Genomic DNA, 57671 nt, shown 5'->3' with positions numbered 1-57671 from the left:
AGGTAGATGTGTTTATGGAACAAAGAAAAATTCTATTCTTTCCTGTTGAACTATAGAAAAAAACTATGGCTGTAAACAAGTAAATAAGTATCAAATATATTTTAATTTTGTTATAATGAATTCGAATACTATAATAAAATAAGATTTTATATCAAAAAAGGGAATATTTTTAATATTTGGAGGGTAATTTTATGAAATTTAGTAAAAGATTTAAAGTTTTAGCTATTGGTTTAACTTTAGTATTAACATTAGGGAGTGTAGTTGGTTGTGATTCTAAAGAATCAGAAAAACCAAAAGAATCTTCTCAAAGTCAAGATAAGGCTAGTTATAAAGAAGCCACAGGTGAAGAGGCTGTAAAAATGATGAAGAAAAATAAAGAATTATTGATATTAGATGTAAGAGGTGCAGAGGACTATGCTAAAGGTCATATTATAAATGGTATAAATATATCAGTAGATGATTTAGAAGATAAATTAAGTGCTTTAGAAGGATATAAGGATAAAACTATATTAGCGTATTGTAACTCAGGTAAAAAAAGTGCAAAAGCTGCTGAAATATTAGTAAAAAATGGATTTAAAGATGTTTATAATGTAGAAGGTGTGAAAGATTTTGATTATGAATTAGTTACATATAATGATATAACTGCGCCTGAAATGTTAAAGTTAATAAGCGAAAATAAAGATTCTATAGTAATAGATGCTAGAAAGTCAAAAGAATTTGAAACTGGACATTTAAAAGAGGCTATCAATATACCATTAGAAGACACAGAAAAGAAAATGGGAGAACTTGATAAAAATAAGGATATAATCTTATACTGTAGAACTGGAAATAGAAGTGGGCAAGCAGCTAAAATACTTTCAGAGAATGGATTTACAAAAGTATATAATTCAGTTGATGGTGTGGATGAATATGATTTTGATTTAGTTAAATAGATTTAAAATAATAAAAGATTGATTAGAAATCGGAGTACAAATTATGTCGAAGAAATTAAGAGAAGAAATAGAAGAAGGTTTTTGTGCTAATGTTAAATCAATTTCTACAGAAGATTTGAAAGAGAAAGTACAAGATGAATCTTGGGTTATAGTTGATACTCGTTTAAATGATGCATATAATGGCTGGAAATTAGATGGAGTAAAAAGAGGTGGGCATATAAGAGGAGCAGTAGATTTTTCTGCGAATTGGTTATATGTAGACTCAGATAAAAAAGACAAAGTATTAGAACAAGCACTAAAAACAAAAGGTATTGATTTAGATAAAAATATAGTACTATATGATGCTAATGGAAAAGATGCTTTACTTGTAGCTACTTACTTATCTAAAAAAGGATATAAAAATCTATATAAATATGATATTAAACAATGGGCAAATAATGAAAATCTTCCAATGGAAAGATATAAAAATTATCAAATGATAGTACCTGCTTCCATAATAAAAGATATCTTGGATGGAAAAATTCCAGAGACATTTGAATATTCTAAGAATATAAAAATGATTGAAGCAAGTTGGGGAGAAGAAAAAGAATCTTATGCAAAAGGGCATATACCTACAAGTGTTCATATAAATACTGATATTATAGAACCTCCTCCAACATGGATGCTTACTAACAATGATAATTTGGCCAAATTTGCTTTAGACTATGGATTTACAAAAGATGATACTGTGATAGTTTCAAGTAGCGCATCTATGGCTTCTTATAGAATTGCTATTATATAGGAGTAAGAGATGTAAGAGTTTTGAATGGTGGAATAAACTCATGGTTATCAGAAGGATATGAGCTGGAGTTAACTAGCAATCCAAAAAGTTCATGTACTACTTTTGGAGCAAATATACCAGCTAATCCACAACTAATTGTTAGTATACCAGAATTAAAGCAAAAACTAAGAGATAAAAATAAATTTACATTAGTGGACAATCGTTCTTGGGATGAACATATAGGTAAAATATCTGGATATAGCTATTATGATAAAAAAGGTCGTATACCAGGAGCCTTATATGGTCATGCAGGTAGTGACAGTGTATCACTAGAAGAGTATCGTAATATAGATAACACAATGAGAAATCAATATGAAATATTGGCAATGTGGGATAAAGAAAATATAGATACTAATAAACAACTTGCATTTATGTGTGGCAGTGGATGGCGTGCTGCAGAGGTATTAACATATGCAAATGTTATGGGATTTGAAAATACTTCTCTCTATAGTGATGGATGGATGGGATGGAGTCTTGATGATTCAAATCCAATTGAAACAGGAGATTCAAAATAGAATTTTGTAAAAAATATAATATAATTGTTTAAAATGAAGGTATATTCAGTTTATTAAGTTGAATATACTTTTGTTATGTTTTAAAATATAAACATAGTTAGAATATGCTTATATGGATGTGCACTTATTTAAACATATTATTAGCAATATAGAATTATAAAATTATATATTATGAGGTGTGAAATATGATTAGTAAAGATGAAAAAGCAAGGTTAAAAGCTGAAGGTATATTAGCCCAAAGCCAAGAAGGGTATTTCTCAATAAGAATATTGAGTAGAGCGGGAAACTTTACAGCAGAACAGCTTATCAACTTATCAAAGTTATCTGAAAAATATGGTAGAGGTTATTTAGGTGTTACTACTAGATTAGCTGTTGAAATACCATGGATAAAGTATGAAGATATAGATTTAATGAAGGAAGATTTAAAAGCTGTAGGGCTAAAGCATGGTGGTACGGGTAAAAAAGTAAGACCATTAGTTGCATGCAAAGGTACTGTATGTCAACATGGAATATATGATACACAAGAATTATGTGGAAAGTTACATGATTCATATTTTGGATATGATTTACCATCTAAAACTAAAATTACACTAGTTGGATGTCCAAATAACTGTGCAAAAGCAAATACTAATGATGTGGGTATAGTAGGTCAAGTATACGTAAAATTTAATGAAGATAAATGTAAAAATTGTGGATTGTGTACATCATCTTGTAGACAAAAATCAGTTTATATGGAAGATAAGAAATTAGTGTGGAATAAAGAAGAATGTGTAAATTGTGGAAAGTGTGCTCAAGCATGTCCATTTGGAGCTATGGAAGTTGATAAAAAAGGACTAGCTGTTTATCTTGGTGGTAGAATGGGAAGAGGCTATAGATTTGGAGATAGACTTAGTAATTTGTATACAGAGGATAATATAGAAGAATTAGTGCAAGATGTATTTTATACATATAAACAATTAGCAAGTCCAGGAGAAAGAATAAGTAAAGTATTAGAGAGAATTGGAATCGAAGAGTTTGAAAAACATTTATTTAATATAAAATTACAAAATGCATAAAAATACATATTGATAAAGTATATCTCTCTTAAATTTGTTAATAATTCTGTTATAGAGAAAAACAAATTTAAGGGGGATTTTTATTATGAAGATAATAAAATTAGTTGTAAGTTTTTTTATGTTAATGGCTATAGGCATGACAATATCTTATGCAGATGCAAATATAAATACTAGATATAATAAATTAATTAGTGCTCTTGAAACTTCAGAAGCCGATTTTAAATATTATAATATAAAAATTAATTCTGTTATAAATTACAATTTATCAAATAAAGAATTACATAATATTTTTCTAGAAATAATTAACAATCTAAAGTTAGATGAAAAAGGAATAAATTGGAACCAAAAAGGGTATGGCGATGAAATACAATTATATGCTACTATAAAAGATAGCGATAAAGAAATTTCTATAAAAGGAATAAATAAAAATAATAAAGAAAGCTACATAATAGTTGACATATTGGACAACAAAGTATATAAACATAAAGAGGATATTTATAGTAGTGTAGAAAACGTGTTAAATAAATATTCATCTCAAGTAGATGTATCTGCTTGTATTGTTGGAGAATACACAAAAAGGTTACAAAACCACAAATATGATGATATTTTACAAAAAATATTATATAATATGAGTGCTAAGCAAATAGATAAAGTGAAAGACGTAAACTTTTTATCTATAACAGCATATAGTAAAGTATTAAATGATGATGATTTAGAATATTTAGGGGAAAAAATCAATTTAAATATAGGAATTAAATATAATGAGGACGATGGAAAAACACTCATATATATTGCCACACCAATTATAAAATTAGATTATTAATTATGAGGAGATCAGAAAATATGGCTAAGATAATAGTAAAAAAGAGTAATCCACTTAAAGGTAGTGTTAAAATAGATGGCGCAAAAAACGCAGTTTTACCAATAATAGCAGCAACTTTATTAGCAAACGGGAAATCAACTTTAAATGGAGTTCCAAATTTAAGAGATGTTCATGTTATATCAGATTTATTAAGACATGTAGGAGCAGAAGTTGAATATAAAGAAAATACACTTACTGTTGACGCAAGTAATATAAGAACTTGTGAAGCTCCATATGAGCTTGTAAGAAAGATGAGAGCTTCTTTTTTGGTTATGGGACCATTACTTGCTAGATTTAATAGTACAAAAATTTCTATGCCAGGAGGATGTGCTATAGGAACGAGACCTATAGATTTACATTTAAAAGGATTTAAAGCTTTAGGTGCAAAAATAGAAATGGACCACGGTTTTGTTGAAGCAGCAACAGAAAAATTAGTAGGAAATAAATTGTATTTAGATTTCCCATCTGTTGGAGCTACTGAAAATATAATGATGGCAGCTTCTTTAGCAGAAGGAACTACAATAATAGAAAATGCAGCAGAAGAACCAGAAATAGTTGACTTAGCTAATTTCTTAAATGAAATGGGAGCAGATGTTAAAGGTGCAGGTACTAACACTATAAAGATAAAAGGTGTTAAGGAGTTAAAAGGAGCAGAACATAATGTAATTCCAGACAGAATAGAAGCAGCAACTTATATGGTTGCAGCAGCTATGACAAAAGGTGATATAACAGTTGAAAATGTTTTAATGGAGCATTTAAAGCCAGTTGTAGCTAAATTAAGAGAAGCTGGTTGTGAAATTACAGAGATGGACAATTCTGTTAGAGTAGTAGGTCCAAAGGTATTAAAGCCAATAGACATAAAGACTTTACCACATCCAGGGTTTCCTACAGATGTGCAAGCTCAATTTATGGCTATGCTTACTGTAGCTAATGGAACTGGTGTAGTTATAGAAACTGTTTTTGAAAATAGATTTATGCATGTTGCTGAATTCAATAGAATGGGTGCTAATATAAAAATAGACGGAAGAAGTGCGGTTGTTAATGGAGTAGATGAATTACACGGTGCAGCAGTGAATGCTACTGATTTAAGAGCAGGAGCAGCGCTTATTTTATGCGGTCTTATAGCAGAAGGAGAAACTCAAATAGGAGAAATATACCATATTCAAAGAGGTTATGTTGATATAGATAAAAAGATAACAGCATTAGGTGGTCAAATCAAAATAGTAGAAGATTAATAATCGGTTTAGATAAGTAAGTTATAAATTGATAGGGTTGTTCATATACTTAAATACAAGGTTTTAAAAGCTAAGGAGGAGAGTATATGAAGAACCCATTAGTTGTTTTGTTAGGATTTGTAACTTGCTCTGTGTTAGTCCCTTCATTGATAACTTTAGTTTCTTACAAAAATGTGGAGCTAACTGAAAAACCAGAGAAAGTAGTTTCCATAAACAAAACCATTAAAAAAAATGATATTAAAAATGAAGGTAAGAAAGAAGATAAAAAGGTAGTAAACTATGAAACTGTAGACAAAAAAACACCAGTTATAAATGTCTATAATCACATGTCAGGTAAAGTTGAAAAAATGGACATGGAAAACTATTTATGTGGAGTACTAGCTGGTGAGATGTCCTCGGATTTTGATATAGAGGCCTTAAAAGCCCAAGCTGTAGCAGCTAGAACGTATGTAGTATATAAGCAAGAACATGGGAAATCAAGTAAACATAAAAATGCAGTGGTATGTACTGATTATAAACACTGTCAAGAATACAAGAGTTATGCGACTCTTAAAAAGTTGAATGGTGAAGAATGGATTAAAAATAAGTATTCTAAAATTAAAAACGCAGTTAAAGGCACTAAGGGGCAGATAATAACTTACAATGATAAGGCTATACTTCCTCTTTATTTCTCTACCTCATCAGGGAAAACAGAGAATAGTGAAGAGGTATTTTCATCAAAATATCCTTATTTAAAATCTGTAGAAAGCCCATATGATAAGTATTCTCCCAAATTTGCATCAACACTTAAAATAAGCAACACAGATTTTGTTAAGAGCCTTAGAAAGTCTTATAGTAGCATTGTGATAGATGTAAATAATTTGAGTAAACAAGTTGCAATAACTGAAAGAAGCGATGCTGGAACTGTAGAAAAAATAAAATTAGGAAACAAAGAAGTCACAGGAAAAGATGTGAGGACTGTTTTTAACTTAAATTCTGCAAACTTTGATATAAAATTTGGAGAAGGATACATAGATTTTGTAGTAAAAGGATATGGTCATGGAGTTGGTATGAGCCAATGGGGAGCTGAAGGTATGGCAGAAGAAGGCTATAAATACTATGATATATTATCACATTACTATACTGATACAAAAATAAAAGATATATACTAATAATTGTATAAAATACCAAAAACACGTCAATAATCCAAATGTAGAAATATATTTGGAGGTGCGAAATGAAGAAAAAACTGTTAGAAAAAGATGGTTTTTATTTATCTTTATTTGTATGTGTTTGTTTATTAGCAGTAGGTGGAGTTTGGTTTACAAATAATAATGTAGATAAATTAGCTTCTAATAAAGGCATGATAGAAAAATCTAATAAAGATAGTGAAGAGGAAATACATTTAATTGAAAAAGATAAGAAAGATGCTATCCCTACTGCGACAGATTCAAAACAAAACTTAGAAAAAGCTAAGGCAAAAGAAGAAAATAAGTCAAGTACAACAAAATTAAATTACATTGGTGATAAGATAATAAGAGAATATTCAGAAAAAGAACCTAGTTATTCTAAAACATTGGATGTTTGGGAAACTCATAAAGGTATAGATGTTAGTTGTACTAAAGGTAAAGAAATAAAATCTCTATTAAACGGAATGGTAGTAGATGTATTTGATGATGAAGAATATGGAAAATCAGTAAAAATAAAAAGCGACAATAATACTGTAGTAGTATATTCAAATCTAGATGAAAATGTTAGTGTTAAGAAGAATCAGAAAGTAACAGAAGGACAATCATTAGGGACTGTAGGAAGTACTTCTCAGATAGAAAGTGAAGAGGGTATACATGTGCATTTAGAAGCATATAATGGAGAAAAATCTATAGACCCAATGAGTCTAATTAAGTAAAAGTATAACAAGTTTAATCATATTTGGTTAAGCTTGTTATATTTTTTGGTGTTTTTACATATATATCATTAAAGCTATTATGTGAGGGGGGTAATCTTTGAGATCTCATATAGAGGAAAGAGCCATAGTGGTAGCAAAATATATACTTGAAAAAAACACTACAGTAAGACAAACAGCCAAGACATTTGGAGTAAGTAAGAGTACAATTCACAAGGATGTTACAGAAAGATTAAAGGAAATAAATCCATCCCTTGCCAAAGAAGTTAAAAGTGTGCTAGACAAAAATAAATCAGAGAGACATATTAGAGGGGGATTAGCAACGAAATTAAAGTATGAGAAGGAACATAAAAAAATGTAGGTTAAAAACCTACTTTTTTTATTACATTAAATTATTGTAAGAAATATATTATATAATTATAAATAGCAAAAGAATAATACTCTCAAAACATTTATTTTCTCTTGATTAAAGCGAGATTTTTGTATATGCTTTATTATAGGAGTATTAATAAATAGGCTTATAATATAATCTAATATATAAATGAAGGAGTTGAAAAAATGGCTGGAGCTGATATAGGCATAGATTTAGGTACTGCAAATGTACTTGTTTATGTTAGTGGTAAGGGAATCGTTTTAGAAGAACCATCTGTTGTTGCAATAGACAACAGAACAGATTCTGTTTTAGCTGTAGGAGAAGAGGCTAAAAAAATGATAGGAAGAACACCAGGAAATATAGTTGCAATAAGACCTTTAAGAGATGGTGTAATTTCAGATTATGATGTAACTGAGAAGATGTTAAAATCTTTTATAGATAAGATAGTTGATAAAAAGGGATTTGGAAGATTTTTCATGCCTAGAATTATGGTATGTGTGCCAACAGGTGTTACAGAAGTAGAAAAGAGAGCAGTAGAGGATGCTACTAGACAAGCTGGGGCTAGAGAAGTGTATATCATAGAAGAGCCAATAGCAGCAGCTATAGGAGCTGGTGTAGACATATCACAACCTAATGGTAATATGATTATAGATATTGGTGGAGGAACTGTAGATATAGCCGTAATATCACTAGGGGGAGCAGTTGTAAGTGAATCTATAAAAGTTGGCGGAGACCGATTTGATGATGCTATAGTTAAGTACATGAAAAAACAACATAATCTTCTTATTGGAGAAAGAACCGCAGAAAAAATTAAGTTTGAAATTGGTTCTGCATTTAAGAGAGAAGAAGAAAAGTATATGAAAATAACAGGAAGAAATCTGATTACAGGTCTTCCTAGTTCTATAACTATAAACTCAGCAGAAATGTTAGAAGCCCTTAGAGAATGTGTTGAACAAATAGTTGTTGCAACTCATGCTGTTTTAGAAAAAACACCACCTGAATTAGCAGCAGACATAGGTGATGTTGGTATAATAATGACTGGCGGAGGCTCATTATTATATGGATTAGATAAGATAATAGAACAGAGAACAGGAATAACTGTTACAATAGCAGATGAACCACTATCTTGTGTTGCGAAAGGAACAGGGATTGCCTTAGGCTCAATAGATTTACTTGAAACAGGTGGGTCTTTCAAAAGAAAATAATTAGGAGAGTTTAAAATGTTAAATATAGATGAAATAAAAGAACTAATACCACATAGATATCCATTTTTATTAGTAGACAAGATTACAGAGTTAGAAGTTGGAAAAAGAGCTGTTGGTATAAAAAATGTAACAGTTAATGAACCATTTTTTCAAGGTCATTTTCCAAATTACCCATTGATGCCAGGAGTGCTGATAGTAGAAGCTCTAGCACAAGTGTGTGGAGTAGCAATGATGTCTTTGGAAGAAAATAAAGGGAAATTAGGTGTATTTGCTGGTATTGATAAAGTTAGAATCAAGAGAGAAGTAAGACCAGGAGATACATTGACTATGGAAGTTGAAATGACAACGCTTAGAAGAAATATAGCAAAAGCAGATGCTAAAGCTTATGTTGGTGAAGAACTTGTCTGTAAAGGTGAGTTAATGTTTGCTCTAGTAGAGAAATAAAATTTTTAAGAATGAAAAGCATTAAATAAAATAGAAGAATAAATATCAAAATAAAAAGGTAGATAATTTGGAGTATTTATTAAATTAAATACTCTATAGTATCTACCTTTTTAATACAAAAAATTTTATCAGTTACCTTATATAAGATTTAAGTAGATACCAATAGTGCTAAGGCTATTGTTTCAGCTAAATCTAGTATAAAGCTAAGACGTATATTATTAAATGAAAGTCTGTTATTTTCATCAATTTTATCTACAATTCCTACTATAGAATAATTTCCTATTTGAGGTAGTTTTTTTCCCACACCTTTTCCGGGCAGGATAGGTCCTTCTCTAATCTGTATATTGCCTATGTTACTCTGTGACCCCAAGCAAGCATCTATAGCCAAGAAGTTACCTTGCATATGTGTATTTTTTATAGTATCTAAAGACTCATATATATTTAAGGCGTGAATAGGGTTATCTAGTGTACCGTAAACGGGGTATTTAAATTTACTGTTTTTAAGTATTGTTCCAACTAAAGGGCCTAAAGTATCACCTATAGCCCTGTCTGTTCCTATGCAAACAACAATCGTATTTTCATTAATTATGGTTTTGAGAACTGAACTTAGCATCTGTATAACATCATCATCGCTGTAATTTACTTTAGCTAAATACAATAGGAACACCCCCTTCAAAAAAATATATGAATAAAAAACACTAAAAAGACCTAACTTTAAATTTCAGATAGAGATAATATTTTATTTGTCTCACAAAAAAAGTAATGGCAAAAATATGACTAAAAATCTTGACAAAATTTTAAAAAAATAGTAAGCTAATAAAGTAAAATAAAACTTAAATCTTGATTACCTTATCAAGAGCGGCTGAGGGATAGGCCCTGTGAAGCCCAGCAACCACCCAAATGGGAAAAGGTGCTAATTCCTACAAGACAAAAGTCTTGAAAGATGAGGTCAGTTAATTAGTATGCGATTACGATTATTAACCTCTTCTTATAAGGAGAGGTTTTTTATTTTGAGTAAAATTTCTAAGAATTGAAGATAAGGTAAAACCTATAATAAAAATTAAGAATGAATAAGGAGGAACAAAAATGGCAAGACATTTATTTACGTCAGAATCAGTTACAGAAGGACATCCTGATAAGATATGTGACCAAATATCAGATTCAATATTAGATGCATTGTTAGAAAAAGACCCACAATCTAGAGTAGCTTGTGAAACTACAGTAACAACAGGCTTAGTTTTAGTAGCTGGAGAAATAAGTACATCTGCTTATGTAGATATACCTAAATTAGTAAGAGAAACAGTAAAAGAAATTGGATATACAAGAGCAAAATATGGATTTGACTGTGACACTTGTGCAGTTATAACTTCTATAGATGAACAATCTGGAGATATAGCTATGGGAGTTGATGAAGGTCTAGAAAGTAAGACTGGAGAAGAAATAGAGCAAGAAATAGAAAAAGTAGGAGCTGGAGACCAAGGTATAATGTTTGGATTTGCATGTAATGAAACTCCAGAATTAATGCCACTTCCAATATCATTAGCTCATAAATTATCAAGAAGACTTACAGAAGTTAGAAAGACAGGTTTAGTTGATTATTTAAGACCAGATGGAAAAACTCAAGTTACTGTTGAATATGAAGGAAATAAAGCTGTAAGAGTACATACAGTTCTTATATCAGCTCAGCATTGTGAAACAGTATCAAATGATAAGATAAGACAAGATTTAATTGAGCATGTTATAAAATCAGTTATACCAGCTGAATTACTTGATGAAGATACTAAAATTTATATAAACCCAACAGGCAGATTCGTTATAGGAGGACCTCAAGGGGATACAGGTCTTACAGGAAGAAAAATAATAATAGACACTTATGGTGGATATTCTAGACATGGTGGAGGAGCTTTTTCAGGAAAAGACCCTACAAAAGTTGATAGATCTGCTGCTTATGCTGCTAGATATGTTGCTAAAAATATTGTTGCGGCTGGACTTGCAGATAAATGTGAGATAGAACTTGCATATGCTATAGGTATAGCTAGACCATTATCTATATTTATAGATACTTTTGGGACAGGTAAAGTTTCAGAAGAGAAGCTTGTTGAACTAGTAAACAAACACTTTGATTTAAGACCAGGAGCAATAATAAGAGATTTAGATTTAAGAAAGCCTCTTTACAAAAAGGTTGCTGCTTATGGTCACTTTGGTAGAACGGATATAGATTTACCATGGGAAAGAACTGATAAAGTAGAACAATTAAGAAAAGACGCATTAGGTGAATAATGCTTAGATAAGGAGCTGCTAGAATGTAATTTTAAAATTACGTTTTAGCAGTTTTTTATTTTATGATTAAATATATTTAATAAATACTAATTTTAAATCATATAATAAATAAACATTATTTAGTGAGATTAATATATTTCATTATATAATATTGCATTAAATTAATACATAGTAGAAGGAATATGTTAAAAACTGGTTAAGATTTCGTTAAGTAATGTTAAATAATTCAAAAAATATTGAAAAGCATCAATAATACAACTAATATAGTCTTAATAAACTTACATTAAATTTTACTTATTAAAAAATTTATTTTATTTAGGAGGGAGTAGTGTGTATGTCGGATAAAATAAACATCAAAATGGTTATAAGTTTTGCTGGAGCATATGTAGCGACTGTAATAGGTTCTGGATTTGCAACTGGTCAAGAGATAGTACAATTCTTTACGTTTTATGGGTATGCTGGAATTATAGGAGGAATAATATCTATGGTATTATTCTCATGGTTTGGAGCAGAAGTTATAGAAAAAGGGAGAGAATTAAAGCTTAAAGAACCAATAAAGATTTATCAGGTATATTGTGGAAAATATCTTGGTACATTTTTTGAGTGGTTTGGACCATTGTTTTTGTTTGGTACATTAGTAATAATGATTGCAGGAGCAGGAGCTACATTATCAGAGTATTATGGTCTAAATCCATATGTAGGTAGAATTGGTATGGCAATCGTTTCCCTAATAACTGTATCTCTAGGTTTGACAAGGATTTCAAAGATACTAGGTAATATAGGTCCTATAATAATAATATTTACACTTTTAGTAGGAGCAATTAGTTTATTTAGTAATATTGGTGCTTTATCAAATGCAGGAGCTATAATTGATAGTCTAAACGTTAAAACTGCTACATCAAATGGATATTTCTCAGGTGTACTTTATACTTGCTATAATGTAATAATAGTAATAACATTTTTAACTGGAATGGGAGCTTCAGCAAAAAATAAGAAAGATGCTGTATGGGGAGGTATAGTAGGTGGAGTAGCCCTTATGGCAGCTGCTATAATGATGAATCTAGCATTACTTTCAGATGTAGGAAATATATACACAAAAGAAATACCAGCTCTTTATTTAGCTGACAAGATATCTCCAATTATAGGTATTTTATTCTCAGTAGTACTTTTATTAGGAATATATACTACAGCTGTACCATTATTATGGTCAGTAACTAATAGATTTGTGGAAGATGACCATCCTAAATTTAAAATAATAACAGTAGTAGTAAGCATATTAGCATGTATAGGAGGATTATTACCATTTGATAAGCTTGTAGGGACATTATATCCATATACAGGTTATATGGGAATTTTAATTTTACTATGTATGCTTTATCGAAGAATTACCAAAACTGAAGGATACAAGGAAAATAAATCTGAGGTAAATTAATATCAAAATAAATTTGTGAAATTTAATCTATGTTTTAGAAGTAAGCTGGTTGAAATAAAATAATTATTTATATATGGTACCTTTACTTTAAGGTACCATATTTTTAGGGTGCAGATTTTTTTTGTTTCTGATAAAATGTATAATAGTTAGAAATTAAGTTAAGTATAAAAATATAGAAAAATTTTCTGATAGAATCCTATCATAGAACTTAATATATTTAAGTATACTAACATACGAACGGAACAATTATTAGTATTTTTAGGAGATAAAAATGGAAAAATTAGAAGGAATGATAAGTGAAATAGTCTTTAAAAATGAAGATAATGGCTATACAATAGCTCATCTGGTAAATGAAAATGATGAAATTGTTGTTGTAGGATGTATGCCTACTTTAGCAATGGGAGAGAGTATAGAGGTTGAAGGTAAATGGGTAAACCACAAAATTTATGGAACTCAATTTGAAGTGAATAGTTTTATGCCAGTGACACCATCATCTTTGGAAGGAATTTATGTTTACTTATCTTCTGGTATGATACATGGAATTGGCGAAAAAATGGCTAAGAGAATAATTGATAAGTTTGGTGTTGACACACTAGATATAATACAAAACTACCCAGAAAAATTACAAGAAGTAGAGGGGATAGGTAGTAAAAAGGTAAAGCAAATAGTAAAGAGTTATGAAGAAGATAGAGAATTAAGAAACATAATAATTGAACTATCTCCTTTTGGAATAACACCCAACTACTGTCTAAAAATATATAAAAAATATAAAAGTAGTGCAATAGAAATTATAAATAAAAATCCATATCAGCTTGCTGAAGACATAAGAGGAATAGGGTTTAAAGTAGCTGATAGTATAGCTAATAAAATTGGTATAGATAAGAATTCTAAAGATAGAATATGCCAAGGAATATTATATACCTTAAATAAATCACTAAGTAATGGGCATACATATTTGCCAGAACATATTCTAATACAAGATTCGGAAAAATTGTTGGAGTTAAGTGGAGACATAGTAAAAGAATGTGTAATGATGTTGGTATATAATCAAAAAATACATATAGAAAAAGTAAATAATGAAAATCTCATATATCTTATGCCCTACTATTTGTCTGAAAATGGAGTATGTAGTCAAATAGTAAAACTGTCGCAGTATGAATTTGAAGATTTGAATATAGATATAGAAAATGAAATTAAAATTTTAGAAGATGATAAGAATATTAAGTTAGCAGAGAAGCAAGTTTTAGCAGTTAAAGAATCTGTGAATAGTGGCGTATTAATTATAACTGGTGGGCCAGGTACCGGAAAAACTACCACTATTAATGCAATTATAGATATATTTGAAAATAATGGGAAAAGTGTAACTTTAGCTGCTCCAACGGGAAGAGCAGCTAAGAGAATGAGTGAAACTTCTAATAAAGAAGCAAAGACTATACATAGATTATTAGAAATGGGATTTTCAACAGATGATGATTTAACATTTTTTAAAGATGAAGAAGACCCAATAAATTCAGATGTAATAATAGTCGATGAAGTATCAATGGTAGATATTATCTTAATGTATAATTTACTTAGAGCAATAAAATTAGGAACAAGAGTAATATTAGTTGGGGATAGCGACCAATTACCTTCTGTAGGTGCAGGCAATGTACTTAAGGACATGATAGATTCAAATATTATAAATGTAGTCAAATTAAATGAAATATTTAGACAAGCTCAACAAAGTATGATAATTGTGAATGCGCATAAGATAAATAATGGAGAACCACTTCATTTAAATACAAAGGGAAAAGACTTCTTTTTTATAAGAAAATCAACAAATGAAGAGATATTAAATGAAATAATAGGTTTGGTAAATGAAAGATTACCTAAATTTTATAATGTCGATAAACTAAAAGATATACAAGTGTTATCTTCAATGAGAAAAGGAGAGCTAGGAGTTACCAATCTTAATATAGAGTTACAAAAGTATCTTAACAAAAAGGAGAAGTTTAAAGTAGAAGAAAGTTTTTCTAAAAGGTTGTTTAGAGTTGGTGACAAGGTAATGCAAGTAAAAAATAATTATACAAAAAAGTGGGAGACAGAAGACCAAAAGGAAAGTGGGGAAGGTATATATAATGGAGATATAGGCTATGTATATCATATAGATAAGGATAAGAAAACTATTTATGTACTATTTGACCAAACTAAAATTGTATCATACTTATATGATGAATTAGATGAGATTGACCATAGTTTTTGTACAACCATACATAAAAGTCAAGGAAGTGAATTCCCAGTCGTAGTGATACCAATAACTTGGGCTCCTCCTATGTTACTAAGTCGTAATTTATTATATACAGCAGTGACAAGAGCAAAAAAATTAGTTGTGTTAGTTGGAGATGTGAAATATTTGGAATATATGATAAAAAATAACAGAGTAAATCAAAGATATTCAAACTTAGGATATAAGTTAAACAAATTCAAACAAGAAGGGCTGTTGATAGAGTAAATATGAAAATATGCAATGATAATTTTATTAAGAGTCTTAGAAATCTAATTAATAAATGTCTGGATTTTATTTATCCTGAAAATATAAATTGCATAATTTGTGATAAATCAATAAAAAAAACTAATACCTATTCAGTCTGTAAAAGTTGTTTTAATGAAATGAATTTTATACTAAATGGGTGTATAAAATGTGGAAAGCCAATAATACATCATTCACTTGAAAAAGAATTTATTGAAGGATGTAGCTATTGTTTTGATAAAAGTTTTTATTTTGACAAGTCAATCTCCTGTATTGAATACAACGAGATAACTAAAAAAATAATATTAGGATTAAAGTACAATCAAAAAACATTTATGGCTAAATACATAGCGCAAATAATGAAAGAAAAGTTGGATTTAGAAAATGTGAAGTTTGATTATATATTATTTGTTCCACTTCATAAGAAAAGACTTAATAAAAGAGGATTTAACCAAGCACAAAAAATAGCTTTGAGTTTGAGTAAAATAATCAATGTTCCAATGTTAGATTGTATATCCAGGGAAAAAAATACAAGGATGCTTTATAAGTTAAGTAAACAAGAGAGAAAAAAGGAATTAAAAAATGTGTTTGCTGTTAACAAAAATATTAAATTAATAAATAATAAAAATGTACTTTTGATAGATGATATATTTACAACTGGCGTGACAACAAATGAAATATCTAAGATTTTAAAGTTATCTGGTGTTAATAAGGTTTTTGTAATGACGTTGCTTACAAGAGCAAATGACAACTACGTTATGGAATAATCTTATATATTGACAATTTTACTTTAAAATATTAAAATGAATAAGTGATATTTAGGTCTGTGGTTGAAAGTCCAAGCCAGTCGCAGGCAAAAGGATCCACGTAAGTTAACACTAAAAATTGGGTTAATGAGCATGGTGCGGCTTAGAAGTAAGACCTACCGATAATAAAATCGAGAGAGAGTAGTAGTGCGGCGAACCCAAGCGAACCCTCCAGTAGGCGAGTGTGGGGTCAAAGACCAGGTCAGCTAAATATCATATTAAAAGAGAGCTAGCATAATGTTTTTATGTGTAGCTCTTTTTTATATATAATAAATTTAGATTGAATCATAAAGAGGTGATATATATGAACAAAAGACAAGAGAACTTGTTGACAGTATTGCTATTGAAAGAAGAATTTATAAATATCAATGACATTGCTAACGATTTTGAGTGCTCGGAGAGAACAATAAGAAATGATTGTAAGTACATTGATGAATGGTTGTCTACTTTTTGTAGTGCTTATATTAAAAGAAAGCCTAAAATAGGAATTAAGTTTAGTGGAGATGATACAGATAAAATAATAGTAAATCAGAAGTTAAGAGGTGAAGTTAAAAGAGTAAATAGTGAACTCCATAAACAAGTTGAGATATTGAATCTATTACTTTGCAATAATAAGAAGATTACCTTAAATGATTTGTCCAATAAATTGTATATAAATAAAAACATTGTTAGGGAAGAAATAAATACATTATCAGTAGAATTAAGTAATTATAATTTGAAAATTTCAACTAAAACGGGCAGTGGTATATGTATTGAGGGAAATGAGAAAGACATAAGGATAATGTTAGTGGCATTTTTATTTAAATATATAGATAAATACAGACTAAACATGGATGAAATAGAATATTTCCATATAGTAGACATAATAGTTGTCAAAAATATAATGTCTATAATAGAAGATAAAATGGATATAAGACTTACAGATGTTTCATTCAGGCAATTGATGTTATTTTTACTTATAAATATCATACGAATAAGGTTGGGGAATTCTTTTGAAATAGTAAATATTAAAAAAGAATTAAAGTTAGAAATTCTTATATTAGATATAGAAAATGAGTTGAAATCCAGTCTATCTATAGTATTAAACCATGAAGAAAAATTATTTATAGAATCACTAATACTTGGCATGAATAAACAAATAAATAGTAAAGATACTAAAAAATCACTATACCTTAATGAAGAATTATCAGAGTATACAAAAAGAATTATAAATCTGGTATCAGAAGAATCGGGTATAAACTTTAATAATGATATATTGCTTTATGACCAATTAATATGTCACTTAAATGTTACAATGCACCAAATGCAAAGTAACGTTTATTTGGAAAATCCACTTTTAGATAATATAAAAAATAAATTTTGTTTTTTATTTACAGTAATTTCAAATTCAATAGGAATTGAGCAAAAAGGAACACAAATAACTGAAGATGAAATAGGTTATCTTACTCTTCACTTTCAAACATCTTTAGAAAGAAAAAGTAATAAGAGAGAATCAACTAAAAAAGCAAGTATCGTGTGCCCATTTAGTTTTGGAGTAAGTATGTTACTAAAAGTAAAGATAGAAAAGAGATTTAATAATATAGAAATAGTTGAAACACTAAGGGAAGAAGATTTAAGAAGAGATAACTTCAATAAAATGATAGATTTTATAATTGCATTTCAAGAATATGAAAATGTACAAAAGCCAATTTTTATAACAACACCACTATTTACTGATGAAGATGAAAATAAACTCAAAGAATTTACCAACAAAATAAAAGAAAAAGATACATCATATAAACTTATGAATAGATTAATGATGTCTGATTATTTAATAAGAGAGCTAGAACATAATGATATTTATGAGGCTATAGCATACTTAACTAATTTATTAATCGAAAAGCATTATGCAGATAAAGAATATTTAAATTCTATTATAGAAAGAGAAAAGGCATATCCAACTAATGTTGGGAAAGGAATATTATTTCCTCATGGAGATATGAAGTATATAAAACAATCTGTCTTATGTTTTGCAAGATTGAAAACACCAATAAAAATTAGAAATGGAAAATACATAAAGATTATACTTTTATTAGCTTATAAAAAAGAGGATGATAGAAAAGTATTTAGAGAATTATTCAAAGAAATATCTAAATTGACAGAAGATGAAAATATGCTTGATGTGCTAAGTAATTGTGATATTAAAAATATAAAAAATATTCTTATATAAATTTATATCAAAATGTGAATAAGCACAAAATTTTCCATGTAGTGGAAAAAGTTGTGCATGTTTTTTTGTTTTTATAAGATATTATATATCTATCAGATAGAAATCAGTTAAAAGTAGACAAGTAATTTAGGAGGAAGAAATGGAAGAAATAGTATTAAAGATTATAATTCATGCTGGAAATGCAAAATCTATGCTTTATGAAGCTCTTGATTGTGCAAAGGAAAACGATTTTGAAAAGGCTGATGAATTAATCGAAAGTGCAAATGAAGAAATATTAAAAGCACATAAAGTACAAACAGAACTTATACAAAAGGAAGCAGGAGGAAATAAATCAGATATATCTATTTTACTAATTCACTCTCAAGACCATTTAATGACTTGTATGAGTGAAAGAAACCTTATAAAAGAAATGATAGTGCTAAGAAAAGAAATTCAAAAATTAAAATAAAAAGTAATTAAGGGGGATTTAAGATAATGAAGAGAAAAGTATATTTATTTTGTAGTTTTGGTATGTCAACAAGCTTACTTGCAGGAAAGATGCAGAAAGTAGCAGATGAACACAATTTACCAATAGAAGTAGAAGCATTTCCAATAGCAGAAATTGATAAGATAGTTGCAGATAAGAATCCAGATTGTATATTGTTAGGACCTCAAGTTAAATACATGCTAAAGGAGTTAAAGCCAAAGTTTGAAGCTCAAGGAAAACCTGTGGATATAATAAATGAAACTGATTATGGAACTATGAATGGAGAAAAAGTACTAAAGCTTGCTATAAAATTAATAAAATCTAAACAAGCTTAAAATATAGTAAAAAGATACTGAGAAATGAGGGTGGATAGATGAATAAATTGGAAAGAATACTTATGCCGTTGGCTGAAAAAATAGGTAAAAATAAATTATTAATTGCAATTAGAGATGGTTTTTTAGTATCATCACCATTATTGATAATAGGGTCATTATTTTTATTAGTAGCAAACTTCCCAATAAAAGGATGGGACGAATTTGTAGGTCAAATTTTTGGTCCAGATTGGGCAGTAAAATTACAACAGCCAACTATAGCGACTTTTGAAGTAATGACTTTACTTGCAGTTTTAGGAATTGGTTACTCTTATGCTAAACAAATAGATGTAGACCCAATTGCATCAGCAGCAGTTGCAATAGTCGCCTTTTTTATAGTTACACCATTTGTAATACCATATACACCAGAAGGAACAAAGGCAGTCTATATGGTAACTGGTATCCCATTAGGTTGGATGGGTTCTAAGGGAATGTTTGTAGGAATGATAACCGCAATAACATCTGTTAAGTTATTTGCAGTAGTTGTCAAAAAAGGGTGGACATTGAAGATGCCAGATGGAGTTCCTCCAACTGTTTCAAAATCATTTGCTGCATTAATACCAAGTGCAATAGTTATGGTAGTTTTCTTTTTAGTTAAGATTGCTTTTGAAGCTACACCATATGGAAGTATACATGAATTTATATTTAAGTTTTTACAAATGCCATTATTAAAATTAGGAAATAGTTTAGGTGCTATGGCAATAGCTTATATATTCTTACATTTATTCTGGTTCTTTGGAATAAATGGTAGTAGTGTTGTTGGAGCTGTCTATAATCCAATATTAAAAATTTTATCAGCTGAAAATTTAGCGGCTTTTCAAGCTGGTTCAAAAATACCAAACATAATAACTGGTCAATTCCAGGATATGTTTGCAACATTTGGTGGGGCAGGTAGTACACTATCCTTAATTATAGCTATGTTACTTATATGCAAAAGTAAACGTATAAAATCAATGGGTAAATTATCAATTTTACCAGGGATATTTGGAATAAATGAGCCATTAATATTTGGTCTACCAATAATGCTTAACCCAATATTATTGATACCATTTGCAATAGTTCCAACAATAAACATAATAATAGCCTATTTCTGTATGTCAGCAGGATTAGTACCACTTACAAATGGAGTTCAATTACCATGGACAACTCCAATTATATTCTCTGGATTTCTAACAACAGGATGGCAAGGTGCTTTATTACAAATAATACTTCTTGTACTAGGAATATTTATGTACATGCCATTTATAAAGATGTTAGATAAACAATATTTAAAAGAAGAAAAAACAAATGTTGAAGAGGAAGATGATGATATATCTTTTGATGATTTAGTATTATAGGAGGAAAATTATGAAGAAAATAGTTATGATATTGGATCAAATACAAGCAGGTGCAGGTGGGAAAGAAAAAAGCAATATACCTCCTGCTGGAAAATCAAGTCCATTAGGTCCAGGTGTAATGATGGAACCATTTTTAAAAGAATCTAAAGTAATAGCGACACTTTTCTGTGGGGATGAATTTTTTATAAACAATGAAGAAGAAGTGACAAATAAAATGATAGCTATGGTTAAAAAGTTAAATCCTGATGTAGTAATTTGTGGACCAAGTTTTAACTATGAAAATTTTTCTAAGATGTCAGCAATATTATCTAAAAATATAAATAATAAAACAGATATACCAGCTTTTGCAGCTATGTCAGAAGAAAATGCATACGTAATAAACGAATACAAAAATGATATATGTATAGTTAAGACACCTAAAAAAGGTGGAATTGGTCTTAATGATTCACTAAACAATATATGTAAATTAGCAAATTCAATAGCAAATAAAGAAGACATAACTTTAATGAAAGAAGAATTTTGTTATTAATTAACACTTTACTAGGGGACAGGTTTAAGTAAAATATTATTTACATTAAAGTATGTGGATAGAGTTTCTATAATTAAGGAGGGATTTTCTGATATGTGGGGAATGATAGCAACATGGAGAATGGCTATAGAAGGAATCACTGAAGCATCAGAACATTTAGAAAAAGGAATGGAAGCAGGAGATGCTGTAGAACTTGCTGTAAGAAGAGTCGAAGATTATCCATTCTATAAATCGGTTGGATATGGAGGACTTCCAAATGAAAATTGTGAAGTAGAACTTGATGCTGCATTTATGGATGGAAACACACTAGATATAGGAGCAGTTGCAGGTATAAGAGATTATTCTAACCCTGTCAGCATAGCTAGAAAACTAAGTTATGAGAAAGTGAATAATTTCTTAGTTGGAATAGGAGCTGAAGAATATGCCCATAAAAATGGATTTGAAAGAAAAAATATGTTAACAGATAGAGCGAAACTACATTATAAGAAGAGAAAAAAAGAAACTTTAGATAAAGGATTAAGCCCATATGCTGGTCATGATACTGTTGGGATGATATCTTTAGATAGAGATGGAAAGATGTGTGCAGCAACCTCAACAAGTGGTCTATTTATGAAGAAAAGAGGTAGAATAGGAGATTCTGCACTATCTGGTTCAGGGTTTTTCGTTGATAGTAACATAGGAGGGGCTACAGCTACTGGTCTTGGAGAAGATTTGATGAAAGGGTGTATATCATATGAGATAGTTAGACTTATGAAAGAAGGAAAACATCCACAAGAGGCATGTGATATAGCAGTAAATGAGTTAGATGAACAACTTATCAAAAGACGAGGAAAAGCTGGAGACTTATCATTAGTTGCTATGAATAATAAAGGAGAATGGGGAGTAGCTACAAACATAGCTGACTTTACATTCTCAGTAGCTACTAAAGCAGAAGAACCTACAGTGTATATATCAAATAGAATAGATGGTAAAACTATACATAAGGTTGTGTCAAACGAGTGGATGGAAGCATATGAAGCTAGGATAAAGGCTCCAATAGAAGTGAGTGAATAAAGTTTGTATTTATGCAGCAAAGTAGAGTCTTTAATATTTAAAAGGAGATTTTTATGAATATTATAAACAATAAAGTAGACGAGATAAAAGAACATTTATTAAGTGATATTGTAGATATTGTAAAAATACCTAGCGTTGAAGGGGAGTCAGAAAATGACTTCCCTTTTGGCGAAAAGGTAGGAAAAGCACTCAATAAAGCACTAGAAATTTCAAGAAAATTAGGCTTTAAAGTTAGAAACTTAGACAATTATATTGGTTATGCAGAATATGGAGATAGCGAAGATTATATCTGTGTAATTGGCCACGTAGATGTAGTACATGAAGGGGAAAATTGGATATATCAACCTTATGGAGGAGAAATATATAATGGAAAAATCTATGGTAGAGGGGTATTAGATAATAAAGGACCTATAATGTGTGCTTTATATGGATTATATGTTATTAAGGAATTAGGTTTAAAGTTAGATAAAAAAGTTAGGATAATTTTTGGCACAAATGAAGAAAGTGGATTTAAAGATATACCATATTATTTAAAAAAGGAAAAACCTCCTATAATGGGGTTCACACCAGATTGTAAATATCCTGTTGTATATGGTGAAAAAGGTATGGCGAAAATTATAATCAAAAATAACTGTAACTATAAGGAAGATACATTTCTAAGCTTTATAGAAAATATGTCTGAAAAGGTGATTGTCACAAATCAAGAGTTACATAAAGAGAATAGTTACATAATACTTGAGATAAAGGTAAAATATGAATTTAGTTATAAACTAGAAGATGTCTTAGATGAAATAAAATCTAATTTTCCCAATGATACAGAGATAGAAGTAATTTCTAATTTTAACCCTGTATATTTTGATAAGGATAGTAAGCTTGTTAAAAAACTTCAAATAGCTTATGAAAGAGTAACATCATTAGATGGTACTCCAGTAACAACTAATGGAGGTACATATGCAAAAGTAATGCCAAATATAGTTCCATTTGGACCTTCGTTTCCAGGACAAAAAGGAATAGCACATAATCCTGACGAATATATGGATATAGATGATATAATCTTAAATGCAAAGATATTTTCAAATGCAATATATGAATTAGCAAAGGAGTAGTTATGCTAGAGATAATAGGAATGACAGTAGAAGACGCTAAGATTATAGAAGATTGTGGCGCAGATAGAATAGAATTAGTTAGTGCTTTAACTGAAGGAGGGCTAACACCAAGTTTTGGACTTATAGAAAGTGTTGTTAACAGTGTAAAGATACCTGTGAACGTAATGATAAGACCACATGCTAAAAGCTTTGTATATAGTAAAGAAGACATAAATATAATGTTAAAAGATATAAATACAGTCAAAAAGATTGGAGCTAATGGAGTTGTATTTGGAATGTTAGACAAGAATAATAATATAGATGAAGAAAATTTAAATTTTTTGTTGCAATATTGCGATAATCTTGATGTTACATTTCATAGAGCAATAGATGAATCAAATACAATAGAAAGTGTTAATCTTTTAAAGAATTATGACAGAATTACAAATATATTAACGTCAGGGGGAAAGGGAAGTATAAGAGAGAATATAAAAATTATAAAAGATATGATGCTTAACTCTAATAATATAAAAATTCTTTTAGGTGGAGGTCTTAATTTTAATAATATAGTTGAAATAAAGGGAGTAACTAAGGCAAATAATTTTCATTTTGGTACAGCTGTTAGAATAGATAAGAATCCATTTGAAGATATAGACAGACAAAAGCTAAAACAATTAGTGGATATAATTTCGAAATAATATAAACATATATAATTTATATAACTTATTAGATTAAATAAAGAGTGTTAGTCAATTGTAGTTTGGGTATATGAATATTATGAGTATTGATTAAGAAATTATTGTTATGATGCTTTACTACTTTTAGATAATTTTGAAGTTAAACTAAATAGTGAAAGAAAAAATGAAATATGGAGGTCTTAGAAGGTGGATAACTATGAAAAATTTATAAAAGTTAAGTAACATATAATACATATAATTTCCTAAAATTACCACTTTATGACATGAATTCACATATTAATAAACAATTATTGGAGATATTTGTGGATAGAAAGGATAATAAAAATAGCTTTAAATACACAGGAACAAGAGTTATTAACAGTTTTATCCACATTATCCACAGGGTATTGTTATAATATTAATCCACATAAGCATTAAGGTGATTAAAAATGAAAAATAATTCTATCAATTGAATAGAAAAAATCACAAAAGTTAATAATAAAAGAAGGATTATGAGATTTCGTGTAGAATATATTATTTAAGTATAAATTTTCTTATACTGGCATAATTGAAGGGAGATGTACTTATGAACATAATTATATCTGGAAAACAAATCGAATTAACTGATGCAATAAAAAATAAAATCGAAAGCAAGTTAAGTAAGTTAGATAATTACATTCATCCAGACACTGATGTAAAGGTTACAGTAAGTGCTAAAAAAACAAGACAAAAAATAGAAGTAACAATAGCTACTGTAAATGGTCCTATAATTAGAGCAGAAGATATGCAGGAGAATTTATACACAGCTATAGATGTTGTATATGATAAATTAAGCAAACAATTAAAAAAATATAAAAAGAGATTACAAGATAAGCATCAAGACAATAAGAGTATAAGATTCCAAGATGCAGAGATAAATCTAGCAGATGAACAAGAAGATTATGAAGATGAAAATCAAGATATAGTAATTCAAAGACGTAAGAAATTTAGTGTTAAGCCAATGAGCGAAGAAGAAGCTGTATTACAAATGGAATTAGTAGGACATGATTTCTATATGTTCAAGAATATAGATTCAGATGAAATAGCTGTAGTTTATAAACGTCATAATGGCGGATATGGTATAATAGAACATGAATAAAGCAATTTAGATTTAATCATATTAGCTATCGATAAATTATTTATCGATAGCTTTTTAAATTAATATTAAAAGTATAGTTTTTATGGTAAAATGAATAATAGTACAATAAAGAACGAGGAGAGATGTAAAATATGAGCTTTATGGATAGTTTATTCAACATGGCAGATAAAAAAGAATTGAAAAAGTTCAATAAGACTGTTGATATAATAGATTCATTAGAACCTAAATTTGAATCTATGGCAGACTCGGAACTTAAAAATATGACAAATACATTTAAAGAAAGATTAGAAAATGGAGAAAGTATAGATGATATACTTCCAGAAGCATTTGCAGTAGTCAGAGAGACTTCTAAAAGAGTATTAGGTCTTAGACACTACAGAGTTCAAATGATTGGAGGTATAGTATTACATCAAGGAAGAATAGCTGAGATGAAAACAGGTGAAGGTAAAACTTTGGTTGCAACTGCTCCTGTTTATTTGAATGCTCTTACTGGAAAAGGTGTACATGTTGTAACGGTAAATGATTATCTTGCAAAACGTGATAGAGACCAAATGGCAAAAGTTTATGAGTTTTTAGGAATGAGTGTAGGTGTTATTGTACATGGTCAAAATCCAAAAGTTAGAAAAGAACAATATGATTGTGATATAACTTATGGTACAAATAATGAATATGGATTTGACTACTTAAAAGACAATATGGTAATACACAAAGAGCAAAGAGTTCAAAGAGGATTAAATTATGCGATAGTGGATGAGGTCGACTCTATACTTATAGATGAGGCTAGAACACCACTTATTATATCTGGCCCTGGAGATAAATCAACTCACCTATATTCAGATGCAAATACATTTGTGTTAACTTTAAAACCTGATGACTATGAATTAGAAGAAAAAGATAAGGCTGTATCTCTAACAGCATCAGGTATACAAAAAGCAGAAGTATATTTTAATGTTGATAATATAACAGATATATCTCATACAGAGTTATATCACCATATAAATCAGGCTTTAAGGGCACATGTAATAATGAAAAAAGATGTTGATTATGTTGCTAAAGATGGAGAAATAGTAATAGTTGATGAGTTTACTGGTAGACTTATGTTTGGTAGAAGATATTCAGAAGGCTTGCATCAAGCAATAGAAGCAAAAGAAGGTCTTAAAATACAGAGAGAATCTAAAACACTAGCTACTGTAACATTCCAAAATTACTTTAGAATGTATAAAAAACTTTCAGGTATGACTGGTACAGCAAAAACGGAAGAAGAAGAGTTTAAAGCAATATATAAAATGGATGTCTTCCAAGTGCCTACTAATAAGCTTATGGTAAGAGAAGACTTGCCAGATTGTGTATATAAAAGTGAGATAGGTAAATTTAATGCTGTAGCTGAAGAAATAATTGAAAGACATAAAGTTAATCAACCAATACTTGTAGGTACAGTTTCGATAGAAAAGTCAGAACTACTATCACAAATATTAAAGAAAAAAGGTATTAGACATGAAGTATTAAATGCTAAACACCATGATAAAGAAGCAGAAATAATAGCTCAAGCAGGTAGACTTGGAGCTGTTACAATAGCTACTAACATGGCTGGTCGTGGTACTGATATAGTTTTAGGTGGGAATCCAGATTTCTTAACTAAGAGAGAAATGAGAAGAAATGGATTTAAAGAAGATGTAGTAAATAGAGTTGATACTCCAATAGAAGGAATACCTGTGGCAGGAAATGAAATTTTATTTGAAGCTAGAGCAGAGTACGAAAGATTATATAAACAATTTAAGCAACAAACAGAAGACGAACAAAAACAAGTAGTAGAAGCAGGTGGACTTGCTATAATTGGTACAGAAAGACATGAATCTCGAAGAATAGATAACCAGTTAAGAGGTCGTGCTGGTCGTCAAGGTGACCCAGGTAGCTCAAGATTTTATATAGGTCTTGATGATGACCTTATGAGATTGTTTGGAAGCGATAGAATATCTGGAATCGTAAATAAAATAGGTCTTGAAGAAGACATGCCTATAGAACATAGAATATTATCTAAGTCTATTGAAGGTGCACAAAAGAAAGTCGAAGGTAAAAACTTTGGAATAAGAAAACATGTACTTCAATATGATGATGTTATGAATAAGCAAAGAGAAATAATATATGCAGAGAGAAAACGTGTATTAGAAGGTGAAGATTTACAAGAGCAAGTACAATCAATGACTCATTCTATAATAGAAGAATCAGTGACTCTTTATACACAAGATAAAGGATTTGATGAAGAAGGATTTAAGGAACATATGTATAATCTGTTCTTACCAAAAGGTAGTATAGAAATTCCAGAGATAGAAAAGCTTAATCCAGTTGAAATAACAGAAAAAGTTTATGAAATAGCTATGAAGATATATACTGCAAAAGAAGAACAAATAGGTTATGAAAGAATGAGAGAAGTTGAGAGAGTTATCTTACTTCAAGCTGTTGATAATCATTGGATAGACCATATAGATGCAATGGATCAATTACGTCAAGGTATAGGGCTTCGTGCTGTAGGTCAACAAGACCCAGTTATTGCTTATAAAATGGAAGGTTTTGATATGTTTGATGAGATGAATAAACATATCAAAGAAGATACTGTAAGATATTTATTTAATATAACAATAGAGGCTCCAGTAGAAAGAAAAGCAGTTGTAGATGTTGAAAATCTAACTTCTCCCTCAGATGGAACTCTTCCAACAATCAAAACTATTAAAAAAGATGAAAAAGTTGGAAGAAATGATTTATGTCCTTGTGGAAGTGGTAAGAAATATAAAAACTGTTGTGGAAGATAGTTTTGGAGGATTAAATGTTAAAGATACAAGAGTATAGACATAGTGTGGAGCAAATAGCTTCAAATTTAGAAGAATTGAGGGTTTCTCTTTGACGTAGCTTCATTGATGGAAAAGATAAAAATTAATGAAGAGAAGATAAATAAACAAGATTTTTGGAATGACAATGAAGTAGCGCAAAAAGTACTTCAAGAAAACAAAGCTTTAAAAGAAACTATAGATGAATATGAAAGTCTAAAAAACTTATTAGAAGATGTAGAAGTATTGATTGAAATAGGCCTAGAAGAAGAGGATGATTCTGTTGAAAAGGATATAGAAATGTCTATAGAATCAATAGAAGAAAAATTATCTGAGATGAAAATAAAAACTCTTTTAAATGGCGAGTATGATAAAAATAATGCTATATTATCTATAAATGCTGGAACTGGGGGTCTAGATGCTCAAGATTGGGCTCAGATGCTTTTAAGAATGTATATAAGATGGGCAGAAGGTAAGGGTTATAAAGTTAAGCTTTTAGATATAATATCAGACCCTGAAGCGGGAATAAAGACAGCTACAATTCTTGTAGAAGGAACCAACACTTATGGATATTTAAAAAGTGAAAAAGGGGTTCATAGATTGGTAAGAATATCTCCATTTGATCCATCAGGAAAGAGACATACTTCATTTGCTTCTATAGATGTAACACCAGAGTTAGATGAAAATATAGAAGTAGAAATTAATTCATCAGATTTGAAGATAGACACATATAGAGCGTCTGGTGCTGGAGGACAACATGTAAACACAACTGATTCAGCTGTTAGAATAACACATATTCCTACTGGTGTAGTGGTTCAGTGTCAAAATGAAAGGTCTCAACATTTAAATAAAGATAGAGCTATGAGACTTTTGATGGCAAAATTGATAGAGTTAAAAGAATTAGAGCAAAAGGAAAAAATAGAAGATATACAAGGCAAATACTCACAAATAACGTGGGGTAGCCAAATTAGGTCCTATGTTTTCCAACCATATAAGTTAGTTAAAGACCATAGGACAAATGCTGAGTTTGGAAATGTAGATAGTGTGATGAATGGGAATATAGACTTGTTTATCAACGAATACTTAAAAATGAATAAGACAGTTTAATAAACAATGTACAGTAATTAAGATAGATATATAAGAAGGTTAGTGCTTACTATGCACTTTACAGCACTTAGGCTGAGGACTACAACCCTCAGCCTTCGTTCTGTTTGTTATACTTATGAAAAAACTAACATTAGGAGTGAAAAAAATTGGATATAAATCAAATCTTAAAAAATGAATTTAATCTCAAAGATGAACAAATAAATAATACGCTAAAGCTTATTGATGAAGGAAATACAATACCATTTATAGCTAGATACAGAAAAGAAATGACTGGTGAGATGAGTGATGTCACATTAAGGGAATTCTATGAAAAATTGATGTATCTAAGAAACCTTCAAAGTAGAAAAGATGATGTAGTTAGATTAATAGATGAACAAGGAAAATTAACAGATGAGATAACACAAAATATAGAAAAAGCAAAAACACTACAAGAAGTAGAAGATATATATGCTCCATATAAACAAAAGAAAAGAACTAGAGCAACAATAGCAAAAGAAAAAGGGTTAGAAAATCTAGCAGTATCAATACTAGAGAGTAATCTAGATAATATAGATTTAGAGGCGAAGAGTTATATAAATGAAGAAAAAGAAGTAACTTCTGTTGAGGATGCCTTAAAAGGTGCAAGAGATATAATTGCAGAAACAGTTTCAGATGATGCGAAGATTAGAAAATACATAAGAGAGCTTGCTTTAAGAGAAGGAATGATAGTTAGTAAAAGTTCTACTGATGAGAAATCAGTTTATGATATGTATTATGATTATAGTGAAGCAGTGAAAAGTATGGCTCCACATAGAGTTTTAGCAATAAATAGAGGAGAAAAAGAGAATTTTTTAAAAGTCAAATTAGAAATAAATAATGATAAAGTTTTAAATTATATAGTAAATGAATATGTAAATGATAAAAACTTTAAGAATAAAGATGAAATTGTAAATTCAATAGAAGATTCATATAAAAGATTAATTTTCCCATCGATAGAAAGAGAAATAAGAAATCATCTGACAGAAATAGCTCAAGAAAGGGCTATAAGTGTATTTGGAAAAAATGTTAAAAGTTTATTACTTCAACCACCAGTTAAAGATAAAGTAGTTATGGGATTTGACCCTGCATTTAGAACTGGTTGCAAAATAGCGGTTGTAGATAAAAATGGTAAATTATTGGACTATACAACAGTATATCCAACAGACCCTCAAAATAATGTAGAAGGGGCAAAGAAGACTTTAAAAGAATTAATTGAAAAATATAATATAGACATAATTTCAATAGGAAATGGGACAGCATCAAGAGAGTCAGAAACATTTGTGTCAGAAATGATAAAAGAGATAGATAGAGACGTTCAATATGTTATAGTCAGCGAAGCTGGTGCATCAGTTTACTCAGCATCTGAACTCGCAAATGAAGAACATCCAGATATAAATGTATCAATAAGAGGAGCTATATCTATAGCGAGAAGACTACAAGACCCCTTAGCAGAACTTGTGAAAATAGACCCTAAGAGTATAGGTGTAGGCCAATATCAACATGACTTAAATAAGAAGAGATTAGAAGAAGTATTAAATGGAGTTGTTGAGGATTCCGTAAATAGTGTTGGAGTAGATTTAAATACTGCATCATATTCTCTATTAGAGCATATTGCAGGAATAAGTAAGGTTATCGCAAAAAATATAATAGCATATAGAGAAGAAAATGGAGACTTTACATCAAGAGTACAACTGAAAAAAGTAAAAAGACTTGGCCCTCAAGCATTTACTCAATGTGCTGGATTTATGAGAATCTTAGATGGAAAGAATCCTCTAGATAATACAGGTGTACATCCTGAAAGTTATGATATATGCAAAAAAATGATTGAAATAATAGGATATTCTTTGGATGATGTAAAAAATAAAAATATAGAAGAAATAGATGAAAAAGTTAAGGAAAATGGTTTGAGAGAATTAAGTGAAAAATTGGAAGTAGGCCAAGTTACTTTAAGAGATATCATAGCTGAGATTAAAAAACCAGGAAGAGACCCAAGAGAAGAAGGAATAAAGCCTATACTTAGAACTGATGTCCTAAAAATTGAAGATATACAAGAAGGGATGTCTTTAAAAGGTACAATAAGAAATGTTGTAGATTTTGGAGCATTTGTAGATATTGGAATAAAAAATGATGGGCTAGTTCATAAATCAGAAATGAGTAATAGCTTTGTAAAAGACCCTATGAGTATTGTTACAGTAGGTGATATAGTAGATGTAAAGGTAATTGGAATTGATTTAAATAAAAAAAGAGTTGCATTATCAATGAAAAAATAGGTTAATTTATGTTTAGTTATGATACTTATGTGTAACAATTATAAATGTAAGTAGCATAATAAAAAATTTAAGAAATTATGAAATGAGACTGTAAAGAGATAATATTTAAAATAGTTAGTATAGTATTGAAAATCAGGAGGAAAATGAATGGTTTTTATAAAAAATGGTAATATAAATACCATAACAAATGGAATAATTCAGGGAGATATACTTATAGACCAAGGAAAAATAATAGAGATAGGAAAAGACTTAATAGCACCTTTAGATGTAGAGGTGATAGATGCAAGTGGTAAATTTGTGTTTCCAGGGTTTATAGATGCCCATACTCATTTAGGATTGTGGGAAGATGGTATAGGATTTGAAGGAGCAGATGGAAATGAAGAAACTGACCCAATAACACCACAATTAAATCCTATAGATGGGGTTAATCCAATGGACAGAACATTTAAAGAAGCTTTTGAAGGTGGTATAACTTCTGTATGTACAACTCCTGGAAGTGCAAATGTTATGGGAGGTCAATGTATAGCTATAAAGACCTATGGGAAAAGAATTGATAAAATGGTAATAAAAAATCCAGTAGCATCTAAAATAGCCTTTGGAGAAAATCCAAAAAGCTGTTATGGTCAAGATGATAAATCTCCACAAACTAGAATGGCAATAGCTTCATTACTTAGAGAGAATCTTAAAAAAGCAGAAGAATATTTAGAGGAAGTCGACCTGTATGAAAGTCATGATGATGAAGATTGTGAAAAACCTGAATATGATATAAAAATGGAAAGTTTAATACCCGTTTTAAGAGGAGAAATTCCTTTTAAAGCACATGCCCATAGAGCTGATGATATGTTCACAGCCATAAGGATTGCAAAAGAGTTTAATTTAAAGCTTACATTAGACCATTGTACAGAAGGTCATCTTATAGTGGAGGAGCTATTGGAAGAAGGATTTCCTGTAATAGTAGGGCCATCATTATCAGAAAGGTCTAAATTTGAACTTAGAAATTTAACGTTTAATACAGCTGGAATACTTTCAAATGCAGGACTTGATGTATGTATAATGACAGACCATCCAGTAATACCAGTTCAATATCTTCCAATATGTGCAGGGATAGCAGTTAAGCATGGAATGAAAGAAGAAAAAGCAATAGAATCCATTACAATAAATCCAGCTAAGACTCTAGGAATTGAAGATAGAGTAGGTTCTATAGAAGTTGGTAAAGATGCAGATATAGTAATTTGGGATAATTCTCCACTAGAGATTCAAAGTAATGTACTTTACACTATAATAAATGGGAAAGTAGTGTATGAAAAAAAATAACTTGACAATTATTAAAAAATTAACTAATATAAGAGTGTAAGGAAAATTAAAAAATCAAAGAAGATCTTCGGGGCAGGGTGAGATTCCCTACCGGCGGTATAGCCCGCGAACTACTTATGTGGTTGATTTGGTGAAATTCCAAAGCCGACAGTAAAGTCTGGATGAGAGAAGATATTTATGGAATATAAATAAGTTTATTTTAGTTTGTTTAAACTATATCCATAAAAACTCGAAGATAAGGTCTTCGAGTTTTTTGTTTTTCCTAAAAAAATATAAATATATTTATTAGGAGGATAATAATTATGCAAAGTACAGCAAAAAGAAGTAATATGATTTCAACAAGAACTTTAGTAGTAATGTCAATTTTATCAGCAATATCTTATTTACTAATGTTTATTCAAGCACCAATACCAGGTATATTTCCAGATTTCTTAAAAATTGACTTATCAGATATTCCAGCAATATTTGGAGGGATGTCTTTAGGACCATTAGTTGGATTTGGAATAGTTGTAGTAAAAAATATACTACAAGCGATTACAGCAACAACAACTGTAGGAGTAGGAGAGTTTGCAAATATATTAATTGGTGGTTCTTATGTAATGATACTTTGTTATTCATATAAGAAAAGGAAAGATTTAAAAGGCATATTAATTGGATTTGTATTAGGAACAATAGCTATGACTATAATTGGCTCAGTGTTAAATTACTTTGTAATGTTACCACTTTATGGTCAATTTATGGGACTAGATGCTATAATAGGGTTAGGTTCAGCTATAAATCCTAAGATTCATGACCTATTTACTTTTGTAATTTGGATGATAGCTCCATTTAATGTACTAAAAGCTGTGATAATATCTTTAGTAACATTACCACTTTATAAAAAAATGGGAAATGTAATAAAAAAATAATCAGACAAGAAAATATAAAATTTTAAAATTAAATATATTGGAAAGCCATAATTTATTTATAACTTCAGTCTCATGTTGTGATTGATGTATTAAATACATTATGGCTTTATTAATTTATCAAAAAATGTATTTAAAATAAGAAATATTTAGACAGATTTAATTTTTAAAATAAAGGAAGAATTAAAACGATTAACTATTAAAATACTAAAAAGGTATCTACAATATGCAGAGCGAATTCATAATAAACAAAAAATAAAGTTATTATTAAGAATAAATAATGTTTTGAACTGTAATTCTTAATAAAAACTAATTTAACGATGATAGGAGAGTAGATTTATGAAAGTATGTAAAAAAATGAAAAAAGTATTTTTAGACGATAAAGGGTATTATTTTAATAGTGATTGGGAAAATATTCATATAGGCATTGATAGTAAAATGTTAGGAGATTCTTTAAAGTATATTACGAATGAATATATTGAAAATATGGAAAGAGTGAAGTATGACTATCATGAATTAGAAAATATAAATAATCAAACAGATGGTATGTGTATTTTAGCTATAAGACAGAATTATAAAGCTTTGAAGTATGTAAAAGAGCAAACAGAAGAATTATGTTTAGAAGCTATAAGGTACAATTATAGAGCACTTGAATATGTAAAAGAACAAACTGAGTATATATGCCTTGAAGCAATAAAAAAAGATTGCAATGCACTTAAGTATGTAAGAAATCAAACAGAAGAACTTATTATAAAAGCAATAAGATGTTCTTCTAATATAGATGTTGTAAGTATATTAAAAGCTTTAGAGGTTCAAACAAGAAAAATATGTTTAGAAGCAATTAAAAAAGATGGCAGGTGTCTTGCATATGTTAGAGAACAAAGTGAAGAATTATGTATAGAAGCAATAAAACGAAACTATAAAGCACTTAAATATGTACAAAACCAAACAGAAAAAATGTGTATTGAAGCTGTAAGTCAAAATGGTATGGCATTACAATATGTAAATCAGCAGACAGAAAGAATATGTTTAGAAGCAGTTAAACAAGATGGAAGAAGCCTACAATTTGTTAATAATAAGACAGAAGAAACATGTATAAGAGCTATAAGATACTTGGATAAAAAGTACAATATTAAAGATGTACTAAATTACATAGATAACTATACAGAAGAGATATGTACAGAGATTGTAAGACAAAATGGAAAGATGCTTATGTATATAAAGAATCAAACAGAAAAAATGTGCATTGAAGCAGTAAAAGAAAATTATAAATCTCTCAAGTATGTAAAAGAGCAATCAGAGGAAATATGTAAAGAAGCCCTGAAACAAAATTGTAAGGCAAAAGAATATGTAAGGATTGCTATTGATGATTATATATAAGTTTTAATAGAATCATCAATATTGAAAGATAAACAAAAAAGATAAATAGAAGTACTTTATAATAGTTGGGGCTTATACTATAATTAATTAAGCAGTGATATAAATTCACACGACGATTATATCAAGATGGAGATGAATTAATGGCAAAAATATATTTAGAAAATGAAAGTAAAACTAGAGAAATAGGATATAAATTAGGTAAATTATTAAAAGAAGGTAGTGTAATTTGTTTAGTGGGGGATTTAGGAGCTGGAAAGACCACAATGACACAAAGCTTAGCAGACTCATTAGGTATAAATGATTATATAACAAGCCCAACTTTTACTATAATAAACGAATATGAAGGAAAAATACCTTTGTATCATTTTGATGTTTATAGAATTGGTAGTAGTGATGAAATGTATGATATTGGATATGATGAATATATAAATTCAAATGGAATCTGTATAATTGAATGGGGTAATTTAATAGAAGATATACTTCCAAAAGAATATTTAAACATAGAATTAAGGTACAAAGATGAAGGAAGAGAAATGATATTAACTCCAAAAGGAGATTATTATAAAAGTATAGTTGAGGAGTTGATTAAATAATGAAGATATTAGGTATAGATACATCTTCTATGGCAGCAAGTGTAGCAGTTGTTGAAGATGATAATTTAATCTGTGAGTTTACAGTAAATAACAAAAAAACTCATTCACAAAAGCTTATGCCAATGATAGAAAATATGTTGGATATAAGTGATTTAAACATAAAAGAGATGGATTTGCTAGCTATATGTATAGGCCCTGGTTCATTTACAGGTCTTAGAATAGGTATGGCTACAGTAAAAGCTATAGCCCATGTAAATAATCTACCAATAATAGCAGTAAATTCTTTAGAATCTTTAGCAGGTAATATGAATTTATGTGAAAGAAAAATATGCTCTATATTAGATGCACAAAAAAATCAGGTGTATTCAGCTAAATATAAGTTTGAAGATGGAGAGTTAATAGAGTTAGATAGTGTCGATGTTGTAGAATTTGAAACTTTACTAAAGGAAATTAAATCAAGTGATGAAGAATTTATAATAGTTGGAGAAGCTGTTTATAAATATAAGGATGAGCTAGAAAACGTAAAAAATATAAAGATACCTTCACCAGCTCATAATGTATCTAAAGCAGGAAGCTTATGTTCTGTAGCACTAAATAAATATAGTAAAAATATAGATGTACATACTTGTTATACAATAAACCCTATGTATATCAGAAAATCTCAGGCCGAAGTACAATATGACGAAAAAATGAAGAGGATAAATAATGAAAGATAATACAAAACAAATAATAGATGATGTAAAAATAGAAGAAATGACTATTAAAGATATAGATGAAGTTTTTGAAGTGGAAAAAAATTGTTTTGAAGATTATTGGTCAAAAGAATCTTTTAGAAAAGATTTATCTAATGAAGTAGCAAAGTATATAGTAGCAAAACTAGATGGAAAAGTAGTTGGATATGTTGGAATTTGGCTTATACTTGATGAAGGTCATATAAATAATGTGGCTGTTCATAGTGACTATAGAGGCAAAAAAATAGGAGATAAGTTAATAAAAAGATTAGTTGATTTATGTAAAGATAATAATATTGCGTCTATGACATTAGAAGTTAGAGCATCAAATAAAATAGCACAAAATCTATATAGAAAATATGGATTTAAAATGGGTGGAATCAGAAAAGAATACTATAATGATAACAAAGAAGATGCAATTATAATGTGGAATCAATTAAAAGAGGTGTAGAGTTTATGGGTGATATAATAACATTAGCTATAGAGAGTAGCTGTGATGAAACAGCTGCATCAGTTTTAAAAAATGGTAGAGAAGTACTTTCAAACATAATCTCTACTCAAATAGAAACACATAAAAAGTTTGGCGGAGTAGTACCAGAGGTGGCTTCAAGAAAACACGTTGAAAATATTGATATAGTTGTTCAAGAAGCTTTAGATGGGGCAAATATAGGATTTAATGATATAGACCACATTGCAGTTACATATGGCCCAGGACTAGTAGGGGCTTTATTAGTAGGATTATCTTATGCTAAAGCACTTGCATATACATTGGATATTCCTCTTGTAGGAGTAAATCATATTGAAGGACATCTAAGTGCAAACTATATAGAGCATAAAGATTTAAAACCTCCTTTTATAACATTAATAGTATCTGGAGGTCATACTCACTTAGTAGAAGTTAAAGATTATGGTAAATATGAAATTTTAGGAAAGACTAGAGATGATGCATCTGGAGAAGCCTTTGATAAGATTTCAAGGGCTATGAATTTGGGGTATCCAGGAGGACCTATTATTGATAATTTAGCTAAAAAAGGGAATAAGCATGCTATAGAATTTCCAAGAGCTTATTTAGAAGATGATAGCTATGACTTTAGTTTTAGTGGTCTAAAATCTTCTGTATTAAATTATTTAAATGGAAAAAGGATGAAAAACGAAGAAATAGTAGTTGAAGATGTTGCTGCATCTTTTCAAGAAGCAGTAGTTGAAGTTTTAGCTACTAAAGCATTAAAAGCGACAAAAGATAAAGGTTATGATGTTATAACTCTTTCTGGTGGAGTTGCTTCCAACTCTGGTCTTAGAGCTAAAATAACAGAACTTGCAAAAGAGAGTGGAATTATAGTTAAATATCCTCCTTTAATTTTATGTACAGATAATGCTGCTATGATAGGTTGCGCAGGATATTATAATTTTATAAACAATAAAACACATGATATGAGTCTGAATGCAGTTCCAAATCTTAAGATAAACCAGTAATATAAACTAAGTTTAAAAATATATTGAGCAAGTATTTTTATAAAATTAAATATAGTATATGTTAAAGCTTAAAACAAGACAATGGACAATCTTTATATTTTAATAAATCAGTAGGTTTTTAGATATTTAGATATAAGGTAAATTTATGGTCTAAAATGTTTTAAGTTTTATTTTTTTGTAGAAAGATTATTTTAGAAAGTGGGTAATAGACTCTTTTTTTCCCTTCTTAAAAAGTTTTATACTAAGTATAGAAAGTTTAAGGAGGGGAAGAAATGAGTCAAAGTAAAGAAGATAAAATAAGAAGTATTTTAGAAGCAAAAAATATTAAAGCAAATTTTCAAAATCAGGAAAATTTAGATGAACTTAGTGAAAAAAAAGCAAGTAAAAGAGCAGATGATTTATTGAATGTATATTACAATACATTGTCTACAGCTGATATGGAATTTCCATATTGGTACAATAGAGAATATAGAAAATCAGATGGGGATATAGCAGTAGTTAGAAGAGCTAAAGCTCTTAAAGCTGCTTTTTCTCATATGACACCAAATATAATACCTGGTGAGAAGATAGTAATGCAAAAAACACGCCATTATAGAGGTTCTTTCCCAATGCCTTGGGTAAGTGAAAGTTTCTTTGTTGCTCAGGGAGAACAAATGAAAGAAGAAGCAAAGAAATTAGCTAGTAATACAGCAGATGAGCTTACAAAATTTGGTTCTGGTGGAGGAAATGTAACTGAAAGTTTTGGAAATGTTGTTTCAATAGCTGGTAAATTTGGAATGAGAAAAGAAGAAGTACCTGTTCTTGTAAAAATGGCAAAGGAATGGGTTGGAAAATCAGTTGAAGATTTAGGATTTCACTATGAAAAGATGATGCCAGATTATGATTTAAAAGAAAATTTAATGAGTACACTTATATGTATGTTTGATTCAGGATATACACTTCCTCAAGGTAGAGAAGTTATAAACTATTTTTATCCTTTAAATTATGGATTAGATGGAATTATAGAAATGGCAAAAGAATGTAAAAAAGCAGTTGCAGGAAATGCATCTGGAGATGGGCTTATCGGAATGGATCGTCTATATTTTTATGAAGCTGTTATTCAAGTCATTGAAGGGTTACAAGCTTGGATTTTAAACTATGCAAAACATGCAAAATATTTAGAGAGTATAGAAACAGATTTAGAATCAAAAAAAGAATATTCAGATTTAGTAGAGATATTAGAACATATTGCACATAAACAACCTCGTACATTTAGAGAAGCTCTTCAATTGACTTATACAATTCATATAGCATCAGTAAATGAAGATGCTATATCTGGTATGTCTATAGGTCGTTTTGGTCAAATTTTATATCCTTGGTATGAACAGGATATGGAAAAAGGACTAATTACAAAAGAAGAAGTTATTGAATTATTAGAACTTTATAGAATAAAAATCACTTGTATTGACTGTTTTGCTTCAGCAGGTGTAAATGGAGGAGTCTTATCAGGAAATACATTCAATACTTTATCTATAGGTGGGTTAAGAGAAGATGGTTCTACAGGAGCTAATGAATTAGAAGAATTATTATTAGAGGCAAGTATGAGATGTAGAACTCCTCAGCCTAGCTTAACTATGTTATATGATGAAAAACTTCCAGAAGATTTTTTAATGAAAGCTGTTGAATGTACAAAACTTGGTTCTGGTTATCCAGCATGGGTAAACAATTCAAATGGGACAACATTTATGATGAAGCAATTTGCTGATGAAGGAATGACTGTTGAAGAAGCTAGAGCATTTGCATTAGGTGGATGTCTGGAAACATCTCCAGGATGCTGGAAACAACTGACTTTAAATGGAAAGACATATTCTATTGCAGGTGGAGCAGGACAATCTGCTGGTTCTGGAGTTCACTTTATTGCTAATCCTAAAATATTAGAACTTGTTCTTATGAATGGTAAAGACCATCGTATGAATATACAAGTATTTGAACCTCATAATAAGCCATTAGATACTTATGAAGAAGTTGTAGAAGTATTTAAAGACTATTATAAACAAGCAATAAATGTTCTTGAGAGAGCAAATAATATTGAGTTAGATATATGGAGAAAGTTTGATACTTCTATAATAAATTCTCTATTAAAACCAGACTGTTTAGATAAAGGTCAACATATAGGAAATATGGGATATCGTTATAATGCAACATTAAATGTAGAAACTTGTGGAACTGTTACTATGGTTAACTCATTTGCTGCACTTAAAAAACTTGTATATGATGACAAAGCTTTTACAGTTGAAGAAATGAAGGATGCTGTATTAAATAATTTTGGATTTAAAGATGCATTAGAAGTTGGTAATTATTCTATGGCAGACCAAGTAAAAGTGGATAAGACTGGCAAATATGATGCTATTTATAAGGCCTGTCTTGATGCACCTAAATATGGAAACAATGATTTGTATGCAGATATGATTCTTAAAAATTATGAAATATGGCTAGCAAAAGTGTGTGAAGAAGCACAATCTTTATATGCTAAAAAAATGTATCCTTGTCAAATTTCTGTATCTACACATGGACCACAAGGAGCTGCTACTTTAGCTACCCCAGATGGTAGATTAAGTGGAACAACATATTCAGATGGTTCAGTTTCTGCATATGCAGGAACAGATAAAAATGGTGTGTATGCATTATTTGAATCTGCGACTATTTGGGATCAAGCAGTAGTTCAAAATTCTCAAATGAATTTAAAACTTCATCCTACAACTATTAGAGGACAACAAGGAACAAAAAAATTGTTAGATTTAACAAGAAGTTACTTGAGAAAAGGTGGATTCCATATTCAATACAATGTTGTGGACTCAGAAACTTTGAAAGACGCACAAAAAAATCCTGATAATTATCGTCAACTAATGGTACGTGTTGCTGGATTTACTCAATACTGGTGTGAACTAGGTAAACCAATACAAGATGAAGTAATTGCTAGAACAGAGTATGAAGGGGTGTAAAATATGAGAAAACATAGTGATTGTATGAATTTTTGCGCAGTAGATGCGACTAAAGGGATTTGTAGATTATCAAAACAAATGATTAATTTAGATGATGAAGCATGTTCAGAAATAAAAGTAATGCCAAAATGTAAAAATTGTAAAAATTTTGTTGATGCTAATGATGAAGGTATAGGTAAATGTGTTGGGCTAGAGAATGAAGATTGGGTATACTCAACATTAAACGCAATTACTTGTGAAGGGCATGTGTTTAATGAATAGTCAAAGACAATTAGAAGGAATGATTTTTGATATACAAAGCTTTTCAGTTCATGATGGGCCAGGTTGTAGAACAACTGTGTTTTTAAATGGATGTCCACTTAGTTGTAAGTGGTGTGCAAATCCTGAAAGTTGGACTGTTAGACCACATATGATGTTTAGTGAGTTGTCTTGTCAATATGAAAATGGATGTACTGTATGTCATGGTAAATGTAAAAATGGTGCATTGAGTTTTGACCTTGACAATAAGCCAGTCATAGATTGGGGCATATGTAAGAATTGTGAGAGTTTTGAATGTGTCAACTCGTGTTATTATAATGCGTTTAAATTATGTGCAAAGCCCTATACTGTAGAGGAACTTGTAAAGGTGATTAAGCGTGATTCTAATAACTGGAGAAGTAATGGAGGAGTAACATTTAGTGGAGGAGAGCCACTACTTCAACATGAATTTTTACATGAAGTGCTATTAAAATGTCATGAAACAAATGTGCACACTGCTATTGAAACGAGTGCATGTGTTTCGAATGAAATTTTTAATAATATATTTAAGGATATCGACTTTGCATTTATTGATATAAAACATATGGATAGAGAAAAGCATAAGGAACAAACAGGTGTATATAATGATTTAGTATTAGAAAACATATCAAATCTTGTAAACTCTGACTGGGGTGGAAGATTAGTACTTAGAGTACCAGTTATTTCAGGATTTAATGATAGTATAGAAAATATAAATGATATTATATCTTTTATGCATAAAAATAATTTAGTAGAAATCAATCTGTTACCATTTCATAGACTAGGAGAGTCAAAATGGATTCAATTAGGTAAAGAATATGAGTATTCTGATAAAGGAGATGTTGATGAAGAGCATCTTGAAGAATTACAGGACATATTTTTAGATAATGGCATAGCCTGTTATGTTGGGCATGAGACTGCTTTTTAGAAATAAATATCATGAAAATTAAATATTAGTTTGTAGAATGGAGTTATCGCATGAGTAAATTAAATTTGTTCTGTGATAGCTCCTTTTTACGTATCTTAATTAAGTATATTTTAACTTATTTTATATAAAGTTTATACTTTAAGTTAAAAATATGTACGAGAATAAAGGTATAAAAATACTCTTTTTTAGGTAATATTTGAGTATAAATAATATATTTAGAATATTTTTTTTTATAAGGAAATATCAACAAAAGGGAAAATACTAAGAATATAACCCTTACTATTCATGTTTTACTATGTAGTTCATCAAGTATTAATTAAAAATATAATGGACATAAAAAATATCATAAATATGTGATAAGATAAATATATAGAAATATTTTACTTATTTTTGGGTTGTTATATATTTAGGTACTGGGGTGATATAGTTGAACCAAGAAATATTTTTTAAAGTAATGAATGAAATATTGGAAAATATTGATGAAGGGGTACATTTTGTTAATAAAGAAGGGAAAACTATAATCTACAATGATTCTGTACAAAAAATGGAAAAAATGAATAGACATGATGTTTTAACTAATTCATTTTTTGATATAGTCAGCAAAATGAAAATAAATAGAAGTACACTAGTAGAAGTTTTGGAAAAAAGGGAAATTATTAAAGATAATATTCAAAAATATCTAGATAAAAATGGAAAAGAAATAACAGCAATAAATACTACGATACCAATTGATATTAAAGGAGAATTTGTAGGGGCACTTGAAATATCAAAGAATATGACAACTATAGAAAATTTATTAAACAGAAGCTATAAAAAAAATTTAATTAATAAAGTTGACAATAAACAAAAAAAGGGCTATGAATTTGATGATATTTTAGGGGAAAGTAATCTGATTAAAGAGGCAATAACAAAATCTAAGAAAGCTTGTAAGTCTGATGCCTCAGTATTTATATATGGTGAAACTGGGACAGGCAAAGAGCTATTTAGCCAGTCCATTCACTATGGAAGTAATAGAAAAAATTATCCATTTATAGCACAAAATTGTGCAGCTTTACCAGAATCATTATTCGAAGGAATACTATTTGGAACTGCTAAGGGAGGATTTACAGGGGCAATAGACAGGCCGGGTTTATTTGAGCAAGCTAACAAAGGGACATTATTATTGGATGAAATAAACTCCATGCCTATTATGTTACAGGCTAAATTGCTAAGAGTTTTGCAGGAAGGTTATGTAAGAAGAGTTGGAGGGACTAAGGATATACCTGTTGATGTAAGAATTATTGCAACAACAAATGAAAGTCCAAAAGTTATTTTAAATGAGAATAAAATGAGAAAAGATTTATATTATAGGCTTAACATAATAGATATAAAAATTCCTCCTCTTAGAGATAGAAAAGAGGATATATCTGTATTATGCAAAAAATTTATTTCAAAGTATAATAAAAAGTTAAATAAAAAAGTAGTAGGTATTTCAGATGAAGCTATCAGGGTTTTAAAAAATTATGACTGGCAAGGGAACATAAGAGAACTAGAAAACATAATTTATTGTACTATGAGTATGATGGAAAACGAGATACAAATAGAAACAAGCATGATTAATTTAAATGACTATTACAATCTTAAAGAGAATAAAGAGGGGAATACTTATTCTTTAAATGATTTAGAGAATAAGACACTTAATAATGTTCTCAGTGAGATAGAAGAGAAGTATATATATGAATCATTAGAAAAGGCATCATATAATATAACTAAGGCTGCATCAATTTTAGGTATGAATAGGCAAAATTTACAATATAAAATAAAAAAATATAATATTAAAGTCCTATAAAGAAGTAAAATAAAAAAGAAAAATAAAGGCGCAAAATTATTATAAAAGAGCAAATTTTTTTGCTCTTTTTTTATTTCTCAGAAAAAATATTATTTTTTATTTATGAAAATACATAACAAGATAATTATAGTTTCAACGTTCTAATAAATATTTATTTTTGTTTTGAAGTTGGCACGATTCATGCTTTAACTAATAATTAAGAATATAAATTTTTAGGAGGGTGTATATATGAGAAAAGTAAGAGTTGGTATATGGGGATTTGGAGCTATGGGGATAGGCATGGCTAATATGATTTTAAAAAAAGAAGGTATAGAAATAGTATCTGTTTGCAGTAGAAGTACTTCAGGTAAAAGTATGTATGATGTCCTAGGAATTGAAAGAGGAGAAAGAACAGAAGTTATTATCAATGGAAATTATGAAGAAGTTTTTAAAGAAAAAAGTGTAGATGTTGTTTTATTAGCAACTGATTCATTTACTAAAAAGGCTTTTGATAAAATAATGTTCTTATTAAATAGAAAAATAAATGTTATATCAACAGCAGAACAAATGGCATATCCACAAGCTGATGATGCAGACTTGGCTAAGAAAATGGATGAAGTTGCAAAAGAGAATGGAGTAAGTATTCTTGGAACAGGAATCAATCCAGGGTTTGTACTAGATTTACTAGTATTAGCGCTTTCAGGTACTTGTGAAGAAGTTAATAGTATAAAAGCGAAGAGGGTAAATGATTTATCACCATTTGGAAAATCTGTTATGGTAGAACAAGGTGTTGGAGTAACAAAAGAAGAGTTCATAAAAGGTGTAGAAAATAATACTATAGCAGGTCATGTAGGATTTGTAGAATCAATAAATATGATAGCTGATGGATTAGGGTGGAAACTAGATAAGATAGAACAAACAAAAGAACCAATAATGACTACAGTAGATAGAAAATCTAAGTACGGAGAGGCATTGGCTGGAAATGTTGCTGGTTGTAGACAATGTGGATATGGATATGTAAATGGAGACGTTTTAATTGAAATGGAGCATCCACAACAGATAATACCTGAAGCAGAAGGTATTAAAACAGGAGACTATGTATCAATAAAAGGGATACCAAATATTGATTTACAAATAAATCCTGAAATACCTGGAGGGGTAGGTACTTATGCAATGATAGTAAACTCTATTCCATTAATAATAAATGCTAGACCAGGCCTTAAAACTATGTTGGATATACCAGTACCTAGAGCAATAATGGGAGATATAAGAAATCAGATAGAAATTGAGTTAGAAGAAGAGTCAAAAGCAAATTAATAAAATAACAGTTAGCTGATAAGGGGATGAAAAAATGGATGCTAAAATTAATGATTGGGTTATTATACACAATATAGTGTTGACTCCAGAAGAAAGAGCTCCACAAGTTCCAGAGGATACTAAGAAAGTATCCTTAGAAATGTGGGTTAAAGGGTTTATACAAAAGGATGCCTCTATAGGTGATTTAGTAGAAGTTAAAACAATTACGGGTAGACTTGTAAAAGGTAATTTACTTAAAGTAAATCCATATTATACTCATGATTATGGTAAATGTATACCTGAGTTACTCCAAATAGGAATACAGGCTAAAGAAATATTATTTGGAGGTGTATATAATGAATAATGCAGCATCAATGAAAGATATGAGCTATCAAGCTGTCATGGGAAGAAACAATGAAATAATGAAAAACGCAATTGGATTGGATTACTCATCTTTTGAACAAGAAGGAATAGGATTTGACTATGAAAAAATGATGGGTGAAACAGGATATACATTACAAGATATTGAAGCAATTCAATCACAATATGCTGTTGGAAATACTCCTATAATAGAACTTAAAAATTTAACTAAGTTGGCTAGAAGATGTGCTCCAGAAGGTAAAGGTGCTAGAATATTTGTAAAAGATGAAGCAATGAATGCATCTGGTAGTTTTAAAGCAAGAAGAGCAGCTACTGCAGTATATCATGCTAAAAAAATGGGATATAAAGGTGTAATAGCAGCTACTAGTGGTAACTATGGAGCAGCTGTAGCATCTCAGGCAGCAATGCAGGGTTTAAAATGTATAATAGTTCAAGAATGTTATGATTCTAATGGTCTAGGTCAACCTGAGATTATAGAGAAAGCAAGAAAATGTGAGGCATATGGTGCAGAAGTTATTCAATTAACTGTTGGACCAGAATTATTTTATACATTCTTAGTCCTACTAGAAGAAACAAGCTATTTTAACGCATCGTTATATTCACCATTTGGAATTGCAGGTGTAGAAACTTTAGGATATGAGTTAGCTATTCAATTTAGAGAAAAATATAAAAAAGACCCTGATGTAGTTGTTTGTACAAATGCAGGTGGAGGTAATCTCACTGGAACAGCAAGAGGACTAATAAAAGCTGGTTCTCTTAATACAAAAGTAGTTGGAGCAAGTGTTGATTTAAAAGGATTACACATGGCTAGTGATAGTCAATTTAATAAAAAATCATTTACAACAGGACATACAGGTTTTGGTATACCATTCTGTACATGGCCTGATAGGTCAGATGTACCTAGGTCTGCAGCTAGACCACTTAGATATATGGACAGATATGTGTTAGTAAAACAAGGAGAAGTTTTCTATACAACTGAATTATTGGCACAGTTGGAAGGTATAGAAAGAGGACCTGCTGGAAATACATCTTTAGCAGCAGCATTTTCCTTAGCACAAGAATTGGATGAAGATAAAGTTGTAGTAGTACAAGAGACAGAGTATACAGGTGCAGGTAAACACATATGTCCACAGCTTACATTTGCAAAAGAAAATGGAATAGATATAAAATTTGGAAATCCAAGAGAAGAAATTGCAGGAGTAAACTTAATATTACCAGAAAGACCAGAATTATTAAAATGTGTTGATATCGACATAAATAAAATAAGAAAATCATTTATAAAAAATTGTATATCTCATAATGGTATTGATGATGTTAATAGTCTAAGTAATGAAGATATAGAGTTTCTAATGAAAGAAGTAAAAAGTTCAAGAGATTTTGTTATTGATACGTTAGATAATTTATAATAATTACTATTTTTTAATTTAACATGAAATGAATAGTTGGAAAATTCACTTAAATTAATATGAATGGGGGAATGTTCATGAAAAAAAGAGAGGATGATTTTGAGGTTAGAAGAAAACATCTTCAGAAATTGAGCGATGATGAGTTAAAAGAAAGATTTTGGAGTTTAGCTGCCCAGATAGTAGAACCAATGATAGACCTTGGCAAAAAGAATACAACGCCATCAATAGAAAGGTCTGTTTTGTTAAGAATGGGATTTTCTTCTCTTGAGGTAAAACCTATTTTAGAAGGTGTTATGGAAAGAGGTCTTATAGGTAAGGGAGCAGGGCATGTAGTTTATAAGCTTGCTAAATCTAAAAATATATCAGTTAGAGAAGCTGGTTTATTATTAGTTAATGGTGAATATTGGGATGAAGTTACATGTTTATTTAGAGAAGGGGTAGAATCATGTTAAAGGAAAATAAAAAATTAGATATAGACTATATATTAAAAGATTTGGATAAATATAAACCAAAAAGAAGAGGTTGGGTTTGGAGAGAACACTTGGAAAATCTTGAAATGGGACCTTTTGAATATAAAGACTGTACAAAACCTTTAAAGAAGAGTGTAGGGTTACCATCATCTAAATATTTTAATAATATAGACCCTCAACCAAGCCCAATTATTACTACTGAAATAGCTTCTGGAAGATTTGAAGATGATATAAGAAGAATGAGGATGGCAGCTCATCACGGTGCTGACCACTTAATGGTCATTAGAACTGCTGGGCAATCACATTTTGACGGACTTATAGAAGGAACCCCTCAAGGTATAGGAGGTGTTCCAATAACAAGAAAACAAGTAAGAGCTCAAAGAAAAGCTCTTGACTTTATAGAAGAAGAAGTTGGTAGACCTATTAATTACCATTCATATGTAAGTGGTGTTGCGGGTCCTGAAGTAGCAGTAATGTTTGCTGAAGAAGGGGTCAATGGAGCACATCAAGACCCACAATATAATGTTCTATATAGAAATATAAACATGGTAAGATCTTTTGTAGATGCTTGTGAAGCTAAGCAAATAATGGCTTTTGCAAATATAGCTCAAATAGATGGAGCACATAATGCTAATGCTACGGCTAGAGAAGCATGGAAGGTAATGCCTGAACTTATGGTTCAACACGCTTTAAATTCTATATTTTCAGAAAAAATAGGAATAGATAAAAGTAATATATGCTTATCAACAGTGCCACCAACAGCCCCTCCAGCACCATGTTTAAGAATAGACTTACCTTATGCTGTTGCACTTAGAGAATTATTTAGTGATTATAAGATGAGAGCTCAAATGAATACTAAATATATGGAATCATCAACTAGAGAAGCAACAGTTACTCATGTATTAAATTTATTAACATCAGTACTAACTAGAGCTGACATACAATCAACTATAACACCTGACGAAGGTAGAAATGTACCTTGGCATATATACAACATAGAAGCATGTGATACAGCAAAGCAAGCTTTAGTTGGCATGGATGGTCTTATGGATATGATAGAACTTAAGGATGTTGGAGAATTAAGATACAAAGCAAGAGAGCTTAAAGAAAGAGCTGTACTATATATGGAAGAAATCTTTGAAGTTGGAGGATATTTTGAATCAGTAGAACAAGGATTCTTCGTTGACTCAGGAAATTATCCAGAAAGAAATGGTGATGGTATATCTAGAAAAATAAAAGGCGGAGTTGGTGAGGGTACTGTTTATGAAAGAGATAAAGATTATTTAGCACCTGTAACTGCTCACTTTGGATACAATAATGTAGCTCAATATGATGAAAAAGCTATAGATAATCCATCAATATTAATAGATGGATGTACATTTGAAAATCCAAACAAAATAATATATATCGATGAACTTGATGATTTTGATAATGTAGAAAATAGACTAAAAGAATCAGAGGAATACAGAGGTGGAACTAAAATCAAACCTGAAATGGAATGGTGTGCAGATGGAATTGTGATGATAACAATGATGCTTCCTACTGATAAAAGAACAGCTGAGTTTGCAGCATTGGAATTTGTCAAAAAAGTGAATTTACAAGAAGTTGAAGTTATAAGTAGAGAAGTTATGCATGAATCCGAAGGCACTAGGATAGAAGTGAAGGGAAGAGTTCCATTTGATATAGATTTAAATGACTTAGTAATACCAGAAGAACCTAAAGTACTAACTGATGAAGAAATAAGAGCAGATATAGAAGAAAAGCCTATGAAAATAGTTTCAGCTACAGTTGGAGAAGACGAACACTCAGTTGGTTTAAGAGAAATAATAGATATAAAACATGGTGGTATTGAAAAATATGGTATAGAATGTCATTACTTGGGAACTTCTGTACCTGTAGAAAAATTAGTAGACGCAGCAATAGAGCTAAATGCAGATGCAATACTTGCATCTACAATAATAAGTCATGATGATATTCATTATAAAAATATGAAGAAATTACACGATTATTGTGTAGAAAAAGGTATAAGAGATAAAGTAATGATTGCTTGTGGAGGAACACAGGTAACACCTGAAATAGCCATTGAACAAGGAATAGATGCTGGATTTGGAAGAAACAGCAAAGGTATACATGTAGCCACTTTCTTAGTTGAAAAAAGAAGAGAAATGAATAATAAATAATGGAGAATAAAAAAGTTTCTTTAAAAATAGATGTGTTGGTAGCTGAAATAGGAAGTACTACCACTGTAGTAAACGCTTTCCATAATATTGATTCTGATAATCCTGTATTTTCGGGTCAAGGTCAGGCTCCAACAACAGTATTTGAAGGTGGCGATGTAAGAAATGGCTTATCGGGTGCTATTAAAGATTTAGCTAATAAATTATCTGTAGATGATATAAAGTATAATGATATGTTTGCAACTTCTAGTGCAGCTGGTGGATTAAAAATGACTGTTCATGGATTAGTGTATGATATGACAGTAAAAGCAGCTAAAGAAGCTGCTCTAGGAGCTGGAGCTGTTATTCGTCAAGTAACATCAGGTAGAATTAAAAGAACTGATTTAAAGAAAATAAAAGAAATAAATCCCAACATAATCTTAATAGCTGGTGGAGTTGACTATGGAGAAAGAGATACAGCTATTTATAATGCTGAAATGATAGCTTCTATGAGTTTAGGTATACCAGTTATATATGCTGGTAATGTTGAAAATCAAGAAGAAGTAAGGTTAATATTTGAAGATACGAATTATAAGCTTTATATAACAGAAAATGTATACCCTAAAATAGATTTATTGAATATAGAACCTACAAGAAAAATCATTCAAGGTGTGTTTGAAGACCACATAACTACAGCGCCAGGAATGAGGTATATCAAAGAAATGGTTAATGAAAATATTACCCCAACTCCAGGGGCTGTAATGGAAGCTTCTAAACTTTTATATAAAAATATTGGAGATTTATTAACTCTAGATGTAGGTGGAGCAACTACTGATGTGCATTCTGTTACATATGGGAGTGACTATATTAATAAAATATTAGTTAATCCTGAACCTGTAGCTAAGAGAAGTGTTGAGGGAGATTTAGGTGTATATGTAAATATGAAAAATATAGTAGAAGTTATAGGTAAAGAAAATTTACAAAATGAATTATCTATAGATATTGATAAAGTAATAGATAATTATCCACCAATACCAAAATCAAAAGAAGAAATATTATTTGTGGAGAGATTGACAAAAGAAGCTGTTATTAAAGCTATGTTAAGGCATTCAGGGAAAATAAGAAATATTTATGGAACAACTGGAAAAACCAAAATTGCAGAAGGAAAAGATTTAACAGAAGTAAGATATATAGTGGGTACAGGGGGAGCACTTACTAGGCTCCCTAGTAGAATTAAAATATTAGATGGTATAACTAAATACAATAAAAATAAAGAATTACTATTTCCAAAGGAAAAAACAAAGATATTGATAGATAATGACTATATTATGGCATCTATGGGGGTTTTATCTAAAAAATACGAAGAAGCATCTCTTAAGCTCCTACTAAAAAGTTTAAACTTCAAGGAGGAAAGACTATGTACCCTAGATTAGAAATAGATATAGAAAAATTAAGACATAATGCTAAAGTAATTTTACAGAGTTGTCATGAAAGAAACATTAAAGTATCTTTCGTAACTAAATCATTTTGTGCACGAAAAGAAATAGTAGAAGCAGTATATAATGAAGGAATAGATCATATAGCAGATTCAAGAATACAAAACTTAAAAAAGTTACAAAATATAAATTTACCTAAAATACTAATTAGAATACCCATGATAAGTGAACTAGAAGAAGTTATCAATTATTGTGATATAAGTTTTAACTCAGAATTAGAAACTATAAAGAAATTAAATGAATTATGTGAAAGTAAAAATATTATTCATAATATAGTTCTTATGTTTGACTTAGGAGATTTACGAGAAGGGTATTTTTATGAAGAAGACCTCTTTAATAGTATAAAAGAGATAGTAAAACTAAAAAATATTAAAATAATTGGTATAGCTACAAACTTAACTTGTTATGGAGCTATTATACCATCTAAAGAAAATACAGGTAGGCTAGTAAGTATAGCTCAAAAGATAGAAGGTAAATTTGGAATAAATCTAGAAATAGTATCAGGAGGTAATTCAAGTTCTATACATTTAATGACAAGTAATAATATGCCAGAAGGTATTAATAATTTGAGAATAGGTGAATCTATTTTACTTGGTAGAGAAACGGCATACGGTAAAAATATAAATGGGACATATCAAGATGTATTCAAATTAATATGTCAAATAGTTGAATGTAAAGAAAAACCATCAGTTCCTATTGGAGAAATAGGAGTTGATGCGTTTAGAAATAAACCTGTTTATGAAGATAAAGGAATCTTAAAAAGGGCAATTATAGCCATAGGTAAACAGGACATAAATATTGACTCTTTAATTCCAATAGACACTGATATAGAGATATTAGGGGCAAGTTCAGACCACATGATATTAGATGTAAGTAATACAAAATGTGATTATAAATTAGGCGACAATGTAGATTTTTTATTAACTTATGGAGGTATCATGTCATCTAGTACAAGCGAATATGTTTCAAAGAAAATTATAGTATAGTGTTCAAATAATTAGGAGGAAATTATTTTATGAAAGAGCGAGAATGTAGAAAAGCAAATCTGTTTGATGCAATGATACCAATTACTTGCTTGATATTATTTTTAAGTTTAGGGGTATTAATGTATGGCTCATCACCTCATGTACCACTAATAGGAGCTGCAGCAGTAGCAGGCCTTGTAGCTGTATATAGGCTTGGATTTAAATGGAAAGACCTAGAATTAAGTATGTTTAATAGTATAAAGATGGCAATGCAAGCAATCTTAATCATAATTATAATAGGTGTGCTTATAGGAACTTGGATAGTAAGTGGAGTAGTTCCATGTATGATTTACTGGGGACTAAAAATTTTATCACCAAATATTTTTTTAGTAGCATCCACATTAGTCTGCTCAATAGTGTCTCTTGCAACAGGGTCATCTTGGAGTACAATGGGTACAGTAGGCGTGGCACTTTTAGGAATTGGGCAAAGTTTAGGTATGCCAACTGGATTAATAGTGGGTTCTATAATATCTGGAGCTTACTTTGGAGATAAACTATCACCTTTATCTGAAACGACTAACTTAGCACCAGCAATGGCAGGAACAGATTTGTTTACACATATAAAATATATGTTATATTCAACTATACCATCATTATTAATTTGCTTAGTAATTTATGGTGTAATCGGAATGAAGTATTCAGGTCAAGCATTAGATATAAAACAGATAGAGCTAATTAGGTCTACATTAGATTCTACATTTAATACTTTATCACCAGTATTATTATTAGCTCCAGCAATAGTAATTGGATTGGTTATATTCAAAGTTCCTGCTATACCAGGGCTTATAGTAGGTGCTGTATTAGGAGTATTGTTTGCAGTAGTTTTCCAAGGAGAATCTATGAATGTAATATTAGATGCAGCACAAAATGGATATGTTTCATCAACACAAGTAGAAGAGGTAGATGCTTTATTGTCTAAAGGTGGGATTATGAATATGATGTCTACTGTATCTTTAACAATATGTGCCTTATCTCTTGGAGGTATTTTAGAAAAAACAGGCATGCTTGAAGCAGTAGCTTCTTCTTTACTAAGGTTAGCAAAGGGTGTATTTGGAACAGTATTATGTACAATGGTAACTTGCACAGTTACTAACATAATAGCAGGAGAACAATACTTGTCTATAGTTATACCAGGAAGAATGTATAATAAGGAATATAAAAAGAGAGGTATACATCCTAAGATGCTATCAAGAGCTTTAGAAGATAGTGGAACTTTAAGTTCTCCATTGGTACCATGGAATACATGTGGAGCGTATATAACAGCAACATTAGGTGTATCTGCATTAACATATGGTCCATATGCATTATTAAATATCATAAATCCATTGGTATCTCTAGCATTAATTGCATGTAAGTTTAAAATAGCAAAAATAGAAGATGAACCTGAAACTTGTTTGAATTTTGATGTTTGATTATAGTATTTGATATATGTTACTTATTAGAAAAAATAAAGGCCTAAACTTTGTGTAAATAATAAAGTTTAGGTCTTTATTAACTTTTTCTATAGATTTTAAATAAAAAAGAATGTCAAGCAATCTATAAAATATTACTGAATTTTTTCTCTTGGAACATATAATTTTGAATCTTCTGACTTATCTTTGCACTCACATTCAATTTTTTTGTTTTTTTTCATAAGTACATATAAAGGTGCTATCAATAACATTGCTCCTAATCCTATCAAAACTCTATTTTGAGTTATAGGTTTTGACATATCTTCAACGCAAGCTTGTTGTAACAACCATATACTACCTAATATAGCTACTGTTGGTATAACAGGGCCAAAAGGAATTTTAAATGAAGCCTGGATATCTGCTCTTTTTCTTAAAACTATTACTGCTAAACAAGTTGGTATGTATTGAGCAAATCTGGCAATTACACTCATTACTGCAAGCTGTTCAAAACTTCCAGTTAATACAAGTGGTATGCAGAAGATTAAAGATATTATTATTGCTACATATGGAGCATCATATTTATTTGTTTTTCCTATAAATGCTGGAAGAGAGCCTTCTTCTGCTAGAGCAGAACCACACTTGGGAGTTACTATTGAAGAACCTATATTTATTCCAAATATAGATATTAATGTTGCTACAGATATAAATACTTTACCATAATTGCCTAAAAATACGCTTGAAGCGTCTGCGATTGGAATACTATTTTCAAATAATTTGTCTCCAAGTATACCCATACAGACAACTTGAATTAAGATATAAATTATTGCACATATAAATATTGTAGTTATTAATGCTATTGGAAGATTTTTTTTAGGATTATCCATTTCTCCACTTGCTACAACAAATGATTCAAATCCAGTAAACGCGTAAAATACTAATATTATAGCTGGTCCTATACTAGAATTTACAACATTGCCTGAAGGAACAACATTACCAAATTTTATAAAGAATATTCCTACTATTACAAAAACTATTAATGGTACTAATTTAGCTATGGTTATTACATTATTCATTATCTTTGTACTTTTAATTCCAAATAAGCTGTTTATTGAAAGTAATGTTACTAATGCCACTGCGATATATCCTTTATATTCAGTAGCAGCTTCTGGCCAAAATGCACCTAAAGCTGTTGCAAATCCTACTGCTAGTGTAGACCATGATATGATTCTAATAACCCAAGACATTGTACCAACTTCAAAACCTATAAAATCACCAAATGCCTTTTTGGAGTATAAATATGCACCTCCATTTTTGTCAAACATACTTCCAGCCTCTGCAAAACATAAAAGTATTGATAGAACCAGAAGTGTAGCAAAAATATATATAAATATACTATTTTGGCTCGCTAGATTGTAAACTTTACCTGGTAGTAAGAATATACCTGAACCTATGATACTATTAATTCCTAATAATATCATACTAAATAACCCTAATTTTTTAGCTTTTTCCATATTAATTTATCTCCTATTCTTTTATTAATTACCATATTAATTAAAATATAAAGTATTCATTACATGCATCATAACTCCTATTGGAAGACAATCCTCATCTACATTAAATTTAGAGGTATGAAGAGGTGAAGTCAGTCCTTTTTCCTCGTTTTTGCACCCTAAATGGAAGAATGCTCCTTTGCAATGTTCTGTATAAAAAGAAAAATCTTCACCACCTAATGAAGGGTTTGCTCTCAGTATAAATTTTTCTTCTCCAAGTAATTCCTTAGTACTTGAAATAACAGTATCTACTAATTCCCTTTCATTTATAACAGCAGGGTAATTTTCATCGCTCACGTGTAATGTTCCAATACATCCAAATGCAGATGCTGTATCTTCAACAATTTTAGTAATCTTATTAATTACAAAATCTCTTGTCTCACTATTTAAAGTTCTCAATGTACCCTCTAATTTTACATCTTCACATATTACATTATGTGCATCACCACCATATATTTTGCCTATAGTCAAAACTGCAGCATTATTTGGTTCTAGGTTTCTACTTATTATGGTTTGTAGTGATGTAACAATTTGTGAAGCTGTGACTATTGCATCAATACCATTTTCAGGATACGCACCATGAGCTCTTTTACCCTTAACACTTATTTCTATAGTATCAACACTTGCATTTAATGTGTCGTATTTCGTTTCAATAAATCCTGTTTTAATGTGTGGCATGACATGAAGCCCAAATATATAATCAGCTTTAGGGTTTTCTAAACACCCATCCTCAACCAAGAACTTTGCTCCACCAAAACCTTCTTCTGCTGGTTGAAATAAAAATTTTACATTTACATTTAGATTATCTTTCATTGAATAGAGTACTTTGCATGCTCCAAGTAACATTGTTGTATGCGCATCATGACCACAAGCGTGCATTTTTCCATTATGTATTGATTTATAAGGTATATCATTTTCTTCTTCTATAGGAAGCGCATCCATATCTGCTCTTATACAAATAGTTTTATCTGCATTTTCTTTTAAAATGTATGCCATAATTCCATTGTGTTTTGTAAATTCCATATAATCAATTCCTATTTCTTTTAAATAAGAAATGACTTTTTGTTTTGTAAGATTTTCCTCAAGAGCTAATTCTGGAATTCTATGTAATTCTCTTCTAATATCTATTAACCAAGGTTTTATAGAATTACAACTTTCTATTACAAAATCTTTTTCCAATTCTTTAACTTGATTTTTTAATTTTAAAGCTGGTTGCATTTTTATTCCTCCAATTGCTTTTTATTGTCTTGTTAATATAGTTAAGCAATTATTATGCCATGTTTTTTTACTTAAGAATTTTGTTTTTTATAAAAATATTGAATAAAAAAAATCATTATCTTGTATGAAAAGTATGAAAAATAAATATTATATTGCAATTTTCAGTAAAAAATTTTGTTTTGGTTAAAGATTGCACTATATATGAGTATTTATAAAAAAAATAGGAAAATTTTTATTTATCCTATTCCTATTAATTCCTATTAATTAAATAAAAATAGACTATAATTTTGATGTATTTAGCAAACAAAAAAATCTACTAAGGAGACAAACTATTCCCTAATAGATTTTTTATTTAATAGTTGATAAACTTATAGAGTTTCATACTTTAATTTACTATAAAATATTTCTCCTTTTTGAGTTATTTTACTTCCATATCTTCCCGAATTACAAATTATAAATTCTTCTTTTTTTAGATATTCAAATATTTTTTTTATTTTACCTTCAGTAATTTGAATATTTTTATCTAGTAATCTTTGCAAAATTAGTCCTCTACCAATACCAACATCTGATTCTTTATTTAAAATCAACAATTCTAGTATATTTAAAATATCATTTTTATTATACTTTAGTTTTAATGAGGAATTCTTATTATCTAAAGTCCTTAAGTTTGGAGGTAAGTCCTTTTCAAGTACAATATCATCACACATAATATTTAAGTAAGATGTTACATTTTGGAGTTCTCTTATATTACCTTTCCATTTATAGTTTTGTATAAGTTCTTTTGCCTCTGGTGTAATCAATAACTTTTTATTAATTAAATCTTCCATAATAATTAAGATATCTTCTTTTCTCTTCCTTAAAGGAGGTATATTTATTGGAATTGTATTTAATCTATAATATAAATCCTCTCTAAATCTACTATTATCAATCATTTGTTCTAGGTTTTTATTAGTAGCCGATATGATTCTAACATCTATGTTAATTATATCATGAGAACCAACAGGCATTATTTGTTTTTCTTGGAGAACTCTAAGTAGCTTTGTTTGTAGTTCTAAGGGCATGTCGCCAATTTCATCTAAGAATATAGTTCCATTATTTGCTAATTCAAATAATCCCTGTTTTCCTTCTTTTAGACCCCCAGTAAAAGTACCTTTATCATATCCAAATAACTGACTTTCTAGTAAGTTTTCAGGAACAGCTGCGCAATTTACTGCTATAAATGGCTGATTTTTTCTAGTTGAATTATTGTGTATAGATTGGGCTATGAGTTCTTTACCAGTTCCACTTTCACCTCTAATAAGTATACTTAAATCAGATTTAGAAACTTTTTTAGCTAAATCTATGCATTCAAGCATCTTTGGGCTATTTGTTTTTATATCTTTGAATGTATATTTCGCTATTTGCCCTTTTTCTCTTAATTTTTTAGTTAAATTTTGTTCCAGCTTTTTTATGTATGTTATTT

General features: G+C 29.7%; 51 protein-coding genes and 2 riboswitches (2 of these 53 cut by a window edge). Of the genes, 47 read left to right on the top strand and 4 right to left on the bottom strand.

The features are described from left to right. The 12 genes from IC174_RS17470 to fabZ form a co-directional block, all read left to right on the top strand. Positions 1–56 carry the final stretch of an ABC transporter ATP-binding protein gene (locus tag IC174_RS17470; protein ID WP_227434537.1) on the top strand. The gene continues 982 nt to the left of window position 1, outside the view, so 56 of the gene's 1038 nt are visible here — the last part of the coding sequence; its start codon lies beyond the left edge, outside the window; the stop codon is at positions 54–56. Positions 57–191: 135 nt separating this feature from the next. After that, positions 192–932: a rhodanese-like domain-containing protein gene (locus tag IC174_RS17465; RefSeq protein WP_227434538.1), complete on the top strand. Its 741-nt coding sequence runs from the start codon at positions 192–194 to the stop codon at positions 930–932. Positions 933–975: 43 nt separating this feature from the next. Continuing rightward, on the top strand, positions 976–1713 hold the full coding sequence (locus IC174_RS17460; protein WP_227483566.1) for a rhodanese-like domain-containing protein: 738 nt from the start codon (positions 976–978) through the stop codon (positions 1711–1713). Positions 1714–1733: 20 nt separating this feature from the next. After that, a complete protein-coding gene (locus IC174_RS17455) occupies positions 1734–2267 on the top strand; it encodes a rhodanese-like domain-containing protein (protein WP_227483565.1) in 534 nt (177 codons plus the stop codon). A 185-nt stretch (positions 2268–2452) separates the two neighbouring features. After that, positions 2453–3322 carry a 4Fe-4S binding protein gene (locus IC174_RS17450; protein ID WP_227483564.1) on the top strand — a complete coding sequence of 290 codons (870 nt, stop codon included), beginning with the start codon at positions 2453–2455 and terminating at the stop codon, positions 3320–3322. Between the two features lie 85 nt (positions 3323–3407). Next, the gene (locus IC174_RS17445; protein WP_227483563.1) at positions 3408–4145 is read left to right on the top strand and encodes a YwmB family TATA-box binding protein; all 738 of its coding nucleotides are present in this window, start codon (positions 3408–3410) and stop codon (positions 4143–4145) included. A 20-nt stretch (positions 4146–4165) separates the two neighbouring features. Then, positions 4166–5419, top strand: a complete 1254-nt coding sequence (gene murA / locus IC174_RS17440; RefSeq protein ID WP_227434542.1) for a UDP-N-acetylglucosamine 1-carboxyvinyltransferase — start codon at positions 4166–4168, stop codon at positions 5417–5419. An 86-nt stretch (positions 5420–5505) separates the two neighbouring features. After that, positions 5506–6570, top strand: coding sequence for a stage II sporulation protein D (spoIID, locus tag IC174_RS17435; protein WP_227434543.1), 1065 nt, complete (start codon positions 5506–5508; stop codon positions 6568–6570). Positions 6571–6635: 65 nt separating this feature from the next. Continuing rightward, on the top strand, positions 6636–7304 hold the full coding sequence (locus tag IC174_RS17430; RefSeq protein WP_227434544.1) for a M23 family metallopeptidase: 669 nt from the start codon (positions 6636–6638) through the stop codon (positions 7302–7304). A gap of 97 nt (positions 7305–7401) precedes the next feature. After that, positions 7402–7662 (top strand): sporulation transcriptional regulator SpoIIID, encoded by a 261-nt coding sequence (gene spoIIID / locus IC174_RS17425; protein WP_044212029.1) that lies wholly within the window; start codon positions 7402–7404, stop codon positions 7660–7662. Positions 7663–7859: 197 nt separating this feature from the next. Further along, positions 7860–8879 (top strand): rod shape-determining protein, encoded by a 1020-nt coding sequence (locus tag IC174_RS17420; protein ID WP_227434545.1) that lies wholly within the window; start codon positions 7860–7862, stop codon positions 8877–8879. 15 nt (positions 8880–8894) lie between these two features. Continuing rightward, on the top strand, positions 8895–9323 hold the full coding sequence (fabZ, locus tag IC174_RS17415) for a 3-hydroxyacyl-ACP dehydratase FabZ (RefSeq protein WP_227483562.1): 429 nt from the start codon (positions 8895–8897) through the stop codon (positions 9321–9323). 148 nt (positions 9324–9471) lie between these two features. On the opposite strand, the gene yyaC is transcribed toward fabZ, so the two are convergent. After that, entirely contained in the window at positions 9472–9981 is a 510-nt protein-coding gene (gene yyaC, locus IC174_RS17410) for a spore protease YyaC (RefSeq protein WP_021382545.1), read from the bottom strand. 188 nt (positions 9982–10169) lie between these two features. Further along, positions 10170–10273, top strand: a riboswitch (SAM riboswitch). A gap of 136 nt (positions 10274–10409) precedes the next feature. Here yyaC and metK point away from each other — a divergent pair. From metK to nhaC, 35 genes are all read left to right on the top strand, one after another. After that, positions 10410–11603, top strand: coding sequence for a methionine adenosyltransferase (metK, locus tag IC174_RS17405; protein ID WP_227434547.1), 1194 nt, complete (start codon positions 10410–10412; stop codon positions 11601–11603). A gap of 334 nt (positions 11604–11937) precedes the next feature. Then, positions 11938–13035, top strand: a complete 1098-nt coding sequence (locus IC174_RS17400) for a hypothetical protein (RefSeq protein WP_227483561.1) — start codon at positions 11938–11940, stop codon at positions 13033–13035. A gap of 271 nt (positions 13036–13306) precedes the next feature. Continuing rightward, positions 13307–15526, top strand: coding sequence for an ATP-dependent RecD-like DNA helicase (locus IC174_RS17395; protein WP_227434549.1), 2220 nt, complete (start codon positions 13307–13309; stop codon positions 15524–15526). Between the two features lie 2 nt (positions 15527–15528). Continuing rightward, complete coding sequence (locus IC174_RS17390) at positions 15529–16311, top strand: ComF family protein (protein WP_227434550.1); 783 nt, start codon at positions 15529–15531, stop codon at positions 16309–16311. A gap of 343 nt (positions 16312–16654) precedes the next feature. Next, positions 16655–18559 carry a BglG family transcription antiterminator gene (locus IC174_RS17385; protein ID WP_227483560.1) on the top strand — a complete coding sequence of 635 codons (1905 nt, stop codon included), beginning with the start codon at positions 16655–16657 and terminating at the stop codon, positions 18557–18559. A 139-nt stretch (positions 18560–18698) separates the two neighbouring features. Beyond that, positions 18699–19007 carry a PTS lactose/cellobiose transporter subunit IIA gene (locus IC174_RS17380; RefSeq protein ID WP_227483559.1) on the top strand — a complete coding sequence of 103 codons (309 nt, stop codon included), beginning with the start codon at positions 18699–18701 and terminating at the stop codon, positions 19005–19007. 26 nt (positions 19008–19033) lie between these two features. Then, the gene (locus tag IC174_RS17375) at positions 19034–19360 is read left to right on the top strand and encodes a PTS sugar transporter subunit IIB (RefSeq protein WP_227483558.1); all 327 of its coding nucleotides are present in this window, start codon (positions 19034–19036) and stop codon (positions 19358–19360) included. A gap of 38 nt (positions 19361–19398) precedes the next feature. Then, a complete protein-coding gene (gene celB / locus IC174_RS17370) occupies positions 19399–20733 on the top strand; it encodes a PTS cellobiose transporter subunit IIC (protein WP_227434554.1) in 1335 nt (444 codons plus the stop codon). Between the two features lie 10 nt (positions 20734–20743). After that, entirely contained in the window at positions 20744–21262 is a 519-nt protein-coding gene (locus tag IC174_RS17365; RefSeq protein WP_227483557.1) for a GrdB-related putative oxidoreductase, read from the top strand. Between the two features lie 93 nt (positions 21263–21355). Then, the gene (locus tag IC174_RS17360) at positions 21356–22315 is read left to right on the top strand and encodes a N(4)-(beta-N-acetylglucosaminyl)-L-asparaginase (protein WP_227483556.1); all 960 of its coding nucleotides are present in this window, start codon (positions 21356–21358) and stop codon (positions 22313–22315) included. A 53-nt stretch (positions 22316–22368) separates the two neighbouring features. Then, positions 22369–23421 carry a Sapep family Mn(2+)-dependent dipeptidase gene (locus IC174_RS17355; protein WP_227483555.1) on the top strand — a complete coding sequence of 351 codons (1053 nt, stop codon included), beginning with the start codon at positions 22369–22371 and terminating at the stop codon, positions 23419–23421. Between the two features lie 2 nt (positions 23422–23423). Continuing rightward, the gene (locus IC174_RS17350; RefSeq protein WP_227434558.1) at positions 23424–24098 is read left to right on the top strand and encodes a copper homeostasis protein CutC; all 675 of its coding nucleotides are present in this window, start codon (positions 23424–23426) and stop codon (positions 24096–24098) included. A 565-nt stretch (positions 24099–24663) separates the two neighbouring features. Further along, positions 24664–25215 (top strand): ribosome hibernation-promoting factor, HPF/YfiA family, encoded by a 552-nt coding sequence (hpf, locus tag IC174_RS17345; RefSeq protein ID WP_227434559.1) that lies wholly within the window; start codon positions 24664–24666, stop codon positions 25213–25215. 131 nt (positions 25216–25346) lie between these two features. Further along, positions 25347–28022, top strand: coding sequence for a preprotein translocase subunit SecA (gene secA, locus IC174_RS17340; protein ID WP_227483554.1), 2676 nt, complete (start codon positions 25347–25349; stop codon positions 28020–28022). 14 nt (positions 28023–28036) lie between these two features. After that, positions 28037–29144 (top strand): peptide chain release factor 2 gene (gene prfB / locus IC174_RS17335; protein ID WP_227434561.1). Its coding sequence is split into 2 segments (ribosomal slippage): positions 28037–28111 and positions 28113–29144, totalling 1107 coding nucleotides; the frame shifts between segments, so codons are not numbered across the junction. A 146-nt stretch (positions 29145–29290) separates the two neighbouring features. Then, entirely contained in the window at positions 29291–31432 is a 2142-nt protein-coding gene (locus IC174_RS17330; protein WP_227483553.1) for a Tex family protein, read from the top strand. 147 nt (positions 31433–31579) lie between these two features. Beyond that, complete coding sequence (locus tag IC174_RS17325; RefSeq protein WP_227483552.1) at positions 31580–32746, top strand: amidohydrolase; 1167 nt, start codon at positions 31580–31582, stop codon at positions 32744–32746. Positions 32747–32805: 59 nt separating this feature from the next. Then, positions 32806–32923, top strand: a riboswitch (FMN riboswitch). Between the two features lie 125 nt (positions 32924–33048). Then, complete coding sequence (locus IC174_RS17320) at positions 33049–33654, top strand: ECF transporter S component (protein ID WP_227483551.1); 606 nt, start codon at positions 33049–33051, stop codon at positions 33652–33654. A gap of 336 nt (positions 33655–33990) precedes the next feature. Beyond that, on the top strand, positions 33991–35031 hold the full coding sequence (locus IC174_RS17315; protein ID WP_227434565.1) for a DUF4116 domain-containing protein: 1041 nt from the start codon (positions 33991–33993) through the stop codon (positions 35029–35031). 140 nt (positions 35032–35171) lie between these two features. Further along, a complete protein-coding gene (gene tsaE / locus IC174_RS17310) occupies positions 35172–35624 on the top strand; it encodes a tRNA (adenosine(37)-N6)-threonylcarbamoyltransferase complex ATPase subunit type 1 TsaE (RefSeq protein WP_227434566.1) in 453 nt (150 codons plus the stop codon). Next, the gene (gene tsaB / locus IC174_RS17305; RefSeq protein ID WP_227483550.1) at positions 35624–36340 is read left to right on the top strand and encodes a tRNA (adenosine(37)-N6)-threonylcarbamoyltransferase complex dimerization subunit type 1 TsaB; all 717 of its coding nucleotides are present in this window, start codon (positions 35624–35626) and stop codon (positions 36338–36340) included. Before tsaE ends, tsaB begins: the two co-directional genes overlap by 1 nt. Then, a complete protein-coding gene (gene rimI, locus IC174_RS17300; protein ID WP_227483549.1) occupies positions 36330–36806 on the top strand; it encodes a ribosomal protein S18-alanine N-acetyltransferase in 477 nt (158 codons plus the stop codon). Before tsaB ends, rimI begins: the two co-directional genes overlap by 11 nt. A 5-nt stretch (positions 36807–36811) precedes the next feature. Then, entirely contained in the window at positions 36812–37828 is a 1017-nt protein-coding gene (gene tsaD / locus IC174_RS17295) for a tRNA (adenosine(37)-N6)-threonylcarbamoyltransferase complex transferase subunit TsaD (protein ID WP_227434569.1), read from the top strand. Positions 37829–38100: 272 nt separating this feature from the next. Continuing rightward, positions 38101–40809, top strand: coding sequence for a 4-hydroxyphenylacetate decarboxylase large subunit (gene hpdB, locus IC174_RS17290; RefSeq protein ID WP_227434570.1), 2709 nt, complete (start codon positions 38101–38103; stop codon positions 40807–40809). Between the two features lie 3 nt (positions 40810–40812). Beyond that, positions 40813–41070 (top strand): 4-hydroxyphenylacetate decarboxylase small subunit, encoded by a 258-nt coding sequence (hpdC, locus tag IC174_RS17285; protein ID WP_227434571.1) that lies wholly within the window; start codon positions 40813–40815, stop codon positions 41068–41070. Continuing rightward, positions 41063–42013, top strand: a complete 951-nt coding sequence (gene hpdA, locus IC174_RS17280; protein WP_227434572.1) for a 4-hydroxyphenylacetate decarboxylase activase — start codon at positions 41063–41065, stop codon at positions 42011–42013. The genes hpdC and hpdA overlap by 8 nt, the downstream gene beginning before the upstream one ends. A gap of 427 nt (positions 42014–42440) precedes the next feature. Further along, the gene (locus IC174_RS17275; RefSeq protein ID WP_285894691.1) at positions 42441–43841 is read left to right on the top strand and encodes a sigma 54-interacting transcriptional regulator; all 1401 of its coding nucleotides are present in this window, start codon (positions 42441–42443) and stop codon (positions 43839–43841) included. Between the two features lie 228 nt (positions 43842–44069). Continuing rightward, positions 44070–45137 carry a 2,4-diaminopentanoate dehydrogenase gene (gene ord / locus IC174_RS17270; RefSeq protein ID WP_227434573.1) on the top strand — a complete coding sequence of 356 codons (1068 nt, stop codon included), beginning with the start codon at positions 44070–44072 and terminating at the stop codon, positions 45135–45137. 34 nt (positions 45138–45171) lie between these two features. Then, on the top strand, positions 45172–45480 hold the full coding sequence (gene ortA, locus IC174_RS17265; RefSeq protein ID WP_227434574.1) for a 2-amino-4-oxopentanoate thiolase subunit OrtA: 309 nt from the start codon (positions 45172–45174) through the stop codon (positions 45478–45480). Further along, positions 45473–46903 carry a 2-amino-4-oxopentanoate thiolase subunit OrtB gene (gene ortB / locus IC174_RS17260; RefSeq protein WP_227483548.1) on the top strand — a complete coding sequence of 477 codons (1431 nt, stop codon included), beginning with the start codon at positions 45473–45475 and terminating at the stop codon, positions 46901–46903. The genes ortA and ortB overlap by 8 nt, the downstream gene beginning before the upstream one ends. 77 nt (positions 46904–46980) lie before the next feature. Then, positions 46981–47355, top strand: coding sequence for an ornithine aminomutase subunit alpha (locus tag IC174_RS17255; RefSeq protein WP_227434576.1), 375 nt, complete (start codon positions 46981–46983; stop codon positions 47353–47355). Then, on the top strand, positions 47349–49553 hold the full coding sequence (gene oraE, locus IC174_RS17250) for a D-ornithine 4,5-aminomutase subunit OraE (protein ID WP_227483547.1): 2205 nt from the start codon (positions 47349–47351) through the stop codon (positions 49551–49553). The genes IC174_RS17255 and oraE overlap by 7 nt, the downstream gene beginning before the upstream one ends. Beyond that, on the top strand, positions 49553–50962 hold the full coding sequence (locus tag IC174_RS17245; protein ID WP_227483546.1) for a GlmL-related ornithine degradation protein: 1410 nt from the start codon (positions 49553–49555) through the stop codon (positions 50960–50962). Before oraE ends, IC174_RS17245 begins: the two co-directional genes overlap by 1 nt. After that, a complete protein-coding gene (orr, locus tag IC174_RS17240) occupies positions 50947–52011 on the top strand; it encodes an ornithine racemase Orr (protein ID WP_227483545.1) in 1065 nt (354 codons plus the stop codon). Before IC174_RS17245 ends, orr begins: the two co-directional genes overlap by 16 nt. Positions 52012–52040: 29 nt before the next feature. Continuing rightward, positions 52041–53462 carry a Na+/H+ antiporter NhaC gene (gene nhaC, locus IC174_RS17235; RefSeq protein WP_227434580.1) on the top strand — a complete coding sequence of 474 codons (1422 nt, stop codon included), beginning with the start codon at positions 52041–52043 and terminating at the stop codon, positions 53460–53462. A gap of 134 nt (positions 53463–53596) precedes the next feature. On the opposite strand, the gene IC174_RS17230 is transcribed toward nhaC, so the two are convergent. The 3 genes from IC174_RS17230 to IC174_RS17220 form a co-directional block, all read right to left on the bottom strand. After that, positions 53597–54952, bottom strand: a complete 1356-nt coding sequence (locus tag IC174_RS17230) for an APC family permease (RefSeq protein WP_227483544.1) — start codon at positions 54950–54952, stop codon at positions 53597–53599. A gap of 36 nt (positions 54953–54988) precedes the next feature. Next, a complete protein-coding gene (locus tag IC174_RS17225; protein WP_227483543.1) occupies positions 54989–56209 on the bottom strand; it encodes a M20 family metallopeptidase in 1221 nt (406 codons plus the stop codon). Positions 56210–56577: 368 nt separating this feature from the next. After that, positions 56578–57671: the 3' portion of a sigma 54-interacting transcriptional regulator gene (locus tag IC174_RS17220; RefSeq protein ID WP_227483542.1), read on the bottom strand. 919 nt of this gene lie beyond the right edge of the window; 1094 of the gene's 2013 nt are visible here — the last part of the coding sequence; the start codon falls outside the window, past its right edge; it ends in the stop codon at positions 56578–56580.

The organism is Clostridioides sp. ES-S-0001-03 (genome assembly GCF_020676075.1).
GTDB lineage: Bacteria > Bacillota > Clostridia > Peptostreptococcales > Peptostreptococcaceae > Clostridioides.
Note: the sequence above shows the minus strand (reverse complement) of the source record. Positions and strands in the feature narration are given on the sequence as shown.

What these genes read in the sequence shown, in the direction of transcription:
- IC174_RS17465 (WP_227434538.1), top strand. Translation starts at nt 192, where the DNA reads ATGAAATTTAGTAAAAGATTTAAAGTTTTAGCTATTGGTTTAACTTTA.
- IC174_RS17460 (WP_227483566.1), top strand. Translation starts at nt 976, where the DNA reads ATGTCGAAGAAATTAAGAGAAGAAATAGAAGAAGGTTTTTGTGCTAAT.
- IC174_RS17450 (WP_227483564.1), top strand. Translation starts at nt 2,453, where the DNA reads ATGATTAGTAAAGATGAAAAAGCAAGGTTAAAAGCTGAAGGTATATTA.
- IC174_RS17445 (WP_227483563.1), top strand. Translation starts at nt 3,408, where the DNA reads ATGAAGATAATAAAATTAGTTGTAAGTTTTTTTATGTTAATGGCTATA.
- murA (WP_227434542.1), top strand. Translation starts at nt 4,166, where the DNA reads ATGGCTAAGATAATAGTAAAAAAGAGTAATCCACTTAAAGGTAGTGTT.
- spoIID (WP_227434543.1), top strand. Translation starts at nt 5,506, where the DNA reads ATGAAGAACCCATTAGTTGTTTTGTTAGGATTTGTAACTTGCTCTGTG.
- IC174_RS17430 (WP_227434544.1), top strand. Translation starts at nt 6,636, where the DNA reads ATGAAGAAAAAACTGTTAGAAAAAGATGGTTTTTATTTATCTTTATTT.
- IC174_RS17420 (WP_227434545.1), top strand. Translation starts at nt 7,860, where the DNA reads ATGGCTGGAGCTGATATAGGCATAGATTTAGGTACTGCAAATGTACTT.
- fabZ (WP_227483562.1), top strand. Translation starts at nt 8,895, where the DNA reads ATGTTAAATATAGATGAAATAAAAGAACTAATACCACATAGATATCCA.
- metK (WP_227434547.1), top strand. Translation starts at nt 10,410, where the DNA reads ATGGCAAGACATTTATTTACGTCAGAATCAGTTACAGAAGGACATCCT.
- IC174_RS17400 (WP_227483561.1), top strand. Translation starts at nt 11,938, where the DNA reads ATGTCGGATAAAATAAACATCAAAATGGTTATAAGTTTTGCTGGAGCA.
- IC174_RS17395 (WP_227434549.1), top strand. Translation starts at nt 13,307, where the DNA reads ATGGAAAAATTAGAAGGAATGATAAGTGAAATAGTCTTTAAAAATGAA.
- IC174_RS17390 (WP_227434550.1), top strand. Translation starts at nt 15,529, where the DNA reads ATGAAAATATGCAATGATAATTTTATTAAGAGTCTTAGAAATCTAATT.
- IC174_RS17385 (WP_227483560.1), top strand. Translation starts at nt 16,655, where the DNA reads ATGAACAAAAGACAAGAGAACTTGTTGACAGTATTGCTATTGAAAGAA.
- IC174_RS17380 (WP_227483559.1), top strand. Translation starts at nt 18,699, where the DNA reads ATGGAAGAAATAGTATTAAAGATTATAATTCATGCTGGAAATGCAAAA.
- IC174_RS17375 (WP_227483558.1), top strand. Translation starts at nt 19,034, where the DNA reads ATGAAGAGAAAAGTATATTTATTTTGTAGTTTTGGTATGTCAACAAGC.
- celB (WP_227434554.1), top strand. Translation starts at nt 19,399, where the DNA reads ATGAATAAATTGGAAAGAATACTTATGCCGTTGGCTGAAAAAATAGGT.
- IC174_RS17365 (WP_227483557.1), top strand. Translation starts at nt 20,744, where the DNA reads ATGAAGAAAATAGTTATGATATTGGATCAAATACAAGCAGGTGCAGGT.
- IC174_RS17360 (WP_227483556.1), top strand. Translation starts at nt 21,356, where the DNA reads ATGTGGGGAATGATAGCAACATGGAGAATGGCTATAGAAGGAATCACT.
- IC174_RS17355 (WP_227483555.1), top strand. Translation starts at nt 22,369, where the DNA reads ATGAATATTATAAACAATAAAGTAGACGAGATAAAAGAACATTTATTA.
- IC174_RS17350 (WP_227434558.1), top strand. Translation starts at nt 23,424, where the DNA reads ATGCTAGAGATAATAGGAATGACAGTAGAAGACGCTAAGATTATAGAA.
- hpf (WP_227434559.1), top strand. Translation starts at nt 24,664, where the DNA reads ATGAACATAATTATATCTGGAAAACAAATCGAATTAACTGATGCAATA.
- secA (WP_227483554.1), top strand. Translation starts at nt 25,347, where the DNA reads ATGAGCTTTATGGATAGTTTATTCAACATGGCAGATAAAAAAGAATTG.
- IC174_RS17325 (WP_227483552.1), top strand. Translation starts at nt 31,580, where the DNA reads ATGGTTTTTATAAAAAATGGTAATATAAATACCATAACAAATGGAATA.
- IC174_RS17320 (WP_227483551.1), top strand. Translation starts at nt 33,049, where the DNA reads ATGCAAAGTACAGCAAAAAGAAGTAATATGATTTCAACAAGAACTTTA.
- IC174_RS17315 (WP_227434565.1), top strand. Translation starts at nt 33,991, where the DNA reads ATGAAAGTATGTAAAAAAATGAAAAAAGTATTTTTAGACGATAAAGGG.
- tsaE (WP_227434566.1), top strand. Translation starts at nt 35,172, where the DNA reads ATGGCAAAAATATATTTAGAAAATGAAAGTAAAACTAGAGAAATAGGA.
- tsaB (WP_227483550.1), top strand. Translation starts at nt 35,624, where the DNA reads ATGAAGATATTAGGTATAGATACATCTTCTATGGCAGCAAGTGTAGCA.
- rimI (WP_227483549.1), top strand. Translation starts at nt 36,330, where the DNA reads ATGAAAGATAATACAAAACAAATAATAGATGATGTAAAAATAGAAGAA.
- tsaD (WP_227434569.1), top strand. Translation starts at nt 36,812, where the DNA reads ATGGGTGATATAATAACATTAGCTATAGAGAGTAGCTGTGATGAAACA.
- hpdB (WP_227434570.1), top strand. Translation starts at nt 38,101, where the DNA reads ATGAGTCAAAGTAAAGAAGATAAAATAAGAAGTATTTTAGAAGCAAAA.
- hpdC (WP_227434571.1), top strand. Translation starts at nt 40,813, where the DNA reads ATGAGAAAACATAGTGATTGTATGAATTTTTGCGCAGTAGATGCGACT.
- hpdA (WP_227434572.1), top strand. Translation starts at nt 41,063, where the DNA reads ATGAATAGTCAAAGACAATTAGAAGGAATGATTTTTGATATACAAAGC.
- ord (WP_227434573.1), top strand. Translation starts at nt 44,070, where the DNA reads ATGAGAAAAGTAAGAGTTGGTATATGGGGATTTGGAGCTATGGGGATA.
- ortA (WP_227434574.1), top strand. Translation starts at nt 45,172, where the DNA reads ATGGATGCTAAAATTAATGATTGGGTTATTATACACAATATAGTGTTG.
- ortB (WP_227483548.1), top strand. Translation starts at nt 45,473, where the DNA reads ATGAATAATGCAGCATCAATGAAAGATATGAGCTATCAAGCTGTCATG.
- IC174_RS17255 (WP_227434576.1), top strand. Translation starts at nt 46,981, where the DNA reads ATGAAAAAAAGAGAGGATGATTTTGAGGTTAGAAGAAAACATCTTCAG.
- oraE (WP_227483547.1), top strand. Translation starts at nt 47,349, where the DNA reads ATGTTAAAGGAAAATAAAAAATTAGATATAGACTATATATTAAAAGAT.
- IC174_RS17245 (WP_227483546.1), top strand. Translation starts at nt 49,553, where the DNA reads ATGGAGAATAAAAAAGTTTCTTTAAAAATAGATGTGTTGGTAGCTGAA.
- orr (WP_227483545.1), top strand. Translation starts at nt 50,947, where the DNA reads ATGTACCCTAGATTAGAAATAGATATAGAAAAATTAAGACATAATGCT.
- nhaC (WP_227434580.1), top strand. Translation starts at nt 52,041, where the DNA reads ATGAAAGAGCGAGAATGTAGAAAAGCAAATCTGTTTGATGCAATGATA.
- IC174_RS17230 (WP_227483544.1), bottom strand. Translation starts at nt 54,952, where the DNA reads ATGGAAAAAGCTAAAAAATTAGGGTTATTTAGTATGATATTATTAGGA.
- IC174_RS17225 (WP_227483543.1), bottom strand. Translation starts at nt 56,209, where the DNA reads ATGCAACCAGCTTTAAAATTAAAAAATCAAGTTAAAGAATTGGAAAAA.